Genomic DNA, 57,671 nt, shown 5'->3' with positions numbered 1-57,671 from the left:
AAAGGGATGCGCGAAGCTGTTCGTCCGTTGTGCTAATACTTTGAACCCGGTTTCGACCGGGTTTCTTATTTCACTATATTAGTTACAACATCCTATGTGCCTTTATCATTAACAGGTGCCACATGCAGCACCTGTTAATGTTGTAAGCTTGTAGGTAATTTGTAAGTAGTGTCTTGAGAATGTGATCGTAATCACGTTTAATAGGGCGACTTTTCCACGCCTGAAGATAACCATGATCGTTCGTCCACAACAACACTGGCTGCGCCGTATTTTTGTCTGGCACGGTTCAGTATTATCCAAGATATCCTCGCGCTTACTACTCAATTTTCTCTTTTCTATCGCTGTTATTTTCATGCTGCCCTGGTACACGCATTTGGGAATCAAATTCACCCTCGCACCGTTCAGCATTCTCGGTGTCGCCATCGCCATCTTTTTGGGTTTTCGTAATAACGCCGGTTACGCCCGTTATGTTGAAGCGCGAAAACTTTGGGGACAGTTGATGATTGCCTCTCGGTCGTTACTGCGTGAGGTAAAAACGACATTGCCGGATTCGGCAAGTGTAAGGGAGTTTGCCCGGCTGCAAATCGCCTTTGCCCACTGTTTACGCATGACATTACGAAAACAGCCACAAGAGGAAATGCTGGCGCGGTATCTCAAGACTGAAGATCTTCAGCGTGTACTGGCTTCAAACACTCCAGCTAACCGTATTTTGTTGATAATGGGGGAGTGGTTGGCGGTTCAGCGACGCAATGGACAGCTTTCAGATATCCTGTTTATTAGCCTCAACGATCGGCTCAACGATATTTCGGCGGTTCTGGCAGGCTGTGAGCGTATTGCCTATACGCCAATTCCTTTTGCCTACACCCTGATTTTGCATCGTACCGTGTATCTGTTTTGTATCATGCTGCCGTTCGCACTGGTCGTGGACCTGCATTACATGACGCCATTTATCTCTGTGCTGATTTCCTACACTTTTATTTCGCTGGATTGTCTGGCGGAAGAGCTGGAAGATCCGTTCGGTACTGAAAACAATGACTTACCACTGGATGCCATCTGCAACGCTATTGAAATTGACCTGTTACAGATGAACGATGAAGCAGAAATTCCAGCGAAAATTCTTCCCGATCGTCATTACCAGCTGACGTAATAATTACTCCGTACGCCGGGCAACAATAAACAGACGCGGAAATGCCAGCAGTATCTCTCCGTTCTCTTGCAGTGGATACTGCTCTTCCAGCATCTGATGGTAGCGCGTAAGAAAATGCTGCTGTTCGCTCTCGGTCAGATCCTGTAACCACGGACGTAATCCAGTGGCGGTCACCCAATCGATAATCGCCTGGTGCGACGGCATCTGGTGATAGTAGGTGGTTCGCCAGATATCGACCTCACATCCGGCTTCGCTCAAAATATCGTAGTAAGCATGAACGCCAGCCAGCGGCTCACGCCCGCGATCCGGATAATTTTGTTCCCAGGCGACTTCGCGCATGAGCACATGGGTTGGCTCTAGCCAGTTATCCGGCATTTGTACCGCCAGCACGCCCTGCGGACTGAGTAACGAAACCAGATGAGGGAACAGTTCGTAATGGTCGGGCAGCCATTGCAGCGAGGCATTAGCAAAAATCAGATCGAGTGCCTGTTCCGGTTGCCAGTTGCGGATGTCTGCTTCCACGAACTGGCAGTCTGGCAAAGCACTGCGCGCTTCAGCAATCATCGCCGGAGACGAGTCGATGCCTGTTATCCTGGCCGCAGGCCAACGTTGATGCAGCAGGGCGGTGCTGTTACCTGGGCCACAGCCAAGATCGGCAACGTATTCGATATTCTCCAGCGGCACTCTGGCAAGCAGCTCCACCGCCGGACGCGATCGTTCAGCGGCAAAGTGCAGATATAAAGAGGGGTTCCAGTCAGACATATTTTTACTCCCGTCAGCGCGTTACCCCAATTGTAGATAAAACTGATAAATTCGCCTCACGGCATCAATCCATTGAACAGACGTTTTTTACGCGGCCCGGTCATTAAAGATTCCAGTTTTGCGACACAGGTTTTGTAGTGGGGCGTGGTTTTATGGAACGCCACTGCGTCTTCATCTTTATAGGCTTCGTAGATATAAAAGCGCGAATTCACTTCCGGGTCCTGTAAGACATCGAAGCGCAAATTGCCTTCTTCCTGTACCGAGCCCAGGTGGTTCTGGCGAAAAACTTCGATAAACTCGTCAACCTTGTCTTCATGAACGTTAATTTCAACCAGTGTGACGTGCATAATTCTTCTCCTTAAATCCGCAGTTACTGTTTTTCACTCAGATAGAGTTCATATGCCCGATCAGCCGTTTCGTTATGGTGTACCACCGCCTGTACGGCTTTCATCATCGCCACCGGATGGTCAGACTGGAAAATATTACGCCCCATATCCACACCAGAAGCGCCCTGATTGATAGCCTGCCAGCACATTTCCAGCGCCTCGCGCTCCGGTAATTTTTTACCGCCAGCAATAACAATGGGTACCGGACATCCGGCAACAATCCGTTCAAAACCTTTATCGACATAATAAGTTTTGATAATCTGCGCCCCCATTTCAGCGGCGATTCGGGTAGCCAGCGAGAAATAACGTTGGTCGCGCACCATATCTTTGCCCACGCCAGTCACGGCCATGGTCGGCATTCCTACTTTCATTCCGGCATCGACCAGCTGAATAATATTTTTAATCGACTGATGTTCATATTCACTGCCGATATAAACCTGCGCTGCCACCGCGCAACTGTTCAGGCGCACGGCGTCATCCATCGATAACGCCACGGCTTCATTACTTAATTCCGCCAGAATAGAGTTCGCACCAGACGCCCGCAGTACTACCGGCTTATTGGTCGCCGGGGGGACTACGCTGCGCAAAATGCCGCGCGTACACATTAATACATCGGCATGTTCAAACAGCGGGGCGATATTTATATCAATGCGTTCAAGTCCGGTAGTCGGCCCCTGAAAATAACCATGGTCAAAGGCCAGCATCACGGTTTTACCCGTTTTCGGATTAAATATCCGTGATAAGCGTGACTGCATTCCCCAATCCAGCGCACCGCAACCTTTCAGGGTAAAAGGGATATTTTGTTGCGGTTGATCGGTGCGAAAATCTTTACCATCTTTAATATCGTCTAAATCTGCCATAACGTACTCCAGTTAAGTAATGCACATCAGAAATCGTATTTGCCGATATTCTCTTTGTTGAATACCACGCGCTCTGGCAACAGTACGATGCCATTACCATCCGCTTCGTAGTCATAGCCCTGAACGCTGTTTGGCGAGACTTCAACCTGGCCTACACCCTGGATATCCAGCTTGTCGCCCGTTTTCATTGCACCTTTTTTCAATAATGCATCCGCGACATAAACTGAAATTTTGCCTTGCTGAACGACGTCCCACAGGCCAAATTCTTTCACCGTGCCGCGCTCGACATACGGACGCATCACATTTGGTGTGCTGAATCCCACAATTGCAACTTTGTCATTTTTCAGGTTTTCTGCGGCTTGCGCGGCAGCGGGCAGGGCGTTGGCGTCCGGGGCGATAATGGCGTCGAGATCGCTATAGGCTTTTAATATTCCTTCTGCGGTTTGTAACGATTTAGTGGCATCGTTATAGCCAAACTGCGTAGTGACAATTTCCCAGCCTGGATGGTCTTTGGCGATTTTCGCTTTCGCCTCTTTCACCCACTGGTTTTGGTCCGTAACGGTGGGACTTGAGTAGAAAAACGCGACTTTGGCTTTGTCTTTATTCACCTGACGCGCCGCCATATCCACCAACATACCTCCCAACTGGGCGGGCGTTCCCTGATTAATGTAGTAAGAGCGGCACTCCGGTTTGGTATCAGAGTCCCAGGTCAGCACTCTCACGCCACGTTGCATGGCGCGTTTCAGTGCCGGACACAAGCCATCAGGCGAAACCGCAGAAACGATAATGGCGTTATACCCCTGATTGACGAAGTTATTAATCAACTGTACCTGACCAGAAACACTGGGTTCTGTCGGCCCGTCGTAGGTCACATCAACGCCCAGCTCTTTACCAGCTTGTTGTGCGCCGTTGCCACCGCTGGTAAAAAATCCCACGCCAACCAGTTTGGGAATAAAAGCAATACGCTCTGCGGCCTGCACATTCATAGAGATTGCGGCAATGCCAAGAGCGCTAAGTAAGGCGATTTTCTTAAAGCGATGAAGTGTCATGAAGATATCCTTTATGGCAATGGGTTATTGGCCCGACGCGCCAGCCACTCTTTAATTTGCTGGCGATGCAGGCTAACGGAACGACCTACGACAACGACGATAAGCAGCGCACCGGAAAGGGCGCTGGACACCTGATTTGGCACTCCTGCCATTTGCAAACCTTGTTGCAAATATCCCACTAGTAAAACCGCAATGGCGGTGCCGATAATGGAACCGGAACCACCATAAATATTGGCACCGCCAAGCACCACGGCGGTGATGGCGGGCATCAGAAACGACGCACCGAGATCGGAACGTGCTGAACCAAAATACGATACCAGCAGCACAGCGGCGACCGCAGACGCCAGCCCCGTCATGGCATAGAGCGCACATAAGGTGCGGTTAACTTTAATCGCGCTATAAAGCGCCACGCGCGGGCTTTGCCCAATCAAAAACACATTACGTCCGGCATGGGTTTTATGCAGCCAGAGCCAGAAAACGAGGAGACATATCAGAAAGATAATCAGCGGAACGGGGAGTCCCAGCACATCCAGGTTAGCGAAATCTGTAAACGCCATCGGGAATCCACCAATACCTTCGTACCCCGTCGCTCCGGCCATCCCGGAAAGCAGCAGAGCGCTTCCGGCAAACAGATACAGCGTGCCAAGCGTAATCACCAGCGGGTTAACTTTGGTATAGATAATTAATCCGGCGTTAATCAGCCCGCACAATGCGCCGAGCAGAAAGGTCAGAAGAATCGCCAGCGGCATCGGCACGCCGCTTTGAAACAGTACGCCTAATGCAATGGCGCACAAGCCGATGGTCGAGCCAAACGAAATATCGATCCCGCCACTGACAATCACCATCGTCAGCGGTAGGGCGACAATGCCAATGCAGATAAAGTCACTGGTGCTGAACAGCAACATATTGAGATCTAACATCCGCGGGTTAATTGCACCAAATGCGACAATCTCAATAACGAGCAGTGCGGCAAGAGCTAGTTCCCAACCGTAGCGAATACGCATTACGCGGCCTCCCGTTTTTTACCTGACGAAGCGGGTTTAACGGATGGCGGTGGCATCATAAAGCGGGCATATTTTTGCCGCCGCAGATTACGTTCCAGCGCACAACGCAGGCGTCCATCAAACACCAGCACCGCCAGCAGAACCAGGCCCGCGATAAAATCATTCCACCATGCCGGAATGCGCAACAGCACCAGTACACTATCGATCTGCGTCAGGAACCATGCGCCGAGTACCGCACCGATGATCGCACCGGAACCGCCGAGCAAACTAATACCGCCCAGCACGCAGGCTGCAATCGCTTTCATCTCCAGCCCGGTACCGGTCTGGTTGGGAATAAAACCGATCTGCGAAGCAAACACAATCCCCGCCAGTGCCGCCATGCAGCCGTTCAACGAAAATGCCACAATCCTAATGGCTTCCGTACGAACGCCCAGTTGACGAGCGCCCTGCAAATTATCGCCCGTGGCATAAAAACTGCGTCCAAACGCCGTCTTCGCCAGCAGCCAGGCCATAAATGCCACCAGAATTATCGTCAACCAACCAATTGCTGAAACGCCAAACAGCAGCGGGGCGGAGAGTTGTTTCAGTTCGGCGGGTAACCCCTCAATCCATTTACCGCCAGTCCACAGCAACATGATGCCCCTGTACAATCCTAATGTACCGAGCGTGGCAACAATGGCAGGGATCTTTAGCCACGCGACCAGGACACCGTTGAAAAATCCCGCGAGCAAACCAAGCAGTAAAGTCGCGACACAAGCAACAGGTAGTGAATACCCCGCGTTCAGTAACATTCCCAACAGCACTGCGCACATTCCGGTAATCGAACCCACCGAAACATCGATATTGCGCGTGAGCATCACCAGCGTCGCGCCCATTGCCAGCAGGATCAGGATTTGCGCGCTGCTATAAACCATGGTCAGCGTTTGCATACTTAAATACTGGCGGTCGAGAAAACCGGGTAATACAAACAGCAACACCACCGCCAGCAGTGCCGTGATTTCACGGTTGTTCTGGATAAACTTCAGCATGATGCCTCCTGACGCTGACTATCGCCGAAGGCAACGCGCATAATGGTCTCGACATTAATATCGCGTCCGGTCAGTGCAGAGTGGGCAATTTCGCCCTGATGCATCACATATACGCGATCTGCCATCAGTTCGATCTCTTCCAGATCAGAGGAGATAAGCAGCACAGCCACATTTTGTGCGGCGATGCTGCGCAACAGCTGGTAGATATCATTACGGGCCGAGACATCCACGCCGCGCGTCGGCTCATCGACAATCAAAACTTGCGGCGAAGCTTCCAGACATTTGGCAATCAGGATTTTTTGCTGGTTGCCGCCGGATAAGGTCCGCGCAGCTTGTTCCGGTTGGTTAAATTTAATATTCAGAGCCCGACGATAACGTTCCAGTGTGGCGTTATCTTTCGCGGTTTTCGCCCAGAATCCACGAATGTTATGAGTAAGGGCGCAGACATTCCAGGCCAGCGAAGCATCGAGATTCAGTCCGGATGACTGGCGATCTTCCGGCAGATAAACCAGACCGCGCAGTAAACGTTCTCCAGTGGATAATCTATTGATCTCTTTACCATTCAGCATAATGCGTCCGCCACGCAAAGTACGCAGACCATAGAGCGTCTCGGCCAGTTCTGTGCGTCCGGCCCCCACCAGCCCAGCCAGACCCAGAATTTCTCCGGCATTAAGCGTCAAGCTGACATTCATAAAACCTTCGCCGGTCAGGTTTTCCAGTGTCAGCACCGGCGTTCCGGCGGCATGTTGTGGGCGGTTGCCAGGTAACTCCAGCCATAATTTTTGGCTGGCAGAGAGCGATTTTTGCCGTAGCGCTGGCGTGATGGCCTGAATAATGTCGTCGGTAGACAGTTCGCTGGTTTTGCCGCTTAAGGCGATGGTTCCGTCGCGCATCACGCTAATTCGATCGGCAATCTGGCGAATTTCCGGCAGCTTATGCGAGATAAAAACAATACCCACGCCAGTAGCAAGCAACTCTTGCAAGCGACTAAACAAACGTTCGGTTTCGGCAGGGGTAAGCGAGGCGGTAGGTTCATCGAGGATCAGAATCCGCGAGTCGCGCATCAGCCCGCGGAGGATTTCCACCATTTGGCGATCGGCGACATCCAGCGATCCTGCCAGACTATGCAGATCAAACTGGCAGCCCAGCGCCGCCAGCAAGTTCTTCAGTTTCTGCATGGAGAGCTGTTTTTTTGCCAGCCCAAACAGAATGTTTTCTTTTATCGACAGGCTTGGGAAAAGCAGCGGTTCCTGGGGAACGAGATAAATACCCAACTGATGAGCATGAACTGGCGTTAATCTGGTGTAGTTGTTGCCCCCAATCTCCAGCGTACCACTATCAGCAGGGGTAATACCGGCAATGATCTTCATTAACGTCGACTTACCGGCACCATTGCCGCCAAGCAGGGCGTGGACTTCCCCCTGATGCAACGTAAAATCGATGCCTTTCAGGACATTAACCCCTGAATACTGTTTATAAACCGAGCGGGCGCAAAGTAGCGGTAACGCGCGGGTATCACTCGTTAGCATGTTTCCCCCGTTCAGTTTTGCAGGTGAGTTTTGAACAAATGTATTTCTGCTTTCAATTTGTTCATAAACCTTAGGTGGACATTGCACATATTTCCGACGAACAGATCACAATTTATGCTATTTTGATTTTCATGGTTGCGTTTGTTCATGCTCGTAGAGTCAAACTGTGGTTGCTATCACAGATATAAATGCGCAAGAACTGAACAATTGCATTAAAGATTTAAATATGTTCAAAGTGAAGAATGAATTATGACAATCAACGATTCGGCAATTTCAGAACAGGGAATGTGTGAAGAAGAACAGGTCGCGCGGATCGCGTGGTTTTACTATCACGACGGGCTGACCCAGAGCGAGATCAGCGAGCGTCTCGGGCTGACTCGCTTGAAAGTGTCGCGATTACTGGAAAAAGGGCATCAGTCCGGCATTATTCGCGTGCAGATTAATTCTCGCTTTGAAGGCTGTCTGGAATATGAAACTCAATTACGTTGTCAGTTTTCGCTGCAACATGTCCGGGTGATCCCTGGGCTTGCGGATGCTGATGTCGGCGGGCGACTAGGGATAGGCGCGGCGCATATGTTGATGAGTTTACTTCAACCACAACAGATGCTGGCGATTGGTTTTGGCGAGGCAACCATGAATACGCTGCAACGCTTAAGTGGTTTTATTTCGTCGCAGCAAATTCGCCTGGTCACGCTCTCCGGTGGCGTCGGTTCTTATATGACGGGTATCGGGCAGCTTAATGCGGCGTGCAGTGTGAATATTATTCCGGCTCCGCTGCGGGCATCCTCCGCTGACATTGCCCATACGCTAAAAAATGAAAATTGCGTCAAAGATGTTCTGTTAGCCGCACAAGCTGCGGATGTGGCGATTGTCGGCATTGGGGCCGTGAGTCAACAAGACGACGCGACGATCATTCGCTCCGGTTACATCAGTCAGGGCGAACAGTTAATGATTGGCCGAAAAGGGGCGGTTGGCGACATTTTAGGCTACTTTTTTGATGCAAAAGGTGACGTTGTCACGGATATTAAAATACATAACGAACTGATTGGCTTACCTTTAAACGCGCTGAAGACCATTCCCGTCCGGGTTGGCGTGGCAGGGGGAGATAATAAAGCCGAAGCCATTGCCGCTGCAATTAAAGGCGGCTATATCAACGCACTGGTTACCGATCAGGACACAGCAGCGGCGATTTTACGTAGTTAAATTTGCATGACCTTATTACCGGGAATGATGGAGAACGTATAGAGGAACAGACAGAACGCATAAGCCGAGGATAATCTAATGGCTCGACTCTTTACCCCTTCAGAATCAAAGTACTACCTGATGGCGCTGGATGCAGGCACCGGAAGTATTCGGGCTGTGATATTCGACCTGGAAGGCAATCAAATAGCAGTGGGACAGGCGGAGTGGCGGCATCTGGCAGTACCGGACGTTCCTGGTTCTATGGAATTTGATCTCAACAAAAACTGGCAACTGGCGTGTGAGTGTATGCGCCAGGCGCTGCACAACGCCGGCATAGCCCCGGAGTATATCGCTGCCGTTTCGGCATGTTCGATGCGCGAAAGCATTGTTTTATATAACAATGAAGGAACACCGATCTGGGCCTGCGCCAATGTGGATGCCAGAGCGGCGCGCGAAGTTAGCGAACTTAAAGAACTGCACAACAATACCTTTGAAAACGAAGTTTATCGCGCCACCGGACAAACGCTGGCTTTAAGCGCTATTCCCAGATTACTTTGGCTGGCGCACCATCGTTCTGATATCTACCGACAGGCGTCGACCATCACCATGATCAGCGACTGGCTGGCCTATATGCTCAGCGGTGAACTGGCGGTGGATCCCTCTAACGCTGGCACCACGGGACTTCTTGATCTAACCACCCGTGACTGGAAACCTGCATTGCTGGATATGGCCGGACTGCGGGCCGATATTCTTTCTCCTGTCAAAGAAACCGGCACATTGCTGGGCGTGGTAAGTTCACAAGCGGCGGAACTTTGCGGTCTGAAGGCGGGCACTCCGGTAGTCGTGGGAGGAGGCGACGTGCAACTTGGTTGCCTGGGGTTAGGCGTTGTCCGTCCGGCACAAACCGCTGTTCTTGGCGGTACATTCTGGCAGCAAGTTGTAAACTTAGCCGCGCCGGTGACAGACCCAGAAATGAACGTGCGCGTTAATCCTCATGTTATTCCTGGCATGGTACAAGCTGAATCTATAAGCTTTTTTACCGGACTCACCATGCGCTGGTTCCGCGATGCTTTCTGTGCCGAAGAAAAACTGATTGCCGAACGTTTAGGCATCGACACCTATACGTTGCTTGAAGAGATGGCAAGTCGTGTGCCGCCTGGGTCGTGGGGCGTAATGCCGATATTCTCCGACAGAATGCGCTTTAAAACCTGGTATCACGCTGCGCCTTCCTTTATTAATTTGTCTATTGACCCGGATAAATGTAACAAAGCGACATTGTTCCGTGCGCTGGAAGAAAATGCGGCGATTGTATCAGCGTGTAACTTGCAGCAAATCGCTGATTTCTCGAATATTCATCCTTCATCGTTAGTCTTTGCAGGCGGAGGTTCAAAAGGGAAATTATGGAGTCAAATTCTCGCTGATGTCTCGGGATTACCCGTCAATATTCCGGTGGTCAAAGAAGCCACCGCATTAGGATGTGCCATTGCAGCTGGCGTCGGTGCCGGAATTTTTTCATCAATGGCAGAAACCGGAGAACGCCTGGTTCGCTGGGAACGGACGCACACACCAGACCCGGAAAAGCATGAACTTTATCAGGATTCACGCGATAAGTGGCAGGCAGTTTATCAGGATCAGCTGGGGCTGGTTGATCATGGACTGACGACGTCGTTATGGAAAGCGCCTGGGTTATAGTTTCATTGACAGCCACATCATGATGACTGTGGCTGTTAGTTTTTGAGTATTGGTATTCTTATTTCCCTTCTTTAGAGCTGGCTTGTTAAATGCCAGCTTGCAGATTCATCGTTCCATCACCAGTACTATATTCAAGGGAAAATTGCTATTTTTCTTAAAGCATTAAGCATAACCCTTATTTTATAGCGAATATTCTTAAAGGCATTAATGGATGAAAAAGTGTTTTAATAAACTTCTGTTTTTAGCAATTAGTGCTATTCTTTGTTAAATATGATGATGATAATCTTCTTATTGAAAGAAACAGTTTTCTTATTAAGCAACAATAACTCATGGTTCATTTTTAAATAAAATAAGAACTATGCAATTTTTAATCTATCGATTCGAAAGTATTAGCAAATTAGCCAAATTGACACCTTCCCACCTCCAACCAACACTCAATACAGACCTCTGACAACTTAATAAGTTTCATTTTTAACGTCTGATGGCTCATCTCTTTCGTGGCTGTATTGTTTGTATATGGAGCGTTTATATGAATAGAATCTATCGCGTGATATGGAATTGCACCCTACAGGTATTTCAGGCCTGCTCGGAATTAACTCGCAGGGTAGGTAAAACATCAACGGTTAATTTGCGTAAATCCTCTGGATTGACAACGAAATTCAGTAGATTGACGCTGGGTGTTTTGCTGGCACTAAGCGGTTCAGCGTCTGGTGCGAGTCTGGAAGTTGATAATGGTCAGATTACCAATATTAATACTGATGTTGCTTACGATGCCTACCTGGTTGGTTGGTATGGCACTGGAGTGCTTAATATTTTGGCTGGCGGTAATGCCTCCTTAACCACTATTACTACCAGCGTCATTGGTGGTAATGAGGACTCAGAGGGCACCGTTAACGTTTTGGGTGGCACCTGGCGATTGTATGATAGCGGAAATAATGCAAGGCCTTTAAATGTGGGTCAATCCGGAACGGGAACGCTGAATATTAAACAGAAGGGTCACGTTGACGGAGGATATTTAAGGATAGGTTCTTCGACAGGAGGCGTCGGGACGGTCAATGTTGAAGGAGAGGACTCGGTTCTGACGACCGAATTATTCGAAATAGGGAGTTACGGTACAGGCTCATTAAATATTACGGATAAGGGTTACGTCACGAGTTCAATAGTCGCCATTGTAGGATATCAGGCGAACAGTAATGGTAAGCTTGTCGTTGAAAAGGGTGGCGAGTGGCTAATAAAAAATAATGATTCCTCAATTGAATTTCAAATTGGTAATCAAGGGACGGGCGAAGCAACTATTCGCGATGGGGGGCTAATTACGGCTGAAAATACGATTATCGGTGGCAACCTCACCGGTATCGGAACCCTGAATGTGCAGGATCAAGACTCTGTCATCACGGTACGCAGACTCTATAATGGATATTTCGGTAATGGCACAGTCAACATTGCCAATAATGGACTGATTAATAATAAAGAATATTCATTGGTGGGCGTTCAGGACGGGTCCCACGGTGTCGTCAACGTGACCAATAAAGGGCATTGGAATTTCCTCGGAACGGGCGAAGCTTTCCGCTATATCTATATCGGTGATGCTGGCGACGGTGAACTTAATGTCTCGAGTGAAGGCAAAGTAGATTCGGGAATTATCACTGCGGGGATGAAAGAAACAGGCACAGGCAACATTACTGTTAAGGATAAGAACTCCGTTATCACTAATCTCGGAACTAATCTTGGTTATGACGGCCACGGCGAAATGAATATCAGTAATGAGGGGCTTGTTGTCAGCAACGGAGGAAGCTCACTCGGTTATGGAGAAACCGGCGTCGGGAAGGTTAGCATCACCACGGGGGGGATGTGGGAGGTCAATAAGAATGTCTATACCACTATTGGTGTTGCGGGCGTCGGAAACCTCAATATCAGCGATGGCGGTAAGTTCGTATCGCAAAATATTACTTTTTTGGGCGATAAAGCAAGCGGTATCGGCACACTGAACCTGATGGATGCGACATCATCGTTCGATACTGTAGGTATCAATGTCGGTAATTTTGGTAGCGGCATCGTAAATGTCAGTAATGGTGCAACCCTTAATTCAACGGGCTATGGATTTATCGGAGGAAATGCCTCCGGTAAGGGGATAGTTAATATTTCAACGGATAGTCTCTGGAATTTAAAAACGTCATCTACTAACGCCCAATTGCTACAGGTCGGTGTATTAGGCACGGGTGAACTGAATATTACCACCGGAGGTATAGTTAAAGCGCGTGATACACAGATAGCTCTCAATGACAAAAGTAAGGGCGACGTGCGGGTGGATGGGCAGAACTCTCTTCTTGAAACATTCAATATGAACGTAGGGACGACTGGCACAGGTACGTTAACCCTGACGAATAACGGCACGCTGAATGTCGAAGGTGGAGAAGTTTACTTAGGTGTTTTTGAGCCTGCTGTAGGAACGCTAAACATTGGTGCTGCTCATGGTGAGGTGGCGGCAGATGCCGGGTTTATCACCAATGCGACGAAAGTGGAGTTGGGTCTTGGCGAAGGCGTTTTTGTCTTTAATCATACCAATAACAGTGATGCCGGCTACCAGGTCGATATGCTGATTACGGGTGACGATAAAGACGGAAAAGTGATGCATGATGCAGGCCATACGGTGTTCAATGCAGGGAATACTTATAGCGGTAAAACGCTGGTCAATGACGGCCTCCTGACTATTGCGTCACATACGGCAGATGGGGTAACAGGCATGGGTTCGAGTGAAGTAACCATTGCAAGCCCCGGTACGCTCGACATTCTCGCATCAACGAACAGCGCAGGAGATTACACGCTGACCAATGCGCTCAAAGGCGATGGCTTGATGCAAGTGCAGCTGTCATCCTCCGACAAAATGTTTGGCTTTACCCATGCAACAGGAACTGAATTCGCCGGTGTTGCCCAACTGAAAGACAGTACCTTTACACTGGAACGCGACAACACCGCTGCGCTTACTCACGCGATGCTTCAGTCTGACAGTGAAAATACCACATCGGTAAAAGTGGGAGAGCAATCCATTGGTGGACTAGCCATGAATGGCGGTACGCTCACTTTCGATACGGATATACCTGCTGCGACGCTTGCGGAGGGATATATCAGCGTCGATACACTGGTTGTCGGCGCGGGTGACTACACCTGGAAAGGCCGTAACTATCAGGTAAACGGGACGGGCGACGTGCTTATCGACGTGCCTAAACCGTGGAATGATCCCATGGCGAATAACCCTCTGACTACGCTCAATTTGCTGGAACACGATGATAGCCATGTCGGCGTTCAACTGGTGAAGGCGCAAACGGTTATTGGGTCGGGTGGCTCATTAACGTTACGTGATTTACAGGGCGACGAGGTGGAAGCGGACAAAACGTTACACATTGCACAAAACGGAACAGTGGTCGCCGAGGGTGATTATGGATTCCGACTCACGACCGCACCTGGTGATGGTTTGTATGTTAACTATGGGCTGAAAGCGCTGAACATCCATGGTGGGCAAAAGCTGACGTTAGCCGAACATGGCGGAGCCTATGGCGCAACGGCCGATATGTCGGCAAAAATCGGTGGTGAAGGGGATCTGGCAATCAATACGGTGCGACAGGTTTCGCTTTCCAACGGTCAGAACGACTATCAGGGGGCAACCTATGTTCAGATGGGGACATTACGTACCGATGCGGATGGCGCGCTGGGCAATACTCGGGAACTGAACATCAGCAACGCGGCCATCGTCGATCTTAATGGATCGGAGCAGACGGTAGAGACATTCACCGGGCTGATGGGTTCGACTATTTTGTTCAAAGAAGGTTCGCTGACGGTGAATAAAGGTGGGATCAGTCAGGGCGAACTGACAGGTGGCGGAAACCTGAATGTTTCAGGGGGAACACTGGCTATCGAGGGGCTTAATGCACGCTACAATGCGTTAACCAGCATTAGCCCAAATGCGGAAGTCAGCCTCGACAATACGCAGGGGTTAGGCAGAGGAAATATTGCCAATGACGGTCTGTTAACGCTAAAAAACGTGACCGGCGAACTGCGCAATAGCATAAGCGGTAAAGGTATCGTGAGCGCAACCGCCAGCACAGACGTAGAGCTGGATGGCGATAATAGCCGCTTTGTGGGGCAATTCAACATCGATGCAGGCAGCGCGCTCAGCGTCAACGAGCAGAAAAACCTGGGTGATGCTTCCGTTATCAATAATGGCCTGCTCACCATCGCCACTGAGCGTAGCTGGGCGATGACGCACAGTATCACCGGTAGCGGCGATGTGACAAAACTGGGGACCGGGATCCTGACTCTTAACAACGATTCCGCGGCGTATCAGGGTACGACGGATATCGTGGGTGGTGAAATTGCTTTCGGTTCCGACTCTGCCATTAATATGGCAAGTCAGCACATTAATATCCATAACAGCGGTGTGATGTCGGGAAATGTCACCACTGCAGGTGATGTGAACGTTATGCCTGGGGGGACACTGCGTGTCGCCAAAACCACTATCGGCGGCAATCTGGAGAATGGTGGCACGGTTCAAATGAATAGCGAAGGGGGGAAACCGGGGAATGTACTGACCGTTAACGGCAACTATACCGGAAACAATGGCCTGATGACGTTCAACGCGACGCTGGGCGGCGATAATTCACCCACGGATAAAATGAACGTGAAAGGCGATACCCAAGGGAACACTCGCGTTCGGGTTGATAACATTGGCGGCGTCGGTGCACAAACGGTCAACGGTATTGAACTCATTGAGGTTGGCGGTAATTCTGCAGGTAACTTCGCGCTGACCACCGGAACTGTCGAAGCTGGGGCTTACGTCTACACGCTGGCTAAAGGGAAGGGGAATGACGCGAAAAACTGGTATCTCACCAGTAAATGGGACGGCGTAACGCCGCCGGATACTCCTGACCCCATTGATAATCCACCTGTTGTGGATCCGGAAGGCCCATCAGTGGTTCGTCCGGAAGCCGGGAGCTATATCAGCAACATAGCCGCAGCCAATACGCTGTTTAGCCATCGATTACACGATCGCCTTGGGGAGCCGCAATACACAGAGTCCCTGCGAGTTCAGGATTCGGCAACCAGTATGTGGATGCGACATGTCGGGGGGCATGAACGTTCCAGTGCCGGAGACGGTCAGTTAAAAACGCAGGCCAACCGCTATGTATTGCAGTTAGGCGGCGATTTGGCGCAGTGGAGTAGCAACGCGCAGGATCGCTGGCATCTCGGCGTCATGGCTGGCTATGCCAATCAGCACAGTAATACACAGAGTAACCGTGTGGGTTATAAATCAGATGGGAGCATCAGCGGTTACAGCGCAGGACTGTACGCGACCTGGTATCAGAACGCTGCGAATAAGACCGGCGCTTATGTTGACAGCTGGGCGCTGTATAACTGGTTTGATAACAGCGTCAGTTCCGATAACCGTTCTGCTGACGACTATGATTCTCGCGGTGTGACGGCCTCTGTTGAGGGTGGATATACCTTTGAAGCGGGAACATTTAGCGGCAGCGAAGGGACGCTGAATACCTGGTACGTCCAGCCACAGGTGCAAATCACCTGGATGGGTGTGAAAGATTCTGACCATACCCGGAAAGACGGAACACGCATTGAAACGGAAGGTGACGGAAACGTGCAAACGCGACTTGGGGTGAAAACCTACTTGAACAGTCATCACCAGCGCGACAATGGTAAACAGCGTGAGTTCCAGCCTTACATTGAAGCGAACTGGATCAACAACAGCAAAGTCTACGCCGTGAAGATGAATGGTCAAACCGTAAGCCGTGATGGTGCGCGTAATCTCGGTGAAGTACGTACCGGGGTTGAGGCGAAAGTAAATAACAACCTTAGCCTGTGGGGGAATGTTGGTGTGCAACTAGGTGATAAAGGCTATAGCGATACTCAGGGCATGCTGGGTGTGAAATATAGCTGGTAAACCGTATAAGCCGCATGTCGAAGATGGCATGCGGCTGCTTAATATTGCCGACTTCAAACGACTTTTAAATCCTCCTTTTTATCCGCGATCGCGGATATCACAGTGTTTATCCCGTAGAGCGGATAAGATGTGTTTCCTGATTGACTTTATCCCCACTAAAGGATAAAACTGATAATATCCCCTTGAGCGGATAAATATGCTGTGGACGTATGACATGATGAGCTTTCAGAAGATCTATAGCCCAACGCAATTAGCGAATGCAATGAAACTGGTTCGTCAGCAAAATGGCTGGACGCAGAGCGAGCTGGCGAAAAAAATCGGTATTAAGCAGGCGACAATTTCCAATTTCGAAAACAATCCTGACAATACCACGCTCACGACATTTTTTAAGATTTTACAGTCGCTTGAACTCTCAATGACGCTATGCGACACGAAAAATGCCTCGCCAGAATCAACAGAACAGCAAGATCTGGAGTGGTAATGCCTAAACTTGTCACTTGGATGAACAACCAGCGGGTAGGCGAGTTAACGAAGTTAGCCAATGGCGCGCACACCTTTAAGTATGCACCGGAGTGGTTAGCTAACCGTTATGCCAGACCGTTGTCACTTTCGCTGCCATTGCAGAGAGGGAATATCACCTCTGATGCCGTATTTAACTTCTTCGATAACCTGTTACCCGATAGCCCGATTGTACGTGACCGGATCGTTAAACGTTATCATGCTAAATCCAGACAACCGTTTGATTTATTGTCAGAAATAGGGCGAGATAGCGTTGGTGCCGTAACGTTATTACCCGAAAATGAAACCATAACGCGCCCGATAATGGCATGGGAACAGCTCACTGAAGCCAGGCTTGAAGAAGTATTAACGGCTTATAAAGCAGATATCCCTCTAGGCATGATTAGAGAAGAAAATGACTTTCGCATCTCGGTTGCTGGCGCGCAGGAGAAGACAGCGCTGCTCAGAATAGGCAATGACTGGTGCATTCCGAAAGGAATAACGCCGACGACGCACATCATTAAATTACCGATTGGCGAAATCAGGCAGCCCAATGCGACGCTCGATCTCAGCCAAAGCGTTGATAATGAGTATTACTGTCTGCTGCTGGCGAAAGAACTTGGGTTGAATGTGTCGGACGCAGAAATCATTAAAGCGGGAAATGTGCGCGCGTTAGCGGTCGAACGTTTTGACAGGCGTTGGAATGCTGAGCGAACGGTTTTACTTCGCTTGCCACAGGAGGATATGTGTCAGACATTCGGTTTACCTTCATCGGTGAAATATGAATCAGATGGAGGCCCAGGCATCGCGCGGATCATGGCTTTTTTGATGGGGTCCAGCGAGGCGCTGAAAGATCGCTATGATTTTATGAAGTTTCAGGTGTTCCAGTGGTTGATTGGCGCAACGGATGGCCATGCAAAAAACTTCTCCGTATTTATTCAGGCTGGCGGCAGTTATCGACTCACGCCATTTTACGACATCATTTCAGCATTTCCGGTATTGGGTGGCGCAGGAATACACATCAGCGATCTCAAACTGGCAATGGGGCTTAACGCATCCAAAGGCAAAAAAACGGCAATCGATAAAATTTATCCGCGACATTTTCTGGCGACAGCAAAGGTGCTGAAATTTCCGGAAGTGCAGATGCATGAAATCCTGAGTGACTTTGCCAGAATGATTCCGGCAGCACTGGATAACGTGAAGACTTCATTACCGACAGATTTTCCGGAGAACGTGGTGACGGCAGTTGAAACCAATGTGTTGAGGTTGCACCGTCGCTTAAGCTGAGAATACGGTATTAAGTAAGATATGGGGTTTGGCCGTTGTTAATGAGCAGGACAATCATGACCGCCAACGACTGGATTCTCCCTTGGTTTATGTTGGTGCGCATAATGTATATTATGTTAAATAGCCTATGATGGTAAACAACTTCATATCTCTCCATTGCCTCTCACGAAAGGAACTGGACACACTGATCGAGCACGAATTACAACTGATGCTGGCTGAAGGCTTTGACAAGTCCCCTATTTCCGCCAAGGCTCTGCATATTCGGCTCAAGGCAAAAGGTATCGTTAACGGTGGTTTAAGTACGCTGAGCAGCCTTGAGCGAAAACGCCTAATTGCTGCCTATGTTGATCAGCAACTTGGCCCGTTGAATCTACGCCCAAAAGAAAAACAGCAATACGTCAACCGCAAAACCCGTCAGGCCTTGCTGGCCAGAAACCAGCAGTTGCAGGCGGAAGTCAGTGAACTGCAAGACCAACTGGCGCAGAATACCCTATCGTTGATAGAAATTGTCAAAGCGGTAAAAATCAATACGGTTATTCCGGTGGAAAGTCTGTTGCCAAACATGTAATTCGGGAATTACACAAGTCGTCATAATGCTGGTTATAATTTTCGGCAAAGGGCATGGACGATTTCTTTCCGTCATTCTGTATATTGCTTACCTTCCCAAATTTCTCCAACCGTTAGTTGGAGAAATTAGATGAGTCGTAAATCATGAATAAACCCCTTGCTCTATTCGAAAAATGAGCATGGCAACTTTCAACACCCCCTCTTCTGAGTCCATTATCTCAGAGGGCGTTTTCCACTGTAATGCTCTGTTTGGTTCATTGCACCAGTTTAATGCTGCACTTTCGTTACCTTCAAAAAGATCAATAGCCTTTTGAAGAACGTCATTTTTTGTCAGCATGTTTTACACCTGAAGACGTTTTGAGTGCTTCGATAAGACTACTTCGCTCTTCCTCTGTCATCCGGGATATGAGCAATGCAAGTTCTGCTGTTGTCTGATCATCACAAAAAAAGTAGTTCAACGGCACGTTTAACTCTGCCGCCATCCGTCGAATCGTATCAATATCGGGGACATGGCGCCCTTTCTCATAATGATTCATACGACTGCTAGCCGATGCGGGATCAAAGCCAACATGAAGAATTGATAATTGCCGTGCCGAGCAGAGAAAATGAATTCCGGAAACTTTCTCTTAAGCAAGATAAAAGACATATTAAGATAAATGAAAAAATAAAAACACTGATTAGGATTGGTAATAAAAATATTACAATAAGGCAATGAATTTTAAAAAGGATTTGAAGTTTAATACAGTCATGAAAAAGAGAGGGCAAAGCCGACCCCGCCCTCTCCCTTCATGCACTGATAAGCCTCACTAATAGTGAGTGTTAGCAGCGCGTACCACTGTATGCTAGACCTGAAAAATATAATCTCAGTCAGTCCCAGATGCAACCTTTAACACTTCAACGCAACAAATTAAACAACGAATAGCCACAAACGTGTAGACAGTGCACTGATACGGATAAAAGTAACGCTCCTGAATTGCTCAATCAATGATATATACCCTGTTTTACTGACATATCTGACAGCGGGTGGATTTCCTTCAATTATTGATATAACACCATACGCACTACATCTGTCTCCACCAGAATATGAGGTGAAATTGTTGCGCACCGGTTAATCCGGGTGTACTGGTCAAACTGTTTTTACGGTGCGCCTGTTTTATAGCCTTCAGTTGCGCAATGCGTCGACTTCGCATGGCTTTCCTCATGACTGCCGCTTTACCATTGCGCAATTCGCCGATGTAGTCGGTGCCCCCCGGAAAATCAAACGGTTCTGGTTGTTCTCTGTACTGCTTCAGGGCGTATAGCCCGATACCTCAGCAGACGGGTTTTCCCCGGAGCGAGGCCTCTGGGGTTCATAATTAATCGTACAGCCAAAGTACCAAGCGTTCGGCCGGCTGGGCGGCCGGCTGGGCGGCCGGCTGGGCTTGCTGGTCAGTTTGTTCCAACACACATTAAGCATCTCCAGTCCGCTGGGCAGGCGGTCCGGCAGGCTGGTCAGCTGGTTATTACTCACATCAAGCACCTTCAGCCTGACGGGCAGCACCGGCAGATGGATCAGCTGGTTATTACTCACATTAAGCGTCCTCATATAGCCGGGCAGCTCCGGCAGGCTGCTCATGAGGTTAAAACGCACATCAAGCGTCACCAGCCCGGCGGGCAGCGCCGGCAGGCCGGACAGCTGATTATTACTCACATCAAGCATCACCAACCCGGCGGGCAGGACCGGCAGGCTGCACAGCCGGTTTCTACTCACATCAAGCTTCTCCAGACTGGCGGGCAGCACCGGCAGGCTGCACAGCTGGTTTTTACACACATAAAGATGCTTCAGCCCGGCGGGCAGGACCGGCAGGCTGTCCAGCAAGTTTCTTCTCACATCAAGCTCCTCCAGCCCGGTGGGCAGCTCCAGCCCGGTGGACCTGAAGAGATTGTTTCCACCCACATTAAGGTGCTTCAGCCCGGCGGGCAGGACAGGCAGGCTGCACAGCTGGTTTCTACTCACATCAAGCTTCTTCAGCCCGGCGGGCAGGACCGGCAGGCTGTCCAGCAAGTTTCTTCTCACATAAAGCTCCTCCAGCCCGGTGGGCAGGACCGGCAGGCTGCACAGCTGGTTTCCACTCACATCAAGCTTCTCAAGCCCGGCGGGCAGCTCCGGCAGGCTGGTCAGCATCAGATTTGCCAGTTCTAGTTCCAGTGCCGAAGCTCTATTGCATGCTCTATTGTATATATATGCCTTCACCCTACTAAGAGCTTCTGCCCTGTATTCCCCGGGAGCATTCACCTTGGCCCAGGCACGCCATGCCGTTATCTGGGCCACCCAGTCCGGGACTTTATCGATATACTTCCGGAGCAGTTTACAGTGTGGTTTATCGCCAGTCAGAGTTACAGACAACGCTACTTTTGGCATACCTGGTATGTACATTGTCATGATGGGCTCATCGACGACGGACAGGTTCAGTAAGAGCCCTATCGGCGGGTCTTCCTTTTTGGCCGGGATGGTGTAAATATTGGGATTGTCTGTGGACTCGAAGCTCAGGAACATATTTGTCAGCTGATCACTTTTGGTCAAACATTGATCGTGAAGGAGGGAACGACAAACCATGTGGATGAAAGTTTCTTCGGATGCGTTGTGTAATATGGTTGTATAATCTGATGAGGATAAATCATCCCAGTTTTCTATCTTGCTGGTCTTGCTGGTCTTACTGGTCTTGCTGGTCTTGCTGGTCTTGCTGGCTGCGATATCGTTTAATGAATTGTTTAATAAATCGGTTAATACATAGCCGATATGAAGACGGTTTGCTGTCTGGCTGGATTCATCGGGTGCCCAATATTCATTTTCATTGGGTTTAACATATACACCGGATGCACCGGATAAAGAAGTAGGCTGGAGCATGATACCTCACAAAAATGTGTTGATGAAAAGCCGGATTCTGTCCATATTCCCGTGAACCGGCTATCAAAATTCGCGCATTTTGCCAGGTATTCATGTGGTTAAAATTTATCTGGTGCGTTTCCGGTGGTTTTGCAGTTCACCAGCTACAATCGCTAGCAACGGCACATTTATACTCAACATAAGTTAAATCATATTGACTGTTAACTTACTTCATGAACCAAGATGCATCGTCAATGGCGGCTTAACATGGCGTCCTGTCTCATAATGATTCATACGACTGCTAGCCGATGCAGGGTCAAAGCCAACAAGGAGACCCAGAGAGCGCTGTGATAATCCCGCCCTGCATCTCGCTTCCTTAAGTCGCTCTGGTATCGGATTTTTTTCAGACACTGATTCATCTTCATTTGCCTCGAATGCTTAGAACGAAGAATGGAATGAATCGTATCATCATGTGACCCCGTAAATTTCTCGTTCAAGTCAGTTGCAACTCGAATTCGAATATCGTGAGGCAGGTGCCCCAGGTGGGTTAACTTCTGAATGACAAAAGCATAAAAGAAATCATTTAAAATGAGCGATATTTGATAGTTTTTCTCCGGTTTTAAAATAGTATCAGGTGAATCTTTATCCCGGCATTATCCGGGATAATATTCAGATTTCTGTTAATGTCAGTAATGGGTTCGATAAATTAAAAGGTGATTATTATGATGTCCGTTAATGGTGATGTCCACACTATAATACTCAGATCTTCTACTACAAATACTACAAAAGACCTGTGCGATAATGGAAACATGATACCACTGGCGGGTATCAAAGCCATACTTGATACAAGTTCCGGAGGATTTTCCAGTTGGGTCAAAAAGTTACTATATGCTATTGCTCATTTGTTAGGAAGCGAAAAAATTCCGAACAATGAGAATATGCGGGAAGGCATGGAATATCTTAAGTTGATTTTTAAAAGCGCCATTCAGGAAGAGAAGTACAGATATGTCATCCGGGATGAGAGTGGCGAGGTTTATGTAGAAATAAACTTTGCCCCGGAAGCGAAACAGTTGTCCATCAGTTGTGCCGGGGGGAACGAATCAATATGTTGTACAGAAAAAGAGTTTACAAACGTTAAACAAAACCTCATAGAAAAATATTGTCCGAGAAATTACCAAACGTCCTATGATCTGGTTGCGAACAAGCTTTACAGGTATGACATTTTAGAAGAGCTGATGGCTTGCGACAACAGGGGTGAGAGCATTTTGTTCAGGGCTATGCGGGACGGGGATACAGATTTGATTGAAAGCCTTCACCTGTCCGAACTTACCAGTAAAGGCGAACTCACCTCCAGTAAGATGCTAAAATTACTGGAGGCGTCAAGCGAAGGGGGTACCCCGGGTTTGTATATGGCCATGAAGAACGGACGCTATGACATGCTGGATACAATACTGGGCTTGCTCGCCAAACTGCCCGATAATTATAACATTAACAAAAATGATGTACTGAGGTTACTGAAAGCAAAAAACTCTGATCCGAGATCTAATTCGATTGAAGGGTTGGAAATTGCCATGACGGAAGGACATGATAAAATACTGATAACGATGATGGAAATGCTTCCCGACGTGGTCAAGAGGTTTGGAATTACCAATGATGAGATGCGGGATTTAATCAATCCACGTAGGGGTGATGATCGCGCTTTGAGCAAAGCCATGCTTAATGGGAAAGAAAACATAGTGACCGCTATGCAACGGTTACTCCCCGACCATGCCGAGAAATTACAACTCAGCAAAGAGGATGTCTTTAATATACTGTCTTCATTCAACGATAAAACTTCCCAAAACCCCTCGGGTTTATTTAAGGTCATGTCACATGGGAAGGTAAATATGCTGAAGTTCATGCTGGATAATCTCTGCGCGCTACCGAAGGAGGTATTTACCAAAGAGGATATTCTGGGTTTCCTGGCTGTAAGAAATGCGAATGGCATGACGGGGATGGCGCATGCTATGTCTTATGGTCATGTGGAAATAGTGAAGGCCATGCTGGACCGTCTCTGCTCGATGAAGGGGGAGTTTAATATTACCAAAGACTATGTCCTCAATAATATACTGGCTTCAAAAAACGGCAACGGCTGGACAGGGATATCTTTAGCCATAGCGCACGGACATGTGGAAATACTGAAGACCATACTGGACGCGCTCCCCATGCTGAATGATAATTTTGACATTACCGGCGCGGATATACAAAAGTTTCTGTTTGCAAAAATCGACGAAGACATCTCGGGTTGGACCAAAGGTATGGACAGAGGGAATAAGGACAAACTGATAAGCATGTACAAAATGCTGTTCGATAACATACTGATGGATAATAAGTCAGATATTCCTGTTGATTTGCTGAGGGAATTAAATATTGTCAGCCATATTGTATTGACAGAAACTGGAAAACCAAAAACAGACGAAATAGCAAGGCACTCTGAAACCAGCCTCACCTACGGACAACTCCGGCAATGGAGTGATCTGAGTGTACGGCGGGCGGCCAGGAGTTTAGAGGATTACTGTCGGAACCTAAACATTAATGTGGACACTGTCAAACCCTACCTGACCCCAGACGGGCTTACTCCCCTCGGCGAAGAGATGCGGGATAATGTAAAAGTGCCGGGGCTCACTGTTGTGGGGTAAGGCCCTGCACATCCCGTGGCCCCCTGCATGGCTAAAGCATGGAAAGCGGAAGAAAAAGCGCAATGAGGTCGTAGGACGAACGGTTCGGGGAAGGCTGAAGAGTACGTATCTGGTCCTGAAGACCGGATAAACCTTCATCGGTCCAACGTTTAAGCCACTTGTAGCTAGTGGCAGGAGAAATGCCGTAGTGACGGACCCTGTAAATAATTCTGTGTAACTGCCCACGGTTAAAGGTGGCCGCTCAGGCGGTCACCGTATTCGATAATAAATTGTGTGATTCATAGACATCGTTTCAATTTTCTCAGCTCAAGTTCAAGCTGGTTATTCTGTTCCTGTATATGCTCCTCATTGGGCTGATAGTTTGCATGAACGGCATCAGAGTATGGCGTTTTCTTAGCAAGTTCAAAGTAGCGCGCCATCGGAGTTATCAGCCACCCACAGCTGGTCAGGATGTTCTGCCATGAACTGACGATTCACACAGTCGCCTGCGGCAACGACTTTCCTGCTGACTGTAAACAGAACGACGGTCGGCGGTGAAATAACGGTCTTTGCCCTCACCTACGCCATGGCCCAGCGCCCGGCTCATGTCGTACATCACGTTAGTAGCCATCGCTTTCACGCGGGCATCCATTGCGGCGTCGTTCAAAACCATACCTCCCCAGCCGCAAATACCGGGTAACCTGATACTTCAACAATAAGATTGGTGCGTGGATGATAGATTGCCAAATAATAATCCATCAAGAAATAATGACAACAAAAAAACATCAAGCAACCCTAATGTTATTTGGTCATATAAAACATTAATAAGTCTTGACCTTTCCTGACATTTTCCTTATTCGCAATAATATTCTGTTTAGACGTTGTTTATAAACATCATGCATAATGAAATCGTCATGTTATTTGGCGATATAAAAAAGTCTTTGAAAATACTCTCTACAACAAGTGCAGTTATAAGCTTGTTGTGACTGAGCGTCCTTGTGATTTAAAGATATTATCGTTCTTCATCAGATGTAATAACTCAGGAAATTATATTTTCAGGGTGACAGGCTAATCAAGAATGATTCTTTTTTATAAGCAATAACAGAATGACTGAATTGTTATATTTCTTTATTCAGCTGCTTAAATATAAACTTTGGAGAATTATGAAACTCAAACATGTCGGAATGATTGTCGTATCTGTGTTGGCGATGTCTTCGGCTGCGGTTAACGCTGCCGAAGGTGATGAGTCAGTTACTACCACCGTTAATGGCGGTGTTATTCATTTTAAAGGTGAAGTGGTAAATGCCGCTTGTGCGATTGACTCAGAATCAATGAACCAAACGGTTGAACTGGGTCAGGTCCGTTCTTCTCGCCTGGCTAAAGCGGGTGACCTCAGTAGCGCTGTAGGCTTCAATATCAAGCTGAATGATTGTGATACCAATGTTTCCAGTAATGCGGCTGTTGCATTCCTGGGGACTACTGTCACCAGTAATGACGATACGCTGGCGCTTCAGAGTTCAGCGGCAGGCTCTGCCCAGAATGTCGGTATCCAAATTTTGGACCGTACGGGGGAGGTATTAATACTGGATGGGGCAACTTTTAGCGCTAAAACTGACTTGATTGATGGCACGAATATACTGCCATTCCAGGCTCGTTATATTGCCCTCGGGCAGTCAGTGGCCGGTACTGCAAATGCAGATGCGACCTTCAAAGTCCAATACCTATAATTCAGTATTCAGGTGGCTATGCGTCATCTGAAATTAAAACAGGGTGTGTGTGGCATGGCTACTCACACCCGAAAAAATTCATCAATGTTTATCTCATTATTACTAAGGAATGACTTATATTTTGGAACGATATGAAAAAATCATAGAGTATCTAAACGATTAATAAACAAGGCAGTTAAAATTACTGTGATTTTAAAAATCACTCTGAAGACAATTTTTTATTTCAATAGAGAACCAAGTTTTATTACCAGCGCATTAAGTCTGGAAACCCGGCCATCCGCTATAGCATTAGCAATATTTACCATTTTCTGATGTGACGGTTTCCCCCGCTTAGCCTATCAACACATGGAGAACACATCAGATGCAGACGACTCGTACGCCCTACTCTGTTTCTTTTATGGCGACAGTATTACTTTCATTGGTCTTTCTTTGCCATAGTACCATTGCCAATGCAGCGGTAGCTCTAGGTGCAACTCGTGTAATCTTTCCAGCAAATCAGAAACAGGTTTTATTGCCTGTCACGAATAATGATCCTGCCAGTGTCTATCTTATTCAGTCATGGATAGAAAATGCGGGTGACCAAAAAGATACCCAGTTTGTCATTACCCCACCGCTTTTTTCTATGCAAGGCAAAAAAGAGAATACGCTGCGGATTATCAACGCCACTAATCATCAGTTACCGGGCGACCGGGAAAGCCTGTTTTGGGTAAATGTCAAAGCTATTCCTGCTATGGAAAAAGATCAGAAAAATGCAAATACATTACAGCTCGCAATTATTAGCCGCATAAAAATGTTCTATCGCCCAACGAATTTGGCAATGGCACCTGACCAAGCTCCGGAAATGCTTCGTTTCCGCCGCAGTGGTAGCAAACTGACACTTATTAATCCGACCCCCTACTTCATTACCGTAACGAATATGAAAGCAGGAAATAGCGATCTCCCAAACACCATGGTGCCTCCAAAAGGTGAGATTTCTGTGGATTTCCCTCACGGTGCATCCGGGGATATCAGCTTTCAGACGATCAATGATTACGGTGCATTAACACCGCGTATTAAGGCAACCATGCAGTAACAACTGACCTAATTAATAAGCATAAACTCAATCGGAACTAATAATGACAGCCTTTCGTGCCGCATTTAAGGCATATCGTATGCATCATGTGTTACTACTGCCTCGCTTTGCACGGCTTACCTTTGCCCTTGGCTTAGCTACAGCGGTTTTTCCCGTAGAAGCAGAGTATTATTTTAATCCACGGTTTTTAAGCAATGATCTTGCTGAGTCTGTTGATTTATCTGCCTTTGCTAAGGGACGCGAGGCACCACCTGGTACATATCGGGTCGATATTTATTTGAACGACGAATTTATGACCACTCGGGATGTTACTTTTGTTGCAGATGAGAATAACGCAGATCTCACCCCATGTCTGAGTACAGACCTTCTTGTCAGTCTTGGCATAAAAAAATCAGCGTTATTAGCCAATAAGGACCATTTGGCAGGAAAAAATGTGCCGGATAACAACGCATGTACACCACTTCAGGATCGTTTGGCTGATGCATCTACTGAGTTTGATGTTGGTCAGCAACATCTGTCGCTCTCCGTTCCGCAGATTTATGTCGGCAGAATGGCCCGTGGTTATGTCTCTCCTGACCTGTGGGAAGAAGGAATAAACGCAGGCCTACTGAACTATAGTTTTAATGGTAATTCTATCAACAATCGTAGTAACCATAACGCCAGCAAAACCAACTATGCATATCTGAATTTGCAGAGTGGCATCAACATTGGCAGCTGGCGACTACGTGATAACTCAACGTGGAGTTATAACAGTGGGAGTAACAACCCATCTGACAGCAATAAATGGCAACATATCAATACGTCTGCTGAACGTGACATTATTCCCTTACGCTCACGGTTAACGGTGGGTGATAGTTATACCGATGGCGATATTTTTGAAAGTGTGAACTTTCGTGGCCTTAAAATAAACTCAACGGAAGCGATGTTGCCCGATAGCCAACATGGTTTTGCTCCGGTGATTCATGGTATAGCCCGTGGCACAGCCCAAGTCAGTGTTAAACAGAACGGATACGATGTTTATCAGACTACGGTCCCTCCCGGCCCTTTTACTATTGATGATATTAACTCTGCGACTAATGGCGGTGATCTGCAAGTTACGATAAAAGAGGCAGACGGCAGTATTCAGACTTTATATGTCCCTTATTCATCTGTCCCGGTTCTCCAACGTGTTGGTTATACGCGTTATGCACTTGCCTTGGGGGAATATCGTAGTGGAAATAACCTGCAAAGCTCCCCAAAATTCATTCAGGGCAGCGTAATGCATGGTCTGGAGGGAAACTGGACACCTTATGGCGGGATGCAAATTGCAGAAGATTATCAAGCTTTCAACGTGGGTATTGGTAAAGATCTTGGCCTTTTAGGTGCCTTTTCTGTCGATATCACGCAAGCCAATACGACACTTGCGGATGATACTCGTCACAGCGGACAATCGGTAAAATCTGTCTACAGTAAATCTTTCTATCAGACGGGAACGAATATCCAGATCGCAGGATATCGATATTCTACGCAAGGATTTTATAACTTATCTGACAGTGCATACAGTCGAATGAGTGGTTACACCGTCAAGCCTCCGACCGGAGACACCAATGAACAGATACAATTTATTGATTATTTTAATCTGTACTATAGTAAGCGTGGTCAGGAACAAATAAGTATTTCCCAGCAGCTTGGAAATTACGGTACGACCTTTTTCAGTGCCAGTCGCCAAAGTTACTGGAACACGTCACGCAGCGATCAGCAAATATCATTCGGGTTAAATGTACCGTTTGGCGATATTACGACTTCGCTGAATTACAGCTATTCCAGTAATATATGGCAAAACGATCGGGATCATTTACTCGCTTTTACACTTAATGTTCCCTTCAGTCATTGGATGCGTACAGACAGTCAGTCGGCATTTCGTAATTCAAACGCTAGTTATAGCATGTCAAACGATTTGAAAGGCAGTATGACCAATCTATCTGGGGTTTATGGCACACTGCTGCCGGATAATAACCTGAATTATAGTGTTCAGGTCGGTAATACCCGCGGAGGTAATGCATCATCTGGCACCAGTGGTTACAGTTCTCTTAATTATCGAGGGGCTTACGGTAATACTAATGTCGGTTACAGTCGTAATGGCGATAGCAACCAGATTTACTACGGAATGAGTGGTGGAATTATTGCTCATGCTGATGGTGTCACCTTTGGACAGCCGATGGGTGACACTATGGTTCTGGTTAAGGCTCCTGGCGCGGAGAATGTTAAAATAGAGAACCAGACAGGAATACATACAGACTGGCGTGGCTATGCAATATTACCATTTGCGACAGAATATAGAGAAAATCGTGTCGCTCTTAACGCTAATTCCCTTGCCGATAATGTTGAACTGGATGAAACCGTGGTCACGGTCATCCCTACTCATGGTGCTATTGCCAGAGCAACATTTAATGCACAAATCGGCGGTAAAGTATTAATGACTCTGAAATACGGCAATAAACCAGTTCCATTCGGTGCAATTGTGACTCACGGTGACAATAACAATGGCAGCATTGTTGCTGAAAATGGTCAGGTCTATCTGACAGGACTTCCACAATCAGGAAAATTACAGGTTTCATGGGGCAACAATGCAAACGCTAAATGTATTGTTAATTACAAGCTTCCTGAAGTCTCTCCTGGGAACTTACTGAGTCAGCAAACAGCAGTCTGTCGCTAAGGAACACTAGATTATGAAACACAATAGCATTATTTTCCTCGGTTTATTTCTGGGGTTAACCACCTATTCTGCTTTATCTGCAGATAGCGTTATTAAAATTAGCGGGCGCGTCCTGGATTATGGCTGCACAGTTTCATCTGATTCGCTTAATTTTACCGTAGACCTACAAAAACACAGTGCCAGGCAATTCCCAACGACTGGAAGCACAAGTCCAACCGTTCCTTTCCAGATTACGTTAAGTGAATGTAGCAAAGGGACAACAGGGGTTCGGGTTGCATTTAGCGGGATAGAGGATTTAGAAAATAATACTCTGCTGAAACTGGATGAAGGAAGCAATTCTGCTTCCGGTTTGGGTATTGAAATTCTGGACGGAAATATGCGCCCAGTAAAATTAAATGACCTTCATACCGGAATGCAGTGGATCCCTCTGACTCCTGATCAGGATAATATTTTGCCTTACTCGGCCCGTTTGAAGTCAACACAAAAGTCCGTCAATCCAGGACTGGTTAGCGCTTCGGCAACATTTACCCTTGAATTTCAATAATCAGAGTGAGATATGAATAGAACTTTCCAAAGACTTCTGTTGGCTACGCTCTGTGCGCTATTTTCAGCAACTCTCCAGGCCGCTGATGTCACTATCACTGTTAATGGTCGGGTAGTTGCTAAACCCTGCACTATTCAAACCAAAGAAGCTAGCGTTAATCTCGGGGATCTTTATACACGCAATCTGCAACAACCAGGTTCTGCATCTGGCTGGCACGATATTACTTTGTCATTAACCGATTGTCCGATTGAAACAAGTGCAGTGACGGCAATCGTAACAGGTTCAATTGACAATACGGGTTATTACAAAAATGAAGGTAGTGCCGAAAATATTCAGATAGAGCTGAGGGATGATCAGGAGGCGACGTTAAAAAGTGGCGATAGCAAAACGGTTATTGTTGATGAGATCACACGTAATGCACAGTTTCCACTTAAGGCAAGAGCTATCACGGTGAATGGAAACGCAAGCCAGGGAACGATCGAGGCGCTAATCAATGTGATCTATACCTGGCAATAACATCGATTCGATTTTATAAGCCTCTTTTTTAAATCAATTTTTAACCTAAGGATTTATCATGGGAAAAAAAATTAGTATAAATGTCCTGTTCAGTATTTATTTTCTTTTGATGGCAGGTAAAGTCTTCGCCTTCAGTTGTAATGTTGATGGTGGGTCAAGTATTGGCGCAGGTACAACTTCTGTGTATGTTAATCTCGATCCTGTCATTCAACCAGGTCAGAATCTGGTTGTAGATTTGTCTCAGCATATAAGTTGCTGGAATGATTACGGCGGCTGGTACGACACAGATCATATTAACTTAGTACAAGGCTCAGCTTTCGCAGGCTCCCTACAGTCATATAAAGGATCGCTGTACTGGAATAATGTGACCTACCCCTTTCCGTTGACGACAAATACCAACGTGCTGGATATTGGTGATAAGACACCGATGCCCTTACCGTTAAAACTCTATATTACCCCTGTCGGGGCGGCCGGTGGCGTTGTCATAAACGCGGGAGAAGTTATTGCTCGCATTCATATGTATAAAATTGCAACGTTAGGAAGTGGAAATCCGCGTAACTTTACATGGAATATTATTTCAAATAACAGTGTTGTTATGCCAACGGGCGGCTGTACCGTTGATAGTCGTAATGTCACAGTGAGTCTCCCGGACTTTCCTGGAAGCGCAGAAATACCCTTGGGCGTATATTGCTCAAGTGAGCAAAAGCTCTCATTTTATCTTTCGGGCGCTACCACTGACAGTGCCCGACAAGTGTTTGCTAATACAGCACCTGACGCAACAAAAGCATCAGGAGTCGGTGTCTCCCTGATGCGTAATGGAAAAATACTGGCTACGGGAGAAAATGTCTCCCTGGGAACTGTAAATAAAAGCAAAGTACCCCTGGGCTTAAGTGCAACTTATGGACAGACAGGAAGCAAGGTCGCAGCTGGAGCAGTACAGTCAGTCATTGGCGTTACATTTATCTATGAATAATTGTGATGTTGACCCTGTTATACTTTAGGTTGTGCTTTCCATTCACTAAAATTACGCGGATTATTCTTTCCTGAAAGAAATTATCCTACACCTGTAAGAAAATCCGCGCACAATTGAAGTCAGAGTCTTATTTTATATATTGAAAAGTATGTTAACTTAAAGACTATGAGAGATGATGCTTAACTTATCGCATTTATACTATTCTGTTATTTGACGATAATGAGTTAAAAATAGAATGAGAGTAGCCCCCTACTCTCATATATCCAAATGGCCGATAAGCCCATTATATATACTGCGCATCATCGCTATTACAAATCCTAATAATTCATTTCCACACAGGATAAGCTGATGAAGAAAAAAATTGAATCCTACCAGGGAGCTGCCGGTGGTTGGGGGGCTGTCAAATCTGTAGCGAATGCAGTCCGTAAGCAGATGGATATACGCCAGGAAGTGATTGCCATGTTTGACATGAATAAGCCAGAAGGCTTTGACTGTCCAGGATGTGCATGGCCAGATCCTAAGCACAGCGCGTCATTCGACATTTGTGAAAACGGCGCAAAAGCAATCGCCTGGGAAGTCACCGATAAGCAGGTGAATGCCTCTTTTTTCGCTGAGAATACGGTTCAATCATTACTTACCTGGGGAGATCACGAACTCGAGGCTGCGGGGCGTCTCACTCAACCTTTGAAATATGATGCCGTCAGCGACTGTTACCAGCCATTAAGCTGGCAACAAGCTTTCGACGAAATTGGCGCACGTCTTCAAAGTTATAGTGATCCAAATCAGGTTGAATTCTATACTTCGGGCCGCACTTCCAATGAAGCTGCCTTTCTTTATCAGCTTTTTGCCCGTGAATACGGTACCAATAACTTTCCCGACTGCTCAAACATGTGCCATGAACCGACCAGCGTAGGTTTGGCAGCGAGTATCGGCGTGGGTAAAGGGACCGTGTTACTGGAAGACTTTGAGAAATGCGATTTAGTAATTTGCATTGGGCATAACCCTGGTACAAACCACCCTCGCATGCTGACTTCGTTGCGCGCTTTAGTGAAACGGGGAGCGAAAATGATTGCCATCAATCCTCTGCAGGAGCGTGGCCTGGAGCGATTTACCGCACCACAGAACCCGTTTGAAATGCTGACGAACTCCGAGACTCAATTGGCTAGTGCTTACTATAATGTGCGCATTGGTGGCGATATGGCGTTGCTAAAGGGGATGATGCGCCTGTTAATTGAGCGCGATGATGCTGCAAGTGCTGCGGGTCGGCCCTCATTGCTGGATGACGAATTCATTCAAACGCATACCGTCGGCTTTGACGAGCTACGCCGTGACGTTCTCAATTCCGAGTGGAAAGATATCGAACGTATTTCTGGACTAAGTCAGACACAAATCGCCGAACTTGCTGATGCATATGCCGCTGCCGAACGAACCATTATCTGTTACGGAATGGGGATCACTCAGCACGAACATGGTACCCAGAACGTACAGCAACTTGTCAATCTGCTGTTGATGAAAGGTAACATTGGCAAGCCTGGTGCGGGTATCTGCCCACTACGTGGTCACTCTAATGTACAGGGCGACCGAACCGTCGGTATTACCGAGAAACCGTCTGCCGAGTTTCTGGCTCGCCTGGGTGAGCGCTATGGCTTCACCCCACCTCATGCACCTGGACATGCTGCAATCGCCAGCATGCAAGCAATATGTACGGGGCAAGCTCGAGCATTGATCTGCATGGGGGGCAACTTTGCACTGGCAATGCCAGATCGGGAAGCGAGCGCTGTACCGTTAACGCAATTAGATCTGGCGGTACACGTTGCCACAAAGCTTAACCGCTCACATCTGCTGACTGCACGGCATAGCTATATTCTGCCGGTTCTGGGACGTAGCGAGATTGACATGCAAAAAAGCGGTGCGCAGGCGGTAACCGTTGAGGATTCAATGTCAATGATTCATGCCTCGCGTGGCGTGTTAAAACCCGCAGGTGTCATGCTGAAATCAGAGTGTGCTGTGGTCGCGGGAATCGCGCAGGCAGCGCTCCCCCAGAGCGTGGTGGCCTGGGAGCATCTGGTGGAAGATTATGATCGCATTCGCAATGACATTGAAGCTGTGCTGCCAGAGTTCGCCGACTATAACCAGCGCATCCGCCATCCTGGTGGTTTTCACCTGATAAACGCAGCTGCTGAAAGGCGCTGGCTGACGTCGTCAGGTAAGGCTAATTTTATTACCAGTAAAGGGTTGTTAGAAGATCCCTCTTCGGCGTTTAACAGTAAGCTGGTCATGGCGACAGTGCGCAGTCACGATCAGTACAATACGACGATTTATGGTATGGATGACCGCTATCGAGGGGTATTCGGTCAACGAGATGTGGTCTTCATGAGTGCTAAACAAGCTAAAGTTTGCGGTGTAAAAAACGGCGAAAGAGTTAATCTTATTGCGCTTACGCCAGACGGTAAGCGCAGCTCACGCCGCATGGATAGATTAAAAGTGGTCATTTACCCTATGGCTGACCGCTCACTGGTGACCTATTTTCCAGAATCGAATCACATGCTAACACTTGATAACCACGATCCATTAAGTGGCATTCCTGGCTATAAAAGTATTCCGGTTGAATTAGAACCATCAAATTAATTCGCCTCCTCATTTCTTCTGCTGTCATCCGCACAGCAGAAGAATTCCTCATTGACCATTGTCGCGCAATTTACTCACATGTGCTAAATTAAACTGCTCGCTATAAGATATATACCTCTGCCTACAGCTGTAAGAAACTCCGCTCAGTACTGAAGCACCAGTCCTATTTCCTCTTTTTTCCAGCCTGTTATATTAAGCATACTGATTAACGATTTTTAACGTTATCCGCTAAATAAACATATTTGAAATGCATGCGACCACAGTGAAAAACAAAATCACGCAAAGAGACAACTATAAAGAAATCATGTCTGTAATTGTGGTTGTCTTATTACTGACACTTACGTTGATAGCCATTTTTTCGGCAATTGATCAGCTGGGTATTTCAGAAATGGGTCGCATTGCAAGAGATCTTACACATTTCATTATCAATAGTTTGCAAGACTGAAAATAAACAGCAAATTATAAATATGAAATGTTAAAAAAGTATCGATAAAAAACTTTATTGTTTTAAGGAGATAAAATGTCGCTCGTTTGTTCTGTTATATTTATTCATCATGCCTTCAACGCTAACATTTTAGATAAAGATTACGCCTTCTCTGATGGTGAAATCCTGATGGTAGATAACGCTGTTCGTACGCATTTTGAACCTTATGAGCGGCATTTCAAAGAAATTGGATTTAATGAAAACACCATTAAAAAATATCTACAATGCACTAATATTCAGACAGTGACTATGCCTGTTCCTGCGAAGTTTTTACGTGCTTCAAATGTACCAACTGGATTACTTAATGAAATGATTGCTTATCTCAACTCTGAAGAACGCAATCATCAGAATTTTTCTGAACTTTTGCTTTTTTCTTGCCTGTCTATTTTTGCTGCATGCAAAGGTTTCATTACATTATTAACTAACGGTGTGCTATCCGTATCAGGGAAAGTGAGAAACATTGTCAATATGAAGCTGGCACACCCATGGAAACTAAAAGATATTTGTGATTGCCTGTATATTAGTGAAAGCCTGCTGAAGAAAAAACTAAAGCAAGAGCAAACGACATTCTCACAAATTCTTTTAGATGCCAGAATGCAACACGCAAAAAATTTGATACGCGTAGAAGGTTCAGTCAATAAAATTGCCGAAAAATGTGGTTATGCCAGTACATCTTATTTTATTTATGCTTTCCGCAAACATTTCGGCAACAGTCCAAAGAGAGTTTCAAAGGAGTACCGTTGTCAAAGGCACACGAATATGAACACGGGCAACACGATGAATGCTTTGGCTAATTGATTATTCGCTCACGAATAGTCAACCACACGCTAAGTAAGAATTAAAGGGGCAGCTATTACCTGCCCCAATGTGTCATTACGAATTGTATTTTATGATGAGAATTGGTGATATACATCACATATTTATGCATCTAAATAATCTGTTTCATGTTTATTTATGAACTCAATGCAATGAATTACAAAAAAACACATAATATCATTTAATTTCAATCATTTAGATATTTGGCATTGTGAATTTACCTAGCTCAACAGAAAGCAATGTCAACGCGTTATGGACTATTATTTCTCTTTTTTTAGCCAAATCTGCTATCTCTTTATGTGACTCACTTCACTTACATCATCTTATTTCTCTTCGTAAAATTACTTTGGAATTAAGTACAATAAGAAGAGGAACATTTATGAAGTCTGCATTGAAGAAAAGTGTCGTAAGTACCTCGATATCTTTGATACTGGCATCTGGTATGGCTGCATTTACCGCTCATGCGGTGGATTTGCCCCTATATTTCCAGACATCTGTTATCACTTAACCCATTACAAGCCCGCTGCCGCAGATATTCCCGTGGCGAGCGATAACCCAGCGCACTATGCGGATGCCATTCGTTATAATGCTCGAACGCCTCTGCAAGGTTCTTTGCTGCCGTTAACCCGTCTGGTTTGGGCATGATACTGATGTAGTCACGCTTTATCGTTTTCACGAAGCTCTCTGCTATTCCGTTACTCTCCGGACTCCGCACCGCCGTGTTCTTCGGTTCAAGTCCCAACATCCGGGCGAACTGGCGTGTTTCATTAGCCCGGTAGCATGAACCATTATCCGTCAGCCACTCCACTGGAGACGACGGAAGATCGTTGCCGAAGCGGCGTTCCACCGCTCCCAGCATGACGTCCTGTACTGTTTCACTGTTGAAGCCGCCAGTAGTCACCGCCCAGTGCAGTGCCTCACGATCACAGCAGTCCAGCGCGAACGTGACACGCAGTCTCTCTCCGTTATCACAGCAGAACTCGAACCCGTCAGAGCACCATCGCTGATTGCTTTCTTTCACGGCCACTCTGCCTGTATGTGCCCGTTTCGATGGCGGTACAGCAGGTTTTCGCTCAAGCAACAGCGCATTCTGGCGCATGATCCGGTAAACACGTTTGGCATTGATCGCAGGCATACCATCAAGTTCTGCCTGTCTGCGAAGCAGCGCCCATACCCGACGATAACCATACGTGGGCAGCTCTCCGATAACATGGTGTATACGGAGAAGCACATCCGTATCATCAGTGTGACGACTGCGGCGGCCATCCATCCAGTCATCGGTTCGTCTGAGAATGACGTGCAACTGCGCACGCGACACCCGGAGACAACGGCTGACTAAGCTTACTCCCCATCCCCGGGCAATAAGGGCGCGTGCGCTATCCACTTTTTTGCCCGTCCATATTCAACGGCTTCTTTGAGGAGTTCATTTTCCATCGTTTTCTTGCCGAGCAGGCGCTGGAGTTCTTTAATCTGCTTCATGGCGGCAGCAAGTTCAGAGGCAGGAACAACCTGTTCTCCGGCGGCGACAGCAGTAAGACTTCCTTCCTGGTATTGCTTACGCCAGAGAAATAACTGGCTGGCTGCTACACCATGTTGCCGGGCAACGAGGGAGACCGTCATCCCCGGTTCAAAGCTCTGCTGAACAATTGCGATCTTTTCCTGTGTGGTACGCCGTCTGCGTTTCTCCGGCCCTAAGACATCAATCATCTGTTCTCCAATGACTAGTCTAAAAACTAGTATTAAGACTATCACTTATTTAAGTGATACTGGTTGTCTGGAGATTCAGGGGGCCAGTCTATGCGGCAGATGATGTAAAGCTGAAAGCAACTAAAACAAACGTTGCTTTCTCAGACTTTACGCCGATTGAATACAGTACTAAAGGAAAGCCAAATATCATCGTACTGACCATGGATGATCTGGGTTATGGACAACTTCCTTTTGATAAGGGTTCTTTTGACCCAAAAACAATGGAAAATCGTGAAGTTGTCGATACCTACAAAATAGGGATAGATAAAGCTATTGAAGCTGCACAAAAATCAACGCCAACACTCCTTTCGTTAATGGATGAAGGTGTACGTTTTACTAACGGCTATGTGGCGCACGGGGTTTCCGGTCCCTCCCGCGCCGCAATAATGACCGGTCGAGCGCCCGCTCGTTTTGGTGTGTACTCCAATACTGATGCTCAGGATGGTATTCCGCTGACAGAAACTTTCTTGCCTGAATTATTCCAGAATCATGGTTATTACACTGCAGCAGTAGGTAAATGGCACTTGTCAAAAATCAGTAATGTGCCAGTACCAGAAGATAAACAAACGCGTGACTATCATGACAACTTCACCACATTTTCTGCGGAAGAATGGCAACCTCAAAACCGTGGTTTTGATTACTTTATGGGATTCCACGCTGCAGGAACGGCATATTACAACTCCCCTTCACTGTTCAAAAACCGTGAACGCGTCCCCGCAAAAGGTTATATCAGCGATCAGTTAACCGATGAGGCAATTGGCGTTGTTGATCGTGCTAAAACACTTGACCAGCCTTTTATGCTTTACCTGGCTTATAATGCTCCGCACCTGCCAAACGACAACCCTGCACCAGAGCAATATCAGAAGCAATTTAATACCGGTAGCCAAACAGCAGATAACTACTACGCTTCCGTTTATTCTGTTGATCAGGGCGTAAAACGCATTCTTGAACAACTAAAGAAAAACGGACAGTATGACAATACAATTATTCTCTTTACCTCTGATAATGGTGCAGTTATCGATGGTCCTCTGCCGCTGAACGGAGCGCAAAAAGGCTATAAGAGCCAGACTTATCCTGGCGGTACCCATACACCAATGTTTATGTGGTGGAAAGGAAAACTTCCGCCCGGTAATTATGACAAGCTGATTTCCGCAATGGATTTCTACCCGACAGCTCTTGATGCAGCCGATATCAGCATTCCAAAAGAGCTAAAATTGGATGGTGTTTCATTGCTGCCCTGGTTGCAAGATAAGAAACAAGGTGAGCCACATAAAAATCTGACCTGGATAACATCTTATTCTCACTGGTTTGATGAGGAAAATATTCCCTTCTGGGATAATTACCACAAATTTGTCCGCCATCAGTCAGACGATTACCCGCATAACCCCAACACCGAAGATTTAAGCCAATTCTCTTATACGGTGAGAAATAACGATTATTCGCTAGTCTATACAGTAGAAAACAATCAGTTAGGTCTATACAAACTGACAGATCTACAGCAAAAAGATAACATTGCCGCCGCCAATCCGCAGATCGTTAAAGAGATGCAAGGTGTGGTAAGAGAGTTTATCGACAACAGCCAGCCACCGCTTAGCGAGGTAAATCAGGCGAAGTTTAACAATATCAAGAAAGCACTAAGCGAAGCGAAATAACTAAACCTTCATGCGGCGGATTTTTCCGCCGCCTTATTGAGCGAGATAGCGATGCACGTTACAGCCAAGCCCTCCAGTTTTCAATGTAATCTCAAATGTGATTACTGTTTTTACCTTGAAAAAGAGTCGCAGTTTACTCATGAAAAATGGATGGATGACAGCACTCTGAAAGAGTTCATCAAACAATATATCGCAGCGTCTGGCAATCAGGTCTATTTTACCTGGCAAGGCGGTGAACCCACTCTGGCTGGCCTGGATTTTTTCCGTAAAGTTATTCACTATCAACAACGCTATGCAGGCCAAAAACGTATTTTTAATGCATTACAAACGAATGGCATTTTATTGAATAATGAATGGTGTGCCTTTCTCAAAGAACATGAGTTTCTGGTTGGTATCTCGATCGATGGACCCCAGGAGTTACATGACCGTTACAGACGCAGTAATTCGGGTAACGGAACTTTTGCAAAAGTGATAGCAGCCATCGAGCGTCTGAAATCATATCAAGTAGAGTTTAATACGTTAACCGTCATTAATAACGTTAATGTCCATTACCCTCTTGAGGTTTATCATTTTTTAAAATCTATCGGCAGTAAACATATGCAATTTATCGAATTGCTCGAAACCGGGACGCCGAATATTGATTTCAGTGGTCATAGTGAGAACACATTCCGTATCATTGATTTTTCTGTGCCTCCTACGGCTTATGGCAAGTTTATGTCAACCATTTTTATGCAATGGGTTAAAAACGATGTGGGTGAAATTTTCATCCGTCAGTTTGAAAGCTTTGTCAGCCGTTTTTTGGGGAATGGGCATACCAGTTGTATTTTCCAGGAGTCCTGCAAGGATAATCTGGTTGTTGAAAGTAATGGAGACATTTACGAATGCGACCATTTTGTCTATCCACAGTACAAAATCGGAAACATTAATAAATCGGAACTCAAAACGATGAACAGTGTACAGCTGACAGCGCAAAAAAAACGGATTTCAGCGAAATGTCAGCAATGTGTATATAAACCTATCTGCAATGGTGGTTGCCCTAAACATCGTATTACTAAAGTAAACAATGAAACTGTTTCCTATTTTTGCGAAGGTTATAAAATCCTTTTTTCAACCATGGTGCCTTATATGAACGCCATGGTGGAGTTAGCTAAGAACAGAGTTCCGCTTTACCACATTATGGATGTTGCAAAACAAATGGAGAATAATAAATAACGCACTCTATTAGCTTCAGTCTTAGCCTCCTTCTTATGAACTTAACAAGGCACCCGACATAACTTCCTGTCGGGTGTTTCGTCTTCATCATCTTCCCGTGCGAAGTAAGAGCTTAAATCCTGGCTTACGAGGTATGCGTCAGGGCATTAGCAATACTCTTGATTATCAATAGCATAACCATAACCACTGAAAATGAAATATTTCTTTATATTTCATATTGTTAAATGATACTTAAATAAATTTCATCAGTAAATCATTGCCATAGATAATCATTGAATGGCACAATCAATTTTCGCTAATGATAACCATTCCCATTACGTTTTGTATGTTGATAGCAAAGTATCTCTGTCTGCTGAAGCCCTTTTGGCTGCGTAAGAATAATAAAACTTCAGTGTTGTTAATCATTATTATCCTCGCCATGATCCTTGGCGTGGTTAAAATTCAGGTCTGGTTAAACGACTGGAACAATGATTTTTTCAATGCGCTAAGTCAGAAAGAAACCGATAAACTTTGGCAACTTGTTCTGTGGTTCCCTGCCCTGCTGGGGATCTTTGTATTAATATCCGTAAACAAAACATGGCTAATTAAACTACTGACTATTCGCTGGCGCGAATGGTTAACAGATTACTACCTTAATCGCTGGTTTGCAGATAAAAACTACTACTTCACGCAGATCTACGGCGAGCATAAAAATACAGATAACCCTGACCAACGTATCGCTGAAGACATTCTCTTACTGATCAGCAAAACGCTCAGCCTTTCATTTGGCTTCATCCAGTCACTGAGCATGCTGGTCACCTTCACCGTTATTCTTTGGCAAAGCGCGGGTACGCTCTCATTCACTGTTAGTGGAACAGAATGGAATATCCATGGGTATATGGTCTATACCGTCGCGCTTATTGTGATCGGTGGAACATTATTTACCCATAAGGTTGGAAAACGCATTCGACCACTTAATGTGGAAAAGCAACGTAGCGAAGCGACATTTCGAACTAATCTTGTGCAGCATAATAAACAAGCGGAACTGATTGCGCTAAGCAATGCTGAATCTCTACAACGGCAGGAGTTGAGCGACAATTTTCATATCATTAAAGAGAACTGGCATCGTTTAATGAATCGCCAGCGGTGGCTTGATTACTGGCAGAATATTTATTCGCGCTCGCTTAGCGTTCTTCCCTACTTTCTGTTATTGCCGCAGTTTATTAGCGGACAGATCAATCTGGGCGGACTGATGAAATCACGCCAGGCATTTATGCTGGTATCGAACAATTTAAGCTGGTTTATTTATAAATATGATGAACTTGCTGAACTGGCTGCGGTTATCGATCGCTTGTATGAGTTCCATCAACTCACCGAACAGCGCCCTACGAATAAGCCTAAAAATTGCCAACATGCGGTACAAGTGGCTGACGCGAGTATTCGTACTCCTGATAATAAGATCATATTAGAGAACCTGAACTTTCATGTTTCGCCAGGCAAATGGCTATTGCTGAAAGGTTACTCTGGTGCGGGAAAAACCACACTGCTTAAAACATTATCCCACTGCTGGCCGTGGTTTAAAGGTGATATTTCTTCTCCTGCTGACAGTTGGTATGTGTCACAAACACCGTTAATCAAAACCGGCTTACTGAAAGAGATTATTTGTAAAGCACTTCCCCTGTCCGTAGACGATAAATCGTTGAGCGAAGTACTGCATCAGGTTGGTCTGGGGAAATTGGCTGCGCGTATTCATGATCACGATCGCTGGGGAGATATTCTTTCCAGCGGCGAAAAACAACGTATCGCCCTGGCTCGATTAATTTTACGACGTCCGAAATGGATATTTCTTGACGAAACTACCTCTCATCTTGAGGAACAAGAGGCTATCCGCTTACTGCGTTTAGTGCGTGAAAAACTACCCTCAAGCGGCGTCATTATGGTCACACATCAACCTGGTGTCTGGAGCCTGGCTGATGATATTTGCGACATTAGCGCGGTTTTATAAAAACAATAAAAGCCCTGCTGTACGGAGATAAAAATAAATGAAGCGAGTTCTTATTCCTGGCGTCATTTTATGTGGCGCTGATGTAGCGCAGGCCGTCGATGACAAAAATATGTACATGCATGTTTTTGAAGAGATGACGGTCTATGCTCCTGTCCCTGTACCCGTAAACGGCAACACGCATTACACCAGTGAAAGCATCGAGCGTTTACCGACCGGGAATGGCAATATCAGCGATCTGCTGAGAACCAACCCTGCGGTACGCATGGATTCAACGCAAAGTACCTCATTGAACCAGGGAGATATTCGCCCGGAGAAAATCTCTATTCACGGTGCGTCGCCCTACCAGAATGCCTATTTGATTGACGGTATTAGTGCAACGAATAACCTGAACCCAGCGAATGAGTCCGATGCCAGTAGTGCAACCAATATTAGCGGGATGTCACAGGGGTATTATCTTGATGTCAGCTTACTGGACAATGTGACGCTTTATGACAGTTTTGTGCCGGTTGAATTTGGCCGCTTCAATGGCGGGGTAATTGATGCAAAGATCAAACGCTTCAACGCTGATGATAGCAGCGTGAAACTGGGTTATCGCACTACGCGTTCGGACTGGTTAACATCGCATATCGATGAGAATAACAAGAGCGCATTTAATCAAGGTTCTTCAGGAAGTACTTATTACTCTCCAGATTTTAAAAAGAACTTTTATACCTTGTCGTTTAATCAGGAACTCGCTGATAACTTTGGCGTTACCGCCGGTTTATCGCGCCGCCAGTCTGATATCATCCGCGCGGATTATGTTTCGAATGACGGCATTGTCGCCGGCAGGGCACAGTATAAAAACGTTATCGATACTGCATTGAGCAAATTTACCTGGTTTGCCAGCGACCGCTTTACCCACGATTTAACCTTAAAATATACCGGCTCCAGCCGTGATTATAATACCAGCACCTTCCCGGAGTCTGATCGCGAAATGGGTAATAAATCCTATGGTCTGGCATGGGATATGGATACCCAGCTCGCATGGGCCAAACTGCGTACCACCGTTGGTTGGGATCATATTAGTGATTATACCCGTCACGATCATGACATCTGGTACACCGAACTTTCATGTACATATGGTGATATTTCAGGGCGTTGCACTCGTGGCGGATTAGGACACATTTCCCAGGCTGTAGATAATTACACCTTCAAAACACGCCTTGACTGGCAAAAATTCGCCGTGGGTAATGTTTCGCATCAACCCTACTTCGGCGCGGAATACATCTATTCCGATGCATGGACTGAACGCCATAACCAGTCTGAATCCTATGTGATTAATGCTGCCGGAAAGAAAACTAACCATACCATTTACCATAAAGGTAAAGGCAGCCTGGGAATAGACAATTACACGCTGTATATGGCGGATCGCATTAACTGGCGTAATGTGTCGTTAATGCCCGGCGTGCGGTATGACTATGATAACTATCTGTCAAACCACAATATCTCCCCGCGCTTTATGACGGAATGGGATATTTTTGCTGATCAAACCTCAATGATTACCGCAGGTTATAACCGTTACTATGGCGGGAATATTCTTGATATGGGATTACGTGATATCCGCAATAGCTGGACGGAATCGGTATCAGGCAATAAAACCCTGACGCGTTATCAGGATTTGAAAACGCCTTATAACGATGAACTGGCAATGGGATTGCAGCAAAAAATCGGTAAGAACGTTATTGCGCGCGCAAACTATGTTTACCGTGAAGCGCATGATCAAATCAGCAAAAGCAGTCGTACCGACAGCGCGACTAAAACCACCATTACTGAATATAACAACGACGGTAAAACCAAAACGCATTCGTTCAACCTCAGTTTTGAACTGGCCGAACCCCTGCATATCAGCCAGGTAGATATTAACCCGCAAGTTGTCTTTAGCTATATCAAGAGCAAGGGCAACTTATCGTTGAACAATGGTTATGAGGAGAGCAATACCGGTGATAACCAGGTGGTCTATAACGGTAATCTGGTTTCTTACGATAGCGTTCCGGTGGCAGATTTTAATAATCCATTAAAGATCTCCTTAAACATGGATTTCACACATCAACCGAGCGGATTGGTGTGGGCGAATACGCTGGCCTGGCAAGAAGCGCGTAAAGCTCGCATTATCCTCGGTAAAACGAATGCGCAATACATTAGCGAATATTCAGATTACAAACAGTATGTTGATGAAAAACTGGATAGCAGCCTGACCTGGGACACCCGCTTGTCCTGGACGCCACAATTTCTGAAACAACAAAACCTGACGATCAGTGCCGATATTCTCAATGTACTGGATAGCAAAACCGCTGTTGATACAACGAATACCGGCGTGGCGACCTACGCCAGTGGCCGTACTTTCTGGCTTGATGTCAGCATGAAATTTTAATAGTTCGGATTTTACTTAACCGGGTAAATTCGCCCGGTTTTCGCATGGAGATAATTATGAGAAACCTCTGTTTCTTACTGACGTTAGTGGCAACTCTGTTGCTCCCCGGGCGACTGATTGCCGCCGCCTTACCGCAGGATGAAAAGTTAATTACCGGGCAACTGGACAATGGCTTGCGATACATGATTTATCCGCATGCTCAACCAAAGGATCAGGTAAATTTATGGCTGCAAATTCATACCGGTTCATTGCAGGAAGAAGACAATGAGCGCGGTGTGGCTCATTTTGTAGAACATATGATGTTTAACGGCACAAAAACATGGCCGGGTAATAAAGTCATCGAAACATTTGAGTCAATGGGCCTGCGTTTTGGTCGCGATGTTAATGCCTATACCAGCTATGACGAAACGGTGTACCAAGTAAGTTTGCCGACTACGCAGAAACAAAATCTGCAACAAGTGATGGCAATCTTCAGTGAATGGAGTAATGCCGCAACCTTTGAGAAACTTGAAGTAGACGCTGAACGCGGCGTAATTACTGAGGAATGGCGTGCATATCAGGATGCGAAATGGCGTACATCTCAGGCGCGCCGCCCTTTTCTTTTGGCAAATACACGTAATTTAGACCGTGAACCTATCGGCCTGATGGATACTGTTGCCACAGTCACACCGGCACAATTGCGCCAGTTTTATCAACGCTGGTATCAACCCAATAATATGACCTTTATTGTGGTCGGCGATATCGACAGTAAAGAAGCGCTGGCGCTGATAAAGGATAATTTAAGTAAGCTCCCGGCTAACAAAGCAGCTGAAAATCGCGTCTGGCCGACAAAAGCCGAAAACCACCTGCGCTTTAATATCATTAATGATAAAGAAAACCGGGTGAACGGCATCGCACTCTATTATCGCCTGCCAATGGTGCAAGTGAGCGATGAGCAAAGCTTTATCGAACAAGCTGAATGGAGCATGTTGGTTCAGCTGTTCAATCAACGTCTGCAGGAACGTATACAGTCGGGCGAGTTGAAGACTATTTCTGGTGGCACTGCGCGCAGCGTTAAAATTGCACCCGATTATCAGTCGCTGTTTTTCCGTGTAAATGCACGTGACAATAATATGCAGGATGCTGCGAATGCATTAATGGCAGAGTTGGCAACCCTCGATCAACATGGTTTTTCTGCTGAAGAACTCGACGATGTTAAAACTACCCGCCTAACCTGGCTGAAAAATGCGGTTGATCAGCAAGCTGAACGCGATTTACGTATGCTGACCAGTCGCCTGGCGTCCAGCTCGTTAAATAATACGCCGTTCTTGTCGCCGGAAGAGACATACCAACTTTCGAAACGTCTGTGGCCGCAAATTACCGTGCAAAGTCTGGCGGAAAAATGGCAGCAGCTAAGAAAGAACCAGGACGCATTTTGGGAGCAAATGGTGAATAACGAGGTTGCAGCCAACAAAGCATTATCTCCTGCGGCTATCCTGGCGCTGGAAAAAGAGTACGCCAACAAAAAGCTGGCAGCTTACATCTTCCCTGGCAGAAATTTATCGTTAACAGTAGACGCTGACCCACAGGCGGAAATTAGCAGTAAAGAAACACTGGCTGAGAATCTGACATCATTAACACTTTCTAATGGTGCCAGGGTTATTCTGGCAAAATCAGCGGGTGAAGAGCAAAAGCTACAAATTATTGCCGTATCTAATAAAGGTGATTTAAGTTTCCCTGCGCAGCAAAAATCACTTATCGCGCTGGCAAATAAAGCGGTGAGTGGCAGCGGCGTTGGTGATCTCTCCTCTTCCAGCCTGAAACGCTGGAGTGCGGAAAACTCGGTAACCATGAGCAGCAAAGTCAGTGGGCTGAATACGTTGCTCTCCGTGAGCGCGCGGGCTAATAATCCTGAACCTGGTTTCCAGTTGATTAACCAGCGAATCACTCACAGCACGATTAATGACAATATTTGGGCATCGCTACAAAATGCTCAAATTCAGGCGTTGAAAACGCTCGACCAGCGTCCAGCAGAGAAATTCGCCCAGCAGATGTATGAGAAGCGCTATGCTGATGACCGTACGAAATTACTGCAAGAAAAACAGATTGCACAATTTACTGCCGCAGACGCGCTGGCAGCCGATCGCCAGTTATTTTCATCTCCAGCGGATATCACGTTTGTCGTTGTCGGTAATGTCGCAGAAGACAAACTTCTGCCGTTAATTACGCGTTACTTAGGATCAATAAAACACTCTGATTCGCCATTAGCCGCAGGTAAACCATTAACTCGCGCGACGGACAACGCATCGGTTACAGTAAAAGAACAAAATGAACCTGTGGCACAGGTTTCACAGTGGAATCGTTATGATTCCCGGACACCTGTAAATCTGGAGACGCGTATGGCGCTGGATGCCTTTAACGTTGCCCTGGCTAAAGATCTGCGCATTAATATTCGTGAACAGGCATCTGGGGCATACAGCGTTTCTTCTCGCCTCTCGGTTGATCCTCAGGCCAAAGATATCACCCATTTGCTGGCTTTTACTTGTCAACCAGAACGGCATGAAGAACTGTTAGCGTTAGCGAATGAAGTGATGGTTAAGCGTCTGGCTAAAGGGATCAGAAAGCAAGAACTGAACGAATACCAGCAAAACGTTCAGCGTAGCCTCGATATCCAACAGCGTAGCGTTCAACAATTAGCGAACACCATTGTAAATAGTCTTATTCAATATGACGATCCTGCCGCATGGACTGCGCAGGAGCAATTATTGAAACAAATGACGGTAGATAATGTTAACACTACGGTTAAACAATATCTTTCTCATCCGGTGAATACCTTTACCGGAGTATTACTACCAAAATAATGACGTCCCCCGTCAACATATCGTTGGCGGGGGTTTTAGCAACAGACGTTATTTTATATAATAATTTTATGAATGCGTTCAAAATAACAACCGAGTACTAATAATGATATTTTAAGGGCTAATTTTTATGTGATAATTCACCAGAGTTAGAAAGCGCGTCAAAATAATGACATACAACACCACACTACAATCCATAACACCCTACGCTATTGTTTTTTAACGTAAATATATTTTTCCCATAATATCTCACGATAAATAACATTAGGATTTTGTTATTTAAACACAAGACCTTTGCACTTGCTTACTTTATCGATAAATCCTACTTTTTTAATGCGATCCAATCATTTTAAGGAGTTTAAAATGGATAAGAAGCAAGTAACGGATTTAAGGTCGGAATTACTCGATTCACGTTTTGGCGCTAAGTCTATTTCCACTATTGCAGAATCAAAACGATTTCCGCTGCACGAAATGCGCGATGATGTCGCATTCCAGATTATCAATGATGAGTTATATCTTGATGGCAACGCTCGTCAGAATCTGGCAACGTTCTGCCAGACCTGGGACGACGAAAATGTCCATAAGTTGATGGATTTATCCATTAACAAAAACTGGATCGACAAAGAAGAATATCCGCAATCTGCAGCAATCGATCTGCGTTGCGTAAACATGGTTGCCGATCTGTGGCATGCGCCTGCACCGAAAAATGGTCAGGCCGTTGGCACCAACACCATTGGTTCTTCCGAGGCCTGTATGCTCGGCGGGATGGCGATGAAATGGCGTTGGCGCAAGCGTATGGAAGCTGCAGGTAAGCCGACTAACAAACCGAACCTGGTGTGCGGTCCGGTACAAATCTGCTGGCATAAATTCGCCCGCTACTGGGATGTGGAGTTGCGTGAGATCCCTATGCGCCCCGGTCAGTTGTTTATGGACCCGAAACGCATGATTGAAGCCTGCGACGAAAACACTATCGGCGTGGTGCCGACTTTCGGCGTGACCTATACCGGTAACTATGAGTTCCCGCAACCGCTGCACGATGCACTGGATAAATTCCAGGCCGACACCGGTATCGACATCGACATGCACATCGACGCCGCCAGCGGTGGCTTCCTGGCACCGTTCGTCGCCCCGGATATCGTCTGGGACTTCCGCCTGCCGCGTGTGAAATCGATCAGTGCTTCAGGCCACAAATTCGGTCTGGCTCCGCTGGGCTGCGGCTGGGTTATCTGGCGTGACGAAGAAGCGCTGCCGCAGGAACTGGTATTCAACGTTGACTACCTCGGTGGTCAGATTGGGACTTTCGCCATCAACTTCTCCCGTCCGGCAGGCCAGGTGATTGCACAATACTATGAGTTTCTGCGCCTCGGTCGTGAAGGCTATACCAAAGTACAGAACGCCTCCTACCAGGTTGCCGCTTATCTGGCGGATGAAATCGCCAAACTGGGGCCGTATGAGTTCATCTGTACGGGTCGCCCGGACGAAGGCATCCCGGCGGTTTGCTTCAAACTGAAAGATGGTGAAGATCCGGGATACACCCTGTATGACCTCTCTGAACGTCTGCGTCTGCGCGGCTGGCAGGTTCCGGCTTTCACTCTCGGCGGTGAAGCCACTGACATCGTGGTGATGCGCATTATGTGCCGTCGTGGCTTCGAAATGGACTTTGCTGAACTGTTGCTGGAAGACTACAAAGCCTCCCTGAAATATCTCAGCGACCACCCGAAACTGCAGGGTATTGCCCAGCAGAACAGCTTTAAACACACCTGATAACGTTGAACGGTAACGGTGTCCCGAAACGAACCCGTTTCGGGACAATTTCCAAAGTCTGTTCACTGGCATTAGCAACGGAAAATATTGTTCTGAATACGCTTCAGAACAAAACAGGTGCGGTTCCGACAGGAATACCGTTTTAGGGGGATAATATGGCTACATCAGTACAGACAGGTAAAGCTAAGCAGCTCACATTACTCGGATTTTTTGCCATAACGGCATCGATGGTAATGGCTGTTTATGAATACCCTACCTTCGCAACATCGGGCTTTTCATTAGTCTTCTTCCTGCTTTTAGGCGGGATTTTATGGTTTATTCCCGTGGGGCTTTGTGCTGCGGAAATGGCCACCGTCGACGGCTGGGAAGAAGGTGGTGTCTTCGCCTGGGTATCAAATACTCTGGGGCCGAGATGGGGGTTTGCAGCGATCTCATTTGGCTATCTGCAAATCGCCATCGGTTTTATTCCAATGCTCTATTTCGTGTTAGGGGCACTCTCCTACATCCTGAAATGGCCAGCGTTGAATGAAGACCCCATTACCAAAACTATTGCAGCACTCATCATTCTTTGGGCGCTGGCATTAACACAGTTTGGTGGCACGAAATACACGGCGCGAATTGCTAAAGTTGGCTTCTTCGCCGGTATCCTGTTACCTGCATTTATTTTGATCGCATTAGCAGCTATTTATCTGCACTCCGGTGCTCCCGTTGCTATCGAAATGGATGCGAAAACCTTCTTCCCTGACTTCTCTAAAGTCGGCACCCTGGTTGTGTTTGTTGCCTTCATTTTGAGTTATATGGGGGTAGAAGCTTCCGCAACCCACGTCAATGAAATGCGCAATCCCGGTCGCGATTATCCGCTGGCGATGTTACTGCTGATGGTGGCGGCAATCTGCTTAAGCTCTGTTGGCGGCTTGTCTATTGCGATGGTTATTCCGGGTAATGAAATCAACCTCTCCGCAGGGGTAATGCAAACCTTTACCGTTCTGATGTCACATGTGGCACCGGAAATTGAGTGGACGGTTCGCGTGATCTCCGCACTGCTGTTGCTGGGTGTTCTGGCGGAAATCGCTTCCTGGATTGTTGGCCCTTCTCGCGGGATGTATGTCACCGCGCAGAAAAACCTGCTGCCAGCGGCGTTCGCTAAAATGAACAAAAATGGCGTACCGGTAACGCTGGTTATTTCGCAGCTGGTGATTACTACTATCGCGTTGATCATCCTCACCAATACCGGTGGCGGTAACAATATGTCCTTCCTGATTGCCCTGGCGCTGACGGTGGTGATTTATCTGTGTGCTTATTTCATGCTGTTTATTGGCTACATTGTGTTAGTGCTTAAACATCCTGACTTAAAACGCACATTTAATATCCCTGGTGGTAAAGGGGTGAAACTGGTCGTGGCAATTGTCGGTCTGCTGACTTCAATTATGGCGTTTATTGTTTCCTTCCTGCCGCCGGATAATATCCAGGGGGACTCTACCGATATGTATGTCGAATTACTGGTCGTTAGTTTCCTGGTGGTACTTGCCCTGCCCTTCATTCTCTATGCTGTTCATGATCGTAAAGGCAAAGCGAATACCGGCGTATCTCTGGAACCAATCAACAGCCAGAACGCTCCGAAAGGTCACTTCTTCCTGCACCCGCGTGCACGTTCACCACACTATATTGTGATGAATGACAAGAAACACTAACCATGTCTGAATGGTTATAAGACAAGGGAGCGATAATTCATCGCTCCCTTTTTCGTGCTCGCTGTCGTATTGACTTAACCGGGATAAGTACGAGAATGAGCGCACATCTGTTTACCGGAAACCAGCATATATGGATATCTGCTCCCGAAACGAGAAATTAGCGATTAGAAGACCAGCGGTACTGGTTGCACTGGCACTTTTACTGTGTAGTTGCAAAAGCACGCCCCCAGAGTCAATGGTGACACCACCAACAGGTTCGAAGCCACCAGCTACGACGCAACAATCGTCACAACCGATGCGTGGCATCTGGCTGGCCACAGTGTCTCGCCTCGACTGGCCACCGGTTTCCTCGGTTAACATTAGTAACCCCACCAGCCGTGCACGTGTACAACAACAGGCGATGATCGACAAACTGGATCATCTGCAACGTCTCGGTATAAACACGGTCTTTTTCCAGGTCAAGCCGGACGGTACCGCACTATGGCCATCGAAAATTTTGCCGTGGTCCGATCTTATGACCGGTAAGATTGGCGAAAACCCGGGTTACGATCCGTTGCAATTTATGCTCGACGAAGCCCACAAGCGTGGGATGAAAGTACACGCCTGGTTTAACCCTTACCGCGTATCGGTTAATACAAAGCCTGGTACTATCAGGGAACTGAATAGCACCCTGTCTCAACAACCGGCCAGCGTCTATGTGCAACACCGCGACTGGATTAGAACGTCGGGTGATCGGTTTGTCCTCGACCCAGGCATCCCTGAGGTTCAGGACTGGATCACATCAATAGTCGCGGAAGTGGTTTCCCGCTATCCGGTAGATGGCGTGCAGTTTGACGACTATTTTTATACTGAGTCACCAGCTTCACGGCTAAATGATAACGAAACGTACCGCAAATACGGAGGCGCATTTGCGTCAAAAGCAGACTGGCGGCGCAACAATACTCAGCAGTTAATTGCGAAGGTATCGCACACCATTAAAAGCATTAAGCCGGAAGTCGAATTTGGCGTTAGCCCGGCAGGCGTGTGGCGTAACCGATCACACGATCCGCTCGGTTCCGATACCCGAGGCGCGGCAGCCTATGACGAATCCTATGCTGACACCCGTCGATGGGTGGAACAAGGATTGCTGGATTACATTGCTCCCCAAATTTACTGGCCGTTCTCACGGAGTGCCGCACGTTATGACGTTTTGGCAAAATGGTGGGCGGATGTCGTTAAACCGACCAGGACCCGCCTGTATATCGGTATCGCCTTCTATAAAGTGGGTGAACCTTCAAAGATAGAACCAGACTGGATGATTAACGGTGGCGTACCGGAACTGAAAAAGCAGCTCGATCTTAACGATGCTGTACCAGAAATCAGCGGCACAATCTTGTTCCGTGAGGACTATCTGAACAAACCTCAGACTCAACAAGCGGTCAGCTATTTGCAAAGTCGTTGGGGCAGTTAAACTTGTAACATGGCCGGTGCTTTACCCACCGGCTTGCTACCCTCTTGAAATATCCCACTAGTAATCATGCTTACTTAAGTCAAATTAACCACACAATTAAACACACTTAGTTAAATAGCCATAAATCCCCTAATAAAAATGTATGAACATGAAAAAACATACGATATTGGCTGTCACCGAAAAATAATTACGATGGGCTATACTCTTCTGAAGAACAGTAGCGTAGATTGAAACTGTCCTAAGTCGCTTATTTGTTTTCAGTATATCTTCATATTTCAGGAGAATATGGTGCAGTTAGTCGATCCCGCACGTTTCGTTTTTGATTCCGTCTGCTTTCCCAGCCTTATAAGGGTGTGAATTATGGAGATGTATTTTAAAAGAATGAAAGATGAGTGGACCGGACTTGTCGAACAGGCAGATCCGCTCATTCGTGCCAAAGCCGCGGAAATTGCCGTTGCGCATGCCCATTACCTGAGCATTGAGTTTTATCGGATTGTCCGTATTGACCCGCATGCCGAAGAATTCTTGAGTAATGAACAAGTTGAGCGGCAGCTGAAAAGTGCGATGGAACGCTGGATTATTAATGTGCTTTCTGCCCAGGTTGACGATGTTGAAAGGCTAATACAAATCCAGCATACCGTCGCAGAAGTGCATGCCCGCATCGGCATTCCAGTAGAAATTGTCGAGATGGGGTTTCGGGTGCTGAAAAAAATCCTCTATCCGGTGATTTTCTCTTCGGATTATTCTGCCGCAGAAAAACTTCAGGTCTACCATTTCTCGATTAACAGTATTGATATCGCGATGGAAGTCATGACCCGCGCGTTTACCTTTAGTGACAGTAGTGCCTCAAAAGAAGATGAAAACTATCGTATCTTCTCGTTACTGGAAAACGCCGAAGAAGAAAAAGAACGCCAAATAGCCTCAATCCTTTCATGGGAAATTGACATTATCTATAAAGTTCTGCTGGATTCTGATTTAGGCAGTAGTTTGCCTTTAAGCCAGGCTGATTTTGGCCTGTGGTTTAACCATAAAGGTCGACATTATTTTAGCGGCATTGCCGAAGTGGGTCATATCTCCCGCCTGATTCAGGATTTCGACGGTATTTTTAATCAAACCATGCGTAATGCAAAAAATTTGAGCAACAAAACTCTGCGGGTGAGATTTTTATTACAGATAAGAAATACCGTATCGCAAATTATTACCTTGCTGCGTGAATTATTTGAAGAAGTATCTCGCCACGAAGTGGGTATGGATGTACTGACAAAATTACTTAACCGCCGCTTCCTGCCGACCATCTTTAAACGCGAAATTGCCCATGCCAACCGGACCGGAACCCCCCTGTCAGTGCTGATTATTGACGTTGATAAATTCAAAGAGATCAACGATACGTGGGGCCATAACACCGGTGATGAAATTTTGCGTAAAGTTTCTCAGGCCTTTTACGACAACGTCCGCAGTAGTGATTATGTTTTTCGTTACGGGGGAGATGAATTTATCATTGTCCTGACTGAAGCTTCTGAAAACGAAACGTTACGTACTGCAGAACGTATTCGCAGTCGGGTGGAGAAAACCAAACTGAAAGCCGCAAACGGCGAAGATATTGCCCTCTCACTTTCCATCGGTGCCGCCATGTTTAATGGTCATCCTGACTATGAGCGCCTCATTCAAATAGCCGATGAAGCTCTGTATATCGCCAAAAGACGAGGTAGAAACCGTGTTGAACTCTGGAAAGCCAGTCTTTAGATGCGCCAGGATGCAGAGGTAATCATGAAGCTAACCGATGCGGATAATGCCGCCGATGGCATTTTTTTCCCCGCCCTTGAGCAAAATATGATGGGCGCGGTGTTAATTAACGAAAATGATGAAGTGATGTTTTTCAACCCCGCCGCAGAGAAACTCTGGGGGTACAAACGCGAAGAAGTCATTGGCAAAAACATTGATATGCTGATTCCGCGAGATTTGCGTCCCGCGCATCCTGAATACATCCGTCACAACCGTGAAGGCGGTAAAGCGCGCGTCGAGGGGATGAGTCGGGAGCTGCAGCTGGAGAAAAAAGACGGCAGTAAAATCTGGACCCGTTTTGCGCTATCGAAAGTGAGCGCCGAGGGTAAAATTTATTACCTGGCGCTGGTACGGGATGCCAGCGTAGAAATGGCGCAAAAAGAACAGACCCGACAATTGATTATTGCTGTTGACCATCTCGACCGACCGGTGATTGTCCTCGATCCGGAACGCCATATTGTGCAGTGCAATCGCGCATTTACCGAAATGTTTGGTTACTGCATTAGCGAAGCCAGCGGTATGCAGCCCGATACACTCCTGAACATTCCAGAATTCCCTGCTGATAACCGCATTCGTTTACAACAGTTGCTATGGAAAACCGCCCGCGATCAGGACGAATTTCTGCTGTTGACGCGCACCGGTGAAAAAATCTGGATTAAAGCCTCTATCAGCCCGGTCTATGATGTGCTCGCGCATCTGCAGAACCTGGTAATGACTTTCTCGGATATCACCGAAGAACGGCAAATCCGCCAGCTTGAAGGCAATATTCTCGCCGCCATGTGCAGCAGCCCGCCATTTCATGAAATGGGGGAAATCATTTGTCGTAACATCGAATCTGTTCTCAACGAATCGCATGTTTCGCTGTTCGCGCTGCGCAACGGGATGCCGATACACTGGGCGTCATCTTCGCACGGTACAGAAGTTCAAAATGCGCAAAGCTGGTCAGCGACCATTCGTCAGCGTGACGGCGCACCGGCGGGGATCCTGCAAATTAAAACCTCGTCAGGAGCAGAAACCAGCGCCTTTATCGAACGCGTGGCAGATATCAGCCAGCATATGGCCGCGCTGGCGCTGGAACAGGAAAAAAGCCGTCAGCATATTGAACAACTCATCCAATTTGATCCGATGACCGGTCTGCCAAATCGCAATAACCTGCACAATTACCTCGATGACCTGGTCGACAAAGCCGTCTCTCCGGTGGTCTATCTCATCGGTGTTGACCATATTCAGGATGTGATTGATAGCCTTGGCTATGCGTGGGCCGATCAGGCATTGCTGGAAGTGGTCAATCGCTTTCGTGAAAAACTCAAACCGGATCAGTATCTCTGTCGTATCGAAGGTACGCAGTTTGTCCTCGTGAGCCTGGAAAACGACGTCAGCAACATTACCCAAATCGCCGATGAGCTACGGAATGTGGTCAGCAAGCCGATAATGATTGACGATAAACCATTCCCGCTCACCTTGAGCATTGGCATCAGCTACGACGTGGGTAAAAACCGCGATTACCTGCTCTCCACTGCCCATAACGCGATGGATTATATTCGCAAGAATGGCGGTAACGGCTGGCAGTTCTTCAGCCCGGTGATGAACGAAATGGTGAAAGAACGATTGATATTAGGCGCAGCGCTGAAAGATGCGATTAGCAATAACCAACTGAAACTGGTTTACCAACCGCAAATCTTCGCAGAAACGGGTGAACTGTATGGTATCGAAGCCCTTGCTCGCTGGCACGATCCTCTGCATGGTCATGTGCCCCCTTCACGGTTTATTCCTCTCGCAGAAGAGATTGGCGAAATCGAAAATATTGGGCGCTGGGTCATCGCGGAAGCTTGCCGTCAGTTAGCAGAATGGCGTAGCCAGAATATTCATATTCCAGCGTTATCCGTTAACTTGTCTGCGCTGCACTTCCGCAGTAATCAGCTTCCTAATCAGGTGTCTGATGCAATGCAAGTCTGGGGCATTGACGGCCACCAGCTAACGGTGGAAATCACCGAAAGCATGATGATGGAACACGATACCGAAATTTTTAAGCGCATCCAGATCCTGCGCGATATGGGCGTGGGTTTATCGGTAGATGATTTTGGTACGGGTTTTTCCGGGTTATCCCGCTTAGTCAGTCTTCCGGTAACGGAAATCAAAATTGACAAAAGTTTTGTTGATCGTTGTCTGACTGAAAAACGCATCCTTGCCTTACTTGAAGCTATTACCAGCATTGGGCAAAGCCTCAATTTAACCGTCGTAGCGGAAGGCGTCGAAACCAAAGAGCAATTTGAGATGCTACGCAAGATTCACTGTCGCGTTATTCAGGGATATTTCTTTTCCCGCCCCCTGCCCGCCGAAGAAATTCCAGGCTGGATGAGTAGCGTGTTACCGCAGAAAATCTGACAAATCCCTCTCGCCCGCACTCGCGGGTTTTCATTTAACGTGACACTGTCACTTAAATACTGTGATTTCAGCTACGATTCCGGGAGATTCCTTCCTTAACTTCCCCTCTTGCACCAAAACTGCACTACGCTGCACAAATGTTGATCAAAAGTTAAAAAATATAACTTTAAGCCAGCATTCTGGCGCTTATCCCGGCATGGCATGAGATCTGCATAAGCGGAAAGCGCAGCAATTTTTGTCTTATACAGGAACCGTTTATGTCGGATACCACCGAACTGGTTGATTTAGCCGTGATCTTCCCTGATCTGGAGATCGAATTGAAATACGCCTGCGCTGATAACATCACAGGTAAAGCTATTTATCAGCAAGCGCGTTGTCTGTTACACAAGGATGCGATTACCGCGCTGGCGAAAAGTATCAGTATCGCCCAGCTGTCAGGCTTACAACTGGTGATTTACGATGCGTATCGCCCACAACAAGCACAGGCGATGTTGTGGCAAACCTGCCCAGACCCGCAATATGTCGTTGATGTGGCGGTCGGTTCTAATCACAGCCGTGGCACCGCGATCGACCTGACGCTTCGTGATGAGCACGGGAACATCCTCGATATGGGCGCAGAGTTCGATGAAATGCACGAACGTTCCCATGCTTACCATCCTTCCGTCCCGCCCGCTGCTCAGCGCAATCGCCTGTTGCTGAATGCGATTATGACTGGCGGTGGCTTTGTCGGTATCCCGAGCGAATGGTGGCACTTCGAATTACCCCAGGCAGCGAGTTACCCGCTACTCGCTGATCAATTCACCTGTTTTATATCCCCTGGCACACAGCACGCCAGTTAA

Annotated in this window: 39 protein-coding genes and 6 pseudogenes (1 of these 45 only partly in view); 30 read left to right on the top strand and 15 right to left on the bottom strand. The window is 46.9% G+C overall.

Annotation, left to right across the window (positions count from 1 at the left end; translation table 11 throughout):
• A protein-coding gene (uxaB, locus tag QUE74_RS10070; protein WP_000854644.1) for a tagaturonate reductase crosses the window boundary here: on the top strand, window positions 1–36 show its 3' end. The gene continues 1,416 nt to the left of window position 1, outside the view; 36 of the gene's 1,452 nt are visible here — the last part of the coding sequence; its start codon lies beyond the left edge, outside the window; the stop codon is at window positions 34–36.
• 196 nt (window positions 37–232) lie between these two features.
• The gene (locus QUE74_RS10065) at window positions 233–1,147 is read left to right on the top strand and encodes a bestrophin family protein (protein WP_001355376.1); all 915 of its coding nucleotides are present in this window, start codon (window positions 233–235) and stop codon (window positions 1,145–1,147) included.
• 3 nt (window positions 1,148–1,150) lie between these two features.
• Here QUE74_RS10065 and tam read toward each other — a convergent pair whose 3' ends face one another.
• From tam to lsrA, 7 genes are read right to left on the bottom strand one after another with little or no spacing between them, the layout of a single operon-like run.
• Entirely contained in the window at window positions 1,151–1,909 is a 759-nt protein-coding gene (gene tam, locus QUE74_RS10060) for a trans-aconitate 2-methyltransferase (RefSeq protein ID WP_001286550.1), read from the bottom strand.
• Between the two features lie 56 nt (window positions 1,910–1,965).
• Window positions 1,966–2,256: a (4S)-4-hydroxy-5-phosphonooxypentane-2,3-dione isomerase gene (lsrG, locus tag QUE74_RS10055; RefSeq protein WP_000558527.1), complete on the bottom strand. Its 291-nt coding sequence runs from the start codon at window positions 2,254–2,256 to the stop codon at window positions 1,966–1,968.
• 23 nt (window positions 2,257–2,279) lie between these two features.
• Window positions 2,280–3,155: a 3-hydroxy-5-phosphonooxypentane-2,4-dione thiolase gene (gene lsrF / locus QUE74_RS10050; RefSeq protein WP_000774182.1), complete on the bottom strand. Its 876-nt coding sequence runs from the start codon at window positions 3,153–3,155 to the stop codon at window positions 2,280–2,282.
• 26 nt (window positions 3,156–3,181) lie between these two features.
• Window positions 3,182–4,204 carry an autoinducer 2 ABC transporter substrate-binding protein LsrB gene (lsrB, locus tag QUE74_RS10045; RefSeq protein ID WP_000172460.1) on the bottom strand — a complete coding sequence of 341 codons (1,023 nt, stop codon included), beginning with the start codon at window positions 4,202–4,204 and terminating at the stop codon, window positions 3,182–3,184.
• 11 nt (window positions 4,205–4,215) lie between these two features.
• A complete protein-coding gene (gene lsrD, locus QUE74_RS10040; RefSeq protein WP_001222710.1) occupies window positions 4,216–5,208 on the bottom strand; it encodes an autoinducer 2 ABC transporter permease LsrD in 993 nt (330 codons plus the stop codon).
• Complete coding sequence (lsrC, locus tag QUE74_RS10035; protein ID WP_000911156.1) at window positions 5,208–6,236, bottom strand: autoinducer 2 ABC transporter permease LsrC; 1,029 nt, start codon at window positions 6,234–6,236, stop codon at window positions 5,208–5,210. The genes lsrD and lsrC overlap by 1 nt, the downstream gene beginning before the upstream one ends.
• Window positions 6,230–7,765, bottom strand: a complete 1,536-nt coding sequence (gene lsrA, locus QUE74_RS10030; protein ID WP_000958014.1) for an autoinducer 2 ABC transporter ATP-binding protein LsrA — start codon at window positions 7,763–7,765, stop codon at window positions 6,230–6,232. Before lsrA ends, lsrC begins: the two co-directional genes overlap by 7 nt.
• A gap of 249 nt (window positions 7,766–8,014) precedes the next feature.
• Here lsrA and lsrR point away from each other — a divergent pair, with 249 nt between their 5' ends.
• The 6 genes and pseudogenes from lsrR to QUE74_RS10000 all read left to right on the top strand — a co-directional run bounded on the left by lsrR (window position 8,015) and on the right by QUE74_RS10000 (window position 18,968).
• On the top strand, window positions 8,015–8,968 hold the full coding sequence (lsrR, locus tag QUE74_RS10025) for a transcriptional regulator LsrR (RefSeq protein WP_000154345.1): 954 nt from the start codon (window positions 8,015–8,017) through the stop codon (window positions 8,966–8,968).
• A 78-nt stretch (window positions 8,969–9,046) separates the two neighbouring features.
• Window positions 9,047–10,639: an autoinducer-2 kinase gene (lsrK, locus tag QUE74_RS10020; RefSeq protein ID WP_000113155.1), complete on the top strand. Its 1,593-nt coding sequence runs from the start codon at window positions 9,047–9,049 to the stop codon at window positions 10,637–10,639.
• 529 nt (window positions 10,640–11,168) lie between these two features.
• On the top strand, window positions 11,169–16,589 hold the full coding sequence (locus tag QUE74_RS10015) for an ECSE_1600 family autotransporter (RefSeq protein ID WP_032194083.1): 5,421 nt from the start codon (window positions 11,169–11,171) through the stop codon (window positions 16,587–16,589).
• 214 nt (window positions 16,590–16,803) lie between these two features.
• Window positions 16,804–17,070: a type II toxin-antitoxin system antitoxin HipB gene (hipB, locus tag QUE74_RS10010; protein WP_001296726.1), complete on the top strand. Its 267-nt coding sequence runs from the start codon at window positions 16,804–16,806 to the stop codon at window positions 17,068–17,070.
• Window positions 17,070–18,374: a type II toxin-antitoxin system serine/threonine protein kinase toxin HipA gene (gene hipA, locus QUE74_RS10005; protein ID WP_001125420.1), complete on the top strand. Its 1,305-nt coding sequence runs from the start codon at window positions 17,070–17,072 to the stop codon at window positions 18,372–18,374. Before hipB ends, hipA begins: the two co-directional genes overlap by 1 nt.
• 208 nt (window positions 18,375–18,582) lie before the next feature.
• A pseudogene (locus QUE74_RS10000) lies at window positions 18,583–18,968 on the top strand (hypothetical protein).
• A gap of 115 nt (window positions 18,969–19,083) precedes the next feature.
• Here the strand turns inward: QUE74_RS10000 and QUE74_RS09995 are convergent.
• From QUE74_RS09995 to QUE74_RS09985, 3 genes and pseudogenes are all read right to left on the bottom strand, one after another.
• The gene (locus tag QUE74_RS09995) at window positions 19,084–19,278 is read right to left on the bottom strand and encodes an MbcA/ParS/Xre antitoxin family protein (protein WP_000956368.1); all 195 of its coding nucleotides are present in this window, start codon (window positions 19,276–19,278) and stop codon (window positions 19,084–19,086) included.
• 951 nt (window positions 19,279–20,229) lie between these two features.
• A complete protein-coding gene (locus QUE74_RS09990) occupies window positions 20,230–21,828 on the bottom strand; it encodes an NEL-type E3 ubiquitin ligase domain-containing protein (protein ID WP_001363937.1) in 1,599 nt (532 codons plus the stop codon).
• A 243-nt stretch (window positions 21,829–22,071) separates the two neighbouring features.
• Window positions 22,072–22,218: pseudogene (locus tag QUE74_RS09985) on the bottom strand (helix-turn-helix domain-containing protein); the annotation flags it as partial.
• Window positions 22,219–22,529: 311 nt separating this feature from the next.
• Here QUE74_RS09985 and QUE74_RS09980 point away from each other — a divergent pair.
• Window positions 22,530–24,485 (top strand): ankyrin repeat domain-containing protein, encoded by a 1,956-nt coding sequence (locus QUE74_RS09980; RefSeq protein WP_000987960.1) that lies wholly within the window; start codon window positions 22,530–22,532, stop codon window positions 24,483–24,485.
• A gap of 55 nt (window positions 24,486–24,540) precedes the next feature.
• Here the strand turns inward: QUE74_RS09980 and QUE74_RS09975 are convergent.
• The 3 pseudogenes from QUE74_RS09975 to QUE74_RS09965 all read right to left on the bottom strand — a co-directional run.
• A pseudogene (locus QUE74_RS09975) lies at window positions 24,541–24,678 on the bottom strand (helix-turn-helix domain-containing protein); the annotation flags it as partial.
• A gap of 85 nt (window positions 24,679–24,763) precedes the next feature.
• A pseudogene (locus QUE74_RS09970) lies at window positions 24,764–24,910 on the bottom strand (IS481 family transposase); the annotation flags it as partial.
• Window positions 24,911–24,999: 89 nt separating this feature from the next.
• Window positions 25,000–25,170 (bottom strand): annotated as a pseudogene (locus QUE74_RS09965) (alpha/beta hydrolase); the annotation flags it as partial.
• Window positions 25,171–25,627: 457 nt separating this feature from the next.
• On the opposite strand from QUE74_RS09965, the gene fimA reads away from it, so the two are divergent.
• From fimA to QUE74_RS29585, 10 genes and pseudogenes are all read left to right on the top strand, one after another.
• Window positions 25,628–26,191 carry a type 1 fimbrial major subunit FimA gene (fimA, locus tag QUE74_RS09960; RefSeq protein ID WP_001360630.1) on the top strand — a complete coding sequence of 188 codons (564 nt, stop codon included), beginning with the start codon at window positions 25,628–25,630 and terminating at the stop codon, window positions 26,189–26,191.
• Between the two features lie 361 nt (window positions 26,192–26,552).
• Entirely contained in the window at window positions 26,553–27,263 is a 711-nt protein-coding gene (locus QUE74_RS09955; RefSeq protein ID WP_001195183.1) for a fimbria/pilus periplasmic chaperone, read from the top strand.
• A 43-nt stretch (window positions 27,264–27,306) separates the two neighbouring features.
• On the top strand, window positions 27,307–29,958 hold the full coding sequence (locus QUE74_RS09950) for a fimbria/pilus outer membrane usher protein (protein ID WP_001355369.1): 2,652 nt from the start codon (window positions 27,307–27,309) through the stop codon (window positions 29,956–29,958).
• A 13-nt stretch (window positions 29,959–29,971) separates the two neighbouring features.
• Window positions 29,972–30,502, top strand: coding sequence for a type 1 fimbrial adaptor subunit FimF (gene fimF / locus QUE74_RS09945; RefSeq protein ID WP_000682253.1), 531 nt, complete (start codon window positions 29,972–29,974; stop codon window positions 30,500–30,502).
• Between the two features lie 12 nt (window positions 30,503–30,514).
• Window positions 30,515–31,018, top strand: coding sequence for a type 1 fimbrial minor subunit FimG (gene fimG, locus QUE74_RS09940; RefSeq protein ID WP_001082281.1), 504 nt, complete (start codon window positions 30,515–30,517; stop codon window positions 31,016–31,018).
• Window positions 31,019–31,076: 58 nt separating this feature from the next.
• Window positions 31,077–31,991 (top strand): fimbrial protein, encoded by a 915-nt coding sequence (locus QUE74_RS09935; protein WP_000516693.1) that lies wholly within the window; start codon window positions 31,077–31,079, stop codon window positions 31,989–31,991.
• A gap of 348 nt (window positions 31,992–32,339) precedes the next feature.
• Window positions 32,340–34,619, top strand: a complete 2,280-nt coding sequence (gene ydeP, locus QUE74_RS09930; protein ID WP_000726741.1) for an acid resistance putative oxidoreductase YdeP — start codon at window positions 32,340–32,342, stop codon at window positions 34,617–34,619.
• 247 nt (window positions 34,620–34,866) lie between these two features.
• Window positions 34,867–35,064 (top strand): two-component system connector SafA, encoded by a 198-nt coding sequence (gene safA, locus QUE74_RS09925; protein ID WP_000543389.1) that lies wholly within the window; start codon window positions 34,867–34,869, stop codon window positions 35,062–35,064.
• A gap of 75 nt (window positions 35,065–35,139) precedes the next feature.
• Window positions 35,140–35,901, top strand: coding sequence for an acid stress response transcriptional regulator YdeO (ydeO, locus tag QUE74_RS09920; RefSeq protein ID WP_000060467.1), 762 nt, complete (start codon window positions 35,140–35,142; stop codon window positions 35,899–35,901).
• Between the two features lie 397 nt (window positions 35,902–36,298).
• Window positions 36,299–36,391, top strand: a pseudogene (locus tag QUE74_RS29585) (sulfatase); the annotation flags it as partial.
• A gap of 6 nt (window positions 36,392–36,397) precedes the next feature.
• Here the strand turns inward: QUE74_RS29585 and QUE74_RS09915 are convergent.
• Window positions 36,398–37,626, bottom strand: a protein-coding gene (locus QUE74_RS09915) for an IS3-like element IS2 family transposase (RefSeq protein WP_088895425.1) whose coding sequence is annotated in 2 segments (ribosomal slippage) — window positions 36,398–37,311 and window positions 37,311–37,626 — 1,230 coding nt in all. Because the reading frame shifts where the segments join, the coding sequence is not laid out codon by codon here.
• Window positions 37,627–37,679: 53 nt separating this feature from the next.
• On the opposite strand from QUE74_RS09915, the gene QUE74_RS09910 reads away from it, so the two are divergent.
• Both QUE74_RS09910 and QUE74_RS09905 read left to right on the top strand, forming a co-directional pair.
• Window positions 37,680–39,317: a sulfatase-like hydrolase/transferase gene (locus tag QUE74_RS09910; protein ID WP_001355368.1), complete on the top strand. Its 1,638-nt coding sequence runs from the start codon at window positions 37,680–37,682 to the stop codon at window positions 39,315–39,317.
• Between the two features lie 51 nt (window positions 39,318–39,368).
• Entirely contained in the window at window positions 39,369–40,529 is a 1,161-nt protein-coding gene (locus QUE74_RS09905) for an anaerobic sulfatase maturase (protein WP_001360625.1), read from the top strand.
• Here QUE74_RS09905 and QUE74_RS09900 read toward each other — a convergent pair.
• Window positions 40,492–40,617: a hypothetical protein gene (locus tag QUE74_RS09900; RefSeq protein WP_123058991.1), complete on the bottom strand. Its 126-nt coding sequence runs from the start codon at window positions 40,615–40,617 to the stop codon at window positions 40,492–40,494. The two genes, QUE74_RS09905 and QUE74_RS09900, sit on opposite strands and share 38 nt — an antisense overlap.
• A 210-nt stretch (window positions 40,618–40,827) precedes the next feature.
• On the opposite strand from QUE74_RS09900, the gene QUE74_RS09895 reads away from it, so the two are divergent.
• The 9 genes from QUE74_RS09895 (at window position 40,828) to ddpX (ending at window position 57,671) form a co-directional block, all read left to right on the top strand.
• Window positions 40,828–42,513: an ABC transporter ATP-binding protein/permease gene (locus QUE74_RS09895; protein WP_000628559.1), complete on the top strand. Its 1,686-nt coding sequence runs from the start codon at window positions 40,828–40,830 to the stop codon at window positions 42,511–42,513.
• Window positions 42,514–42,550: 37 nt separating this feature from the next.
• Window positions 42,551–44,923, top strand: coding sequence for a TonB-dependent receptor plug domain-containing protein (locus QUE74_RS09890; protein ID WP_000832479.1), 2,373 nt, complete (start codon window positions 42,551–42,553; stop codon window positions 44,921–44,923).
• 56 nt (window positions 44,924–44,979) lie between these two features.
• Entirely contained in the window at window positions 44,980–47,763 is a 2,784-nt protein-coding gene (locus tag QUE74_RS09885) for a M16 family metallopeptidase (protein ID WP_001360624.1), read from the top strand.
• A 360-nt stretch (window positions 47,764–48,123) separates the two neighbouring features.
• Complete coding sequence (gene gad, locus QUE74_RS09880) at window positions 48,124–49,524, top strand: glutamate decarboxylase (protein WP_000358943.1); 1,401 nt, start codon at window positions 48,124–48,126, stop codon at window positions 49,522–49,524.
• Between the two features lie 155 nt (window positions 49,525–49,679).
• Window positions 49,680–51,215 carry an acid resistance gamma-aminobutyrate antiporter GadC gene (gene gadC, locus QUE74_RS09875; RefSeq protein ID WP_000246007.1) on the top strand — a complete coding sequence of 512 codons (1,536 nt, stop codon included), beginning with the start codon at window positions 49,680–49,682 and terminating at the stop codon, window positions 51,213–51,215.
• 130 nt (window positions 51,216–51,345) lie between these two features.
• Window positions 51,346–52,665: a family 10 glycosylhydrolase gene (locus QUE74_RS09870; protein ID WP_000350375.1), complete on the top strand. Its 1,320-nt coding sequence runs from the start codon at window positions 51,346–51,348 to the stop codon at window positions 52,663–52,665.
• Between the two features lie 360 nt (window positions 52,666–53,025).
• The gene (gene dosC / locus QUE74_RS09865; RefSeq protein ID WP_000426275.1) at window positions 53,026–54,408 is read left to right on the top strand and encodes a diguanylate cyclase DosC; all 1,383 of its coding nucleotides are present in this window, start codon (window positions 53,026–53,028) and stop codon (window positions 54,406–54,408) included.
• Window positions 54,409–54,432: 24 nt separating this feature from the next.
• Window positions 54,433–56,832, top strand: coding sequence for an oxygen-sensing cyclic-di-GMP phosphodiesterase DosP (gene dosP / locus QUE74_RS09860; protein ID WP_024166166.1), 2,400 nt, complete (start codon window positions 54,433–54,435; stop codon window positions 56,830–56,832).
• Between the two features lie 257 nt (window positions 56,833–57,089).
• The gene (gene ddpX, locus QUE74_RS09855) at window positions 57,090–57,671 is read left to right on the top strand and encodes a D-alanyl-D-alanine dipeptidase (RefSeq protein ID WP_001285841.1); all 582 of its coding nucleotides are present in this window, start codon (window positions 57,090–57,092) and stop codon (window positions 57,669–57,671) included.

The sequence above is a fragment of the Escherichia sp. 10290 genome (genome assembly GCF_030295155.1).
Lineage (GTDB): Bacteria > Pseudomonadota > Gammaproteobacteria > Enterobacterales > Enterobacteriaceae > Escherichia > Escherichia coli_F.
This window is presented reverse-complemented; position numbering and strand designations above follow the sequence as displayed.

Excerpts from the sequence above, each read along its gene's own strand:
- QUE74_RS10065 (WP_001355376.1), top strand. The coding sequence starts at position 233 with ATGATCGTTCGTCCACAACAACACTGGCTGCGCCGTATTTTTGTCTGG.
- hipA (WP_001125420.1), top strand. The coding sequence starts at position 17,070 with ATGCCTAAACTTGTCACTTGGATGAACAACCAGCGGGTAGGCGAGTTA.
- lsrB (WP_000172460.1), bottom strand. The coding sequence starts at position 4,204 with ATGACACTTCATCGCTTTAAGAAAATCGCCTTACTTAGCGCTCTTGGC.
- QUE74_RS09955 (WP_001195183.1), top strand. The coding sequence starts at position 26,553 with ATGCAGACGACTCGTACGCCCTACTCTGTTTCTTTTATGGCGACAGTA.
- hipB (WP_001296726.1), top strand. The coding sequence starts at position 16,804 with ATGATGAGCTTTCAGAAGATCTATAGCCCAACGCAATTAGCGAATGCA.
- tam (WP_001286550.1), bottom strand. The coding sequence starts at position 1,909 with ATGTCTGACTGGAACCCCTCTTTATATCTGCACTTTGCCGCTGAACGA.
- QUE74_RS09900 (WP_123058991.1), bottom strand. The coding sequence starts at position 40,617 with ATGAAGACGAAACACCCGACAGGAAGTTATGTCGGGTGCCTTGTTAAG.
- ydeP (WP_000726741.1), top strand. The coding sequence starts at position 32,340 with ATGAAGAAAAAAATTGAATCCTACCAGGGAGCTGCCGGTGGTTGGGGG.
- lsrA (WP_000958014.1), bottom strand. The coding sequence starts at position 7,765 with ATGCTAACGAGTGATACCCGCGCGTTACCGCTACTTTGCGCCCGCTCG.
- gad (WP_000358943.1), top strand. The coding sequence starts at position 48,124 with ATGGATAAGAAGCAAGTAACGGATTTAAGGTCGGAATTACTCGATTCA.
- lsrC (WP_000911156.1), bottom strand. The coding sequence starts at position 6,236 with ATGCTGAAGTTTATCCAGAACAACCGTGAAATCACGGCACTGCTGGCG.
- lsrR (WP_000154345.1), top strand. The coding sequence starts at position 8,015 with ATGACAATCAACGATTCGGCAATTTCAGAACAGGGAATGTGTGAAGAA.
- lsrK (WP_000113155.1), top strand. The coding sequence starts at position 9,047 with ATGGCTCGACTCTTTACCCCTTCAGAATCAAAGTACTACCTGATGGCG.
- lsrD (WP_001222710.1), bottom strand. The coding sequence starts at position 5,208 with ATGCGTATTCGCTACGGTTGGGAACTAGCTCTTGCCGCACTGCTCGTT.
- gadC (WP_000246007.1), top strand. The coding sequence starts at position 49,680 with ATGGCTACATCAGTACAGACAGGTAAAGCTAAGCAGCTCACATTACTC.
- QUE74_RS09950 (WP_001355369.1), top strand. The coding sequence starts at position 27,307 with ATGACAGCCTTTCGTGCCGCATTTAAGGCATATCGTATGCATCATGTG.
- dosC (WP_000426275.1), top strand. The coding sequence starts at position 53,026 with ATGGAGATGTATTTTAAAAGAATGAAAGATGAGTGGACCGGACTTGTC.
- dosP (WP_024166166.1), top strand. The coding sequence starts at position 54,433 with ATGAAGCTAACCGATGCGGATAATGCCGCCGATGGCATTTTTTTCCCC.
- QUE74_RS09885 (WP_001360624.1), top strand. The coding sequence starts at position 44,980 with ATGAGAAACCTCTGTTTCTTACTGACGTTAGTGGCAACTCTGTTGCTC.
- lsrF (WP_000774182.1), bottom strand. The coding sequence starts at position 3,155 with ATGGCAGATTTAGACGATATTAAAGATGGTAAAGATTTTCGCACCGAT.
- QUE74_RS09995 (WP_000956368.1), bottom strand. The coding sequence starts at position 19,278 with ATGCTGACAAAAAATGACGTTCTTCAAAAGGCTATTGATCTTTTTGAA.
- ydeO (WP_000060467.1), top strand. The coding sequence starts at position 35,140 with ATGTCGCTCGTTTGTTCTGTTATATTTATTCATCATGCCTTCAACGCT.
- QUE74_RS09990 (WP_001363937.1), bottom strand. The coding sequence starts at position 21,828 with ATGCTCCAGCCTACTTCTTTATCCGGTGCATCCGGTGTATATGTTAAA.
- fimA (WP_001360630.1), top strand. The coding sequence starts at position 25,628 with ATGAAACTCAAACATGTCGGAATGATTGTCGTATCTGTGTTGGCGATG.
- safA (WP_000543389.1), top strand. The coding sequence starts at position 34,867 with ATGCATGCGACCACAGTGAAAAACAAAATCACGCAAAGAGACAACTAT.
- QUE74_RS09905 (WP_001360625.1), top strand. The coding sequence starts at position 39,369 with ATGCACGTTACAGCCAAGCCCTCCAGTTTTCAATGTAATCTCAAATGT.
- lsrG (WP_000558527.1), bottom strand. The coding sequence starts at position 2,256 with ATGCACGTCACACTGGTTGAAATTAACGTTCATGAAGACAAGGTTGAC.
- QUE74_RS09980 (WP_000987960.1), top strand. The coding sequence starts at position 22,530 with ATGATGTCCGTTAATGGTGATGTCCACACTATAATACTCAGATCTTCT.
- QUE74_RS09935 (WP_000516693.1), top strand. The coding sequence starts at position 31,077 with ATGGGAAAAAAAATTAGTATAAATGTCCTGTTCAGTATTTATTTTCTT.
- QUE74_RS09890 (WP_000832479.1), top strand. The coding sequence starts at position 42,551 with ATGAAGCGAGTTCTTATTCCTGGCGTCATTTTATGTGGCGCTGATGTA.
- QUE74_RS09895 (WP_000628559.1), top strand. The coding sequence starts at position 40,828 with ATGATAACCATTCCCATTACGTTTTGTATGTTGATAGCAAAGTATCTC.
- QUE74_RS09870 (WP_000350375.1), top strand. The coding sequence starts at position 51,346 with ATGGATATCTGCTCCCGAAACGAGAAATTAGCGATTAGAAGACCAGCG.
- QUE74_RS10015 (WP_032194083.1), top strand. The coding sequence starts at position 11,169 with ATGAATAGAATCTATCGCGTGATATGGAATTGCACCCTACAGGTATTT.
- fimF (WP_000682253.1), top strand. The coding sequence starts at position 29,972 with ATGAAACACAATAGCATTATTTTCCTCGGTTTATTTCTGGGGTTAACC.
- ddpX (WP_001285841.1), top strand. The coding sequence starts at position 57,090 with ATGTCGGATACCACCGAACTGGTTGATTTAGCCGTGATCTTCCCTGAT.
- fimG (WP_001082281.1), top strand. The coding sequence starts at position 30,515 with ATGAATAGAACTTTCCAAAGACTTCTGTTGGCTACGCTCTGTGCGCTA.